The organism is Streptococcus sp. 27098_8_12, assembly GCF_041432115.1.
Lineage (GTDB): Bacteria > Bacillota > Bacilli > Lactobacillales > Streptococcaceae > Streptococcus > Streptococcus parasanguinis_V.
The window spans coordinates 1-57,671 of record NZ_JAPVZA010000004.1 but is presented as its reverse complement, the minus strand read 5'-3'; the positions used below and the strand labels follow the sequence as shown (position 1 = coordinate 57,671).

Sequence of the window (57,671 nt, the reverse complement as noted above, 5' to 3'; positions counted from 1 at the left end):
TTCTTGAGGGACCTTGGTGAGCAAGATATCCTCGTTGCAGCCATTTCTTCAGCGCCTCTTTTATTAGCGAAAGCAGGTCTGTTGAAGGACACGAAATATACAGGTGGAATTTGGCAAAACTTCTTTGACTATTTTGAGTTTCTTCCACGTGAAAATTTCCAACCCAAACTGGTTGTGCAAGATAAACAAATCATTACGGCTATCGGTTTTGCCCATCAAGAGTTTGCAAGAAAAGTGATTCTAAGTTTAGGCTTGGCAGAGAATACGGACAACTATTTTAAAGAACGAAACGACTACTCAGAAGAGGATTTGATATTTACTCTATCGGACCAAGACTTTGATCAAGTGAAGCGAAGTATAGAAAACAGCCTCTAAAGATTTACATGAAAATTATAGAAAGGAACAAAGAGCGTTCGGGGAATTGAACTCGAGCGGAAAGCTTGGAAATTAGATAAACCGCCTAAGAAATCAGGATTTCTTGTCGGTTTCCTAAATTTCAGTCGCTTTCTGTTCGCTCTTAGTATCTTGTATGAACAATACTGAATTTTATGACCGTTTGGGCGTTTCAAAGAATGCATCTCAAGATGAGATCAAGAAAGCCTATCGGAAATTATCTAAAAAATATCACCCAGATATCAACAAGGAGCCTGGTGCTGAGGAAAAGTACAAGGAAGTTCAAGAAGCTTATGAGACTTTGAGTGACGAGCAAAAACGGGCTGCTTATGACCAATATGGTGCTGCGGGTGCCAATGGTGGCTTCGGTGGCGGAGCAGGTGGTTTTGGTGGCTTTGATGGTGCTGGTTTTGGTGGCTTTGAAGACATCTTCTCTAGCTTCTTTGGTGGTGGTGCAAGCCGTAATCCGAATGCTCCTCGTCAAGGGGATGACCTCCAATACCGCGTCAATCTCAAGTTTGAAGAAGCGATTTTTGGTGCGGAAAAAGAAGTCAAGTACCATCGGGAAGCTAGCTGTCATACCTGTCATGGTTCTGGAGCTAAGCCAGGCACTAGTCCGGTGACCTGTGGACGCTGTCATGGTTCTGGAGTCATCAATGTGGATACGCAAACCCCTCTTGGGATGATGCGCCGTCAAGTGACCTGTGATGTCTGTCATGGTCGTGGTCAAGAAATCAAGGATCCATGTACGACTTGTCGTGGAACAGGTCATGAAAAACAAGCTCATAGCGTGAATGTCAAGATTCCTGCCGGAGTTGAAACGGGTCAACAAATCCGCTTAGCTGGTCAAGGAGAAGCTGGCTTTAACGGTGGACCATACGGGGACTTGTATGTTGTTGTCAATGTTGAGCCGAGCGATCGTTTCGAACGAGATGGCTCAACCATCTACTACAAGTTAGACTTGAACTTTGTTCAAGCAGCTCTTGGAGATACGGTCCATGTGCCAACTGTTCACGGAGATGTCGATTTGGTCATTCCTGAAGGAACCCAAACCGGTAAGAAATTCCGCCTCCGTGGAAAAGGTGCTCCAAGCTTGCGTGGTGGTGCTATGGGGGATCAATATGTATCTGTCAATGTCGTCACCCCAACTGGTTTAAATGACAAGCAAAAAGAAGCCCTTCAAGCCTTTGCGGAAGCAAGTGATTTGAAGGTCAACCCAAAGAAAAAAGGGTTCTTTGACAAGGTCAAAGATGCTTTAGATGATTTATAAGAATGAACGAGTTTCCTTTTGAGTAAGGAGCTCGTTTTATTTTGGATCGAATCCAAGAACTTCCTCTCCTAATTAAAGAATAATGAGAAGCCTCATTGAATTTATTAAGATATCGTGGTAAATTTAAGAAAACGATTACAATGACAATTTAGGAGGTCCTGATGAAATCAGATCAACCACGTTATGCGATTCGCAAGTATGCAGTAGGAGCTGCTTCGGTGCTCATAGGATTTTTTGCTGGCGCGAATGTTGTAGCAGCTGATACGCCAACGGCTACAGACAGCCCTTCAACGACAGTTCCAACTCAGCCAAACGAGGGTGAGTCGACGATTTCCCTTAATGAGGAAGCTTCTCAGCCAACAGTAGAAAAACCAACGGCTCCTGCCCCAATCGTCGATCAAAGTCAACCGACACTGCCTGATCGTGAATTGCGGGTATCAGATCTTGACCGTTTGATTCGCGAAGAAGCAAGTTCTGTCGCAGAGTCGGATGTGGCAGCTCAACCAGCGACGGAAACGCCTGCTAAAGATCCTGATCAGGAAGAAAAATTAGCCAAGAAAAAGATTGTTTCGATCGATGCCGGTCGCAAGTACTTCTCACCAGAGCAAATCAAGGAAATCATTGATGAAGCTAGTAAGACGGGCTATACAGACTTGCATCTTCTAGTTGGAAATGACGGCTTGCGCTTTGTGCTGGATGATATGTCTTTGAAAGTGGGAGATACTTCTTATTCTAGCCAAGCCGTGACAGATGCGGTTGAAAAAGGGACAAAAGCTTATTACGATGATCCGAACGGGACAGCCTTGACCCAGGCTCAAATGGATGATATTTTGGCCTACGCCAAATCGAAGAAAGTAGGTGTCATCCCAACCATTAATAGTCCAGGTCACATGGATGCGATTCTGACAGCCATGGAACAATTGGGGATCGAAAATCCTCACTTTAATTATTTTGGTACAAAGAAATCAGCTCGAACAGTTGATTTGGACAACCAAAAAGCCTTAGACTTTACCAAGGCTTTGGTAGACAAGTATGCGGCTTATTTCAGCGGCAAGGCAGACATTTTTAACATTGGTTTGGATGAATATGCCAACGATGCCACAGATGCCCATGGTTGGCAGGTTCTCCAAGCCAGCAAGCATTGGCCAGGTGAAGGCTATCCAGAAAAAGGCTATGAAAAATTCATCCAATATGCTAATGATCTAGCAGCTATTGTGAAAAAACACAAGATGAAACCAATGGCTTTCAATGATGGAATCTACTACAATGGCGATACTTCCTATGGTACTTTTGACAAGGATATCATTGTGTCCTACTGGACAGGTGGCTGGAATGGCTATGATGTCGCTTCTTCAAAACTCTTGTCTGAACTAGGTCATCAGATTCTTAATACCAATGATGCTTGGTATTATGTGCTTGGACGGGACAAGGCTGGATCTGGTTGGTACAATCTTGATCAAGGTCTCGAAGGAATTTCCAAGTCAGCGATTGATGTGGTTCAAAAAAATGATGGAGCTAAGGTACCTTTCGTCGGTGGCATGGTAGCTGCCTGGGCAGATACGCCATCTGCAACCTACAAAAAAGACCTTCTCTTTAAGCTCATGCATGCTTTCGCGGACAAGAACGCGGACTACTTTGTAGCAGATCCTGAAGTGGTCGAAAAAGCTCTTTCAGAAGCTCCAACTGATTTGGATCACTATACACCGGAATCTCTAGTAGCCTTTACGGCAGCTAAAAAAGCATTAGAAGGGGCAGGAGCAGACACGACTCGAGCAGAGGCCAAAACCTTGATCGACCATCTCAAAGTAGCTCAGGATGCTTTGGTGTATACAGAAAGCTACGCGAAAGAAGTTGCTGCAAAAGAAGCAGCGGAAAAACTTACCATGAAGAAGGTCATCTCGATCGATGCGGGCCGCAAATACTTCTCACTGGATCAGTTGAAACGGATCGTCGACAAGGCCAGTGAGCTGGGTTATTCTGACTTGCACCTCCTGGTCGGAAACGATGGTATGCGCTTCGTCCTCGATGATATGACGGTGGAAGCCAATGGAAAAACCTATGCTAGTGATGATGTGAAAAAGGCCATTTTAGAAGGCACCAAGGCCTATTACGATGATCCAAATGGTCAAGCATTGACCCAAGCGGAAATGGATGAACTCCACGCTTATGCGACTGCGAAAGGAATCGGCTTGATTGCGGCAGTCAATAGTCCTGGACACATGGATGCTTTGTTGGTGGCCATGGAAAAATTGGGCATTGAAAATCCACAAGCCAGCTTTGATACGGTTTCAAAAACAACCATGGATTTGACCAATGAAGCAGCAGTCAACTTTACTAAAGCCTTGATTGGCAAGTACATGGACTACTTCAAAGACAAGTCTAAGATCTTTAACTACGGAACAGATGAATATGCCAATGACGCTACCAGTGCGCAAGGTTGGTACTACCTCAAGTGGTATGATCTCTATGGTAAATTTGCGGAGTATTCCAATAGTCTTGCAGCTATGGCGCGTGAAAAAGGCTTGCAGCCAATGGCCTTTAACGATGGCTTCTATTATGGAGATGAAGATGATGTTGCCTTTGACAAGGACGTCTTGATTTCCTACTGGTCTAAAGGATGGTGGGGCTATAACCTCGCATCTCCACAGTATTTGGCAGATAAGGGGTATAAATTCCTCAATACCAACGGAGACTGGTACTATGTTTTGGGAAGAACACCTGAAACGGGTGGTGGTTATATTGAAAAAGCGATTGCCAATGCAGCTGCTACCCCATTTAGACAACTCCCAAGTACAACATATCCAGAAACATCTTTGCCGATGGTCGGTAGCATGGTAGCTGTTTGGTGTGATACCCCAAGTGAAGAATACATCGAAAAAAATGTCTTTGATCTCATGGAAGCTTTTGCCAACCACAACAAGGACTATTTCAAGGCAGACTTCACTGCTCTTAGAAAAGCAGTTGCTACGGTGCCAACAGATCTAGACATATACACACCAGAATCGCGCGCAGCACTTGCGAAAGTCTTAGATAACTTGAATTGGAATGTGAGCCGTGCTCATCAAGATCAGGTGGATCAAGAAGTGGCTGCTCTGACTCAAGCCCTTGCGGGGCTCAAGCCAATCACGCAAGTAGGTAGCTTGGCTGAAAATGACGTCAAAGCCCTAGTGGAAGACAAACCAAGTCTTGACATCGTGGAGAAAGAACCTGATTTTGACCTTGTGGAACGGACCAATCCAGATCTCGCTAAAGGAGAACGCAGAGTGATCCAGGCTGGGGTTAAAGGGCAAGGTCTTGAGTATGTAGAGGTTTCGGCACTTGATCAAAGTCGAAAAGTGATCGCTACAGAAGTTGCTAAAGAGCCAGTTGCAGAAATTGTTGAAGTCGGTACCAAAGAGGTTGTGACTCCAGCAAGCCCTTCAGTAGAAGCACCAGTGAAATCAGACGTGCTCGTAAACAAAGTGGTTCCAGATCCTTCAACACCTCAAGTGATCGCGAAGGATCAACCAGTAGCACCAGTAAATACCCCATCGCCAATTCCAGCAGCTGTGGAAAAAGAGGTTCGTTCAGAAGCAGTATCTTCTAACAAGCAACTCCCGGAAACAGGAGTGGAATCTGCTCTGGGACTCGCTTTACTAGGGGCGATCTTAGGAGCAGCAGGAATAGACTTGAAAAATAAAAAAAGAGACTGAGACCTAGTTGACTTGTAACAGGTCGAAGTTAGGAGAGTGGGACAGAAATCGGTCATTCGTTAGAATTCGATTTCGTCGTCCCACCTCCGCACAGTTGAGTAGGGCTGTAAAAGCTGATGAAATCAGCGTAGTAGAGCCCACTCAACCACTGCGTCTTGCTCGACAATCCAAAAATAATTGAGAGGCTAGGACTTTTGTCCCAGCCTCTTTTTGTGCTTGCAAAACTGTACCCGGACAGTTTGGTTTTTTCACTCTTGTAACCCCTTCTATATCTTGCTAAAATAGAACCATGACACGATACAAAGCAACCATTTCATATGATGGGACCTTGTTTGCAGGGTTTCAACGCCAACCGCATGCCCGTAGTGTGCAAGAGGAAATCGAGAAGACCTTGACGCGCCTCAATCAAGGAACCCCTGTTACCGTTCATGGAGCGGGGCGAACGGATTCCGGTGTCCATGCTCTTGGCCAGGTGATTCATTTTGATCTCCCCCAAGCGCGGGACGAGGAGAAGCTTCGCTTTGCCCTCGATACCCAAACCCCAGAGGATATTGATTTCGTCCGGGTGGAGCAAGTAGCAGATGACTTTCACTCACGCTATAAGAAGCACAGCAAGACCTATGAATTTATCGTGGATTATGGTCGTCCCAAGAACCCCATGATGCGCCACTATGCGACCCACTACCCTTATCCTTTGGATGTGGAAAAGATGCAAGCAGCCATCCAAAAGTTGGAGGGAACCCATGATTTTAGCGGTTTCACAGCTTCAGGAACCAGTGTGGAAGACAAGGTTCGTACGATTACAGAGGCTCGCTTGATCGAGGATGCAGAACATCATCGCCTTGTCTTTACCTTTTCGGGCAATGGTTTTCTCTACAAGCAAATCCGCAATATGGTGGGAACTTTGTTGAAGATCGGAAATGATCGGATGCCGATCGAGCAGATCGATCTAATTTTAGAAAAGAAGGACCGCAATCTAGCAGGTCCTACAGCAGCGCCAAATGGTTTATATTTAAAGGAGATCCGTTATGAGTAATGAATTGATTCTAGCTATTTCAGGAAATGATATTTTTAGTGGAGGAGGTCTTCACGCAGACCTTGCAACCTATACAACCAACAAACAGCATGGTTTTGTAGCGGTGACTTGTTTGACCGCTATGACGGAGCATGGTTTTGAAGTGATTCCAGTGGATTCAACGACCTTTGCTCAACAGCTCAACTCTCTCAAGGATGTTCCTTTCTCTGCTATTAAACTCGGCCTCTTGCCAAATGTTGAAGTGGCAGACCTAGCTTTGGACTATGTCAAAGCTCATGCAGATATCCCAGTAGTGCTCGATCCTGTCTTGGTCTGCAAGGAAAGCCATGATGTGGAAGTGTCAGCCCTTCGAGATGAATTGATCAAGTTCTTCCCTTATGTGACCATCATTACACCAAATTTACCAGAGGCTGAGATCTTGACCCAAAGCAAGATTCAATCGCTCGATGATATGAAGGAGGCTGCTCGTAAGCTCCATGAATTGGGAGCAGCGAATGTCGTGGTCAAAGGGGGCAATCGTCTCAATAAAGAAAAGGCCATCGATGTCTTTTATGACGGACAAGATTTTACAATCTTTGAAGAGCCAGTCCTAGAAAAGAACAATACAGGGGCTGGTTGTACCTTTGCGTCTAGCATTTCCAGCCAGTTGGTAAAAGGGAAATCACCGCTTGAAGCTGTTAAAGCCTCTAAAGACTTTGTCTTCCAAGCGATTCAACATTCAGACCAGTATGGAGTAGTACAATATGACATCTAATCGAACTCAACTCATTGCCCGCCTTTCCATTTTGACAGCCTTGACAGTTGTACTTGGCTACTATACCAAACTTCCAACTCCTACAGGGATCGTCACCCTGCTAGATCTTGGAGTGTATTTCACAGCCTTCTATTTTGGGCGCAAGGAAGGTGCTATTGTAGGTGGTGTCGGAGCCTTCCTACTTGACCTGATTTCAGGCTATCCTCAGTGGATGTTCTTTAGCCTCCTCTTTCACGGGGGACAAGGCTATTTCGCTGGCTTCAAGGGAAAAGCTCGTTACCTAGGCTTGCTCCTTGCGACAGTCGTCATGGTAGGTGGTTACGCACTAGCTTCTGCTCTCTTTTTAGGCAATGGCTGGGGTGCTGCTATCTCGGACATTCCGAATAACCTTGCTCAGAATTTTGTTGGGATGGCTTTAGGCTATGTGGTCTATTATGCATTTCAAAAGAAAGGAAGCTAATTCATGGATCTGGAGCAACTGAAGAAGGATACGAAAGAAATCCTGGTAGATGTCTTGGAAAAAAGCCGTCTCCGCCAAGGACAGATTCTAGTCCTCGGGATGTCTTCAAGTGAAGTTGCAGGAGGACAAATTGGAAAGGCCTCCAACATCGATATTGCTGAAGCTATTGTCCAGACCTTGCTAGATGAGTTGAATCCAAGAGGGATTTATCTGGCGGTACAAGGATGTGAGCATCTCAATCGCGCCTTGGTGGTTGAAAGAGAATTGGCGGACAAGAAGGAGTTAGAAATCGTCAATGTCCTTCCGAGTCTCCATGCAGGAGGTGCTGGACAACTCGCAGCTTTCAAGTATTTTAAGGATCCTGTTGAAGTAGAATTCATCACAGCTCAAGCGGGGTTAGACATCGGAGATACCTCAGTAGGGATGCATGTCAAACACGTGCAAGTTCCGATTCGCCCTATCATGCGTGAGCTAGGTGGAGCCCATGTCACAGCCCTTGCCAGTCGGCCAAAATTGATCGGCGGCGCCCGTGCTCTCTACCTCGATGATCCCATCCGAAAATCATAATCAGAACTAGCTTTTAAGGGCTAGTTTTTTTGGATGAAAAGAGAGGCGAAAATGTTTTAAAACTTGCAATTTCAAAGTTTTGTGGTAAAATTATAAGGAATGACTATATTATTTTAAGGAGAGACAGAATGTCTGTATCATTTGAAAACAAAGAAACTAACCACGGTGTATTGACTTTCACAATCAGCCAAGAGCAAATCAAACCTGCTTTGGACCGTGTGTTTGAGTCAGTTAAGAAAACTTTGAACGTACCTGGATTCCGTAAAGGTCATATTCCACGTCCAATCTTCAACCAACGTTTTGGTGAAGAAGCACTTTACCAAGATGCTTTGAACGATCTTCTTCCAGCAGCATATGAAGCAGCTGTTAAAGAAGCTGGAATCGAAGTTGTAGCACAACCAACTTTTGATGTTGTATCTATGGAAAAAGGTCAAGACTGGACATTGACAGCAGCTGTTGTAACAAAACCTGAAGTAAAATTGGGTGCTTACAAAGACCTTGAAGTATCAGTAGAAGTTTCTAAAGAAGTAACAGACGCTGATGTGGATGCTCGTATCGAACGCGAACGCAACAATTTGGCTGAATTGGTTGTTAAAGAAGGTGCTGCAGCAGAAGGCGACACAGTTGTGATCGACTTCGTAGGTTCTATCGATGGTGTTGAATTCGACGGTGGTAAAGGTGACAACTTCTCACTTGGACTTGGTTCAGGTCAATTCATCCCAGGTTTCGAAGACCAATTGGTTGGACACTCTGCTGGTGAAACAGTTGACGTCATCGTAACCTTCCCAGAAGACTACCAAGCAGCTGACCTTGCAGGTAAAGAAGCGAAATTCGTGACAACTATCCACGAAGTAAAAGCAAAAGAAGTACCAGCTCTTGACGATGAATTGGCAAAAGATATCGACGAAGAAGTTGAAACTCTTGCTGAATTGAAAGAAAAATACCGCAAAGAGTTGGCGGAAGCTAAAGAAGAAGCATACAACGATGCAGTAGAAGCAGCAGCGATCGATCTTGCAGTTGAAAATGCTGAAATCGTTGAACTTCCAGAAGAAATGATCCACGAAGAAGTACACCGTTCAATCAACGAATTCCTTGGAAATATGCAACGTCAAGGAATCTCACCTGAAATGTATTTCCAAATTACTGGAACAACTCAAGATGATCTTCACAAACAATATGAAGCAGAAGCTGAAAGCCGCACTAAGACAAACCTCGTGGTTGAAGCAGTAGCCAAAGCAGAAGGCTTCGAAGCAACTGAAGAAGAAATCAACGCTGAAATCGAACAATTGGCAGCAGATTACAACATGCCAGTTGAACAAGTTCGCAACCTTCTTTCACCAGAAATGTTGAAACATGACATCACAGTGAAGAAAGCAGTGAACGTAATCACAAGCACAGCAAAAGTAAAATAATTGAGATTAAAAAGAAGAGCCGTGAGGCTCTTCTTTTTTCTGATTTCGTGGAGAATCCTGGAATTTTCCTTTGACGAAAGGGGAAATTTATCGTACAATAGAGTGTAACGATAAAATGCGTGATAGATTTAGTGACGAGAAGTTTTCAATCTATCATTGAGGATAGGATGAGGTTGAAGACCGGATCCTTCTCCATTTAGGAAATGAAACATAAGGAGATTTACCCTTGGAATTAGAAGTATTTGCTGGACAAGAAAAAAGTGAACTTTCTATGATTGAAGTGGCGCGTGCGATTTTGGAATTACGCGGACGTGACCATGAAATGTACTTTAGCGATCTTGTAAATGAAATTCAAAATTACCTTGAAAAATCAAACAGCGAGATCCGTGAAGCCCTCCCATTGTTCTACACAGAATTGAATGTAGATGGAAGTTTTATCCCACTTGGAGATAACAAATGGGGTCTTCGTTCATGGTATGCCATCGATGAAGTTGACGAAGAAATCATCGCTCTTGAAGAAACAGACGAAGATGAAGCTCCTAAGAAACGGAAGAAAAAACGTGTCAATGCCTTCATGGATGGAGACGAAGATGCGATCGACTACAACGACGATGATCCAGAAGACGAAGAAGTTTACGAAGCAGATCCAGCTCTTTCATATGATGAAGAAAATCCAGATGATGAAAAGAGTGAAGTCGAAGCTTACGATGCTGAAATCAATGAAATCGTACCAGATGATTTGGGTGAGGAAGTTGAATTAAGCGAAGAAGACGACGAAGAAGAGGATTCTGAAGACGAGGAAGAAGAATAAATCATACGAAGAGGCTGGGACAAAAGTCCTAGCCTCTCAATTGTTTTTGGATTGTCGAGCAAGACGCAGTGGTTGAGTGGGCTCTACTACGCTGATTTCATCAGCTTTTACAGCCCTACTCAACTGTGCGGAGGTGGGACGACGAAATCGAATTCTAACGAATTACCGATTTCTGTCCCACTCTCTTTTTGTTTGCATTGAAAAAAGTGGCGAAATGGCATATAATAAACGTGTAAGGTTTCCCAATAGGAGGTGTTCCAGATGGACTTTCGTTTAGATCAAAGTTTAGTAGCTCTTGGTATTGATACGGTTGTGGTCGGAATTGCTAGAAATGTGGATCCTCAAGCAGTTTTGCCCCCTTCTTTTATTGAAAAGAAGAAAGCGCTTGAACAATGGGCGCTCCAGTGTCAGACAGAAGAAGTAGTGGCATCTCCTGTCATTAAAGGGTATACAGACCTCTTGCAAAAAGTAGGGCGTAGCATCAAGAAAAATCCCCCAACAGTCCTAGCTCTCATCCGAAACATCCAGCATCGAGGTGCTCTTCCTCAGATCAATAGCATCATCGATGTCTATAATGTCGAATCTCTGAAGTCTTTTCTCGCGATCGGAGGACATGACCTAGATAAGATTGAGGGACCGATTGAATTTACAGTGAGTCAAAGAGACGATCTCTTCCTCCCTATCCTTTCTAGTGAAAAACATGTCGCACCGACAGACCCTGTCTACCGGGATCAAAAAGGAGTTCTGGCTTGGTTGGATGTACGCGATAGTGACCATTACAAATTTGAGGAGACTACGCAAAACGCCCTCTTTGTCATCCAAGGAAATACCGAGACGTCAGTCGAGATGCGTTTAGAATCGCTAGAACGAATCCACAAGGACCTTGCTCTTTGCATGCCTCAGCTTCAATTTGAGAAATTTCTCGTCACACAAAATGGCGTGGAAAAGGTCGTGTAAACAGCGAAAATCATTTTCATGAAATTTTCAATTTGACAAAGTAGACCATTTGCGGTAAGATATTGTTCGGGCACCTCATTTTGAGGTCGGAGCTCCCTAAGGATTAGGGGGCTATTTTTGTTTTTTCTGCAAAGGGGAATGGCCTCTACAACATTAGAAGAAGAGGAAAGCACATGTCAACAAAATATATTTTTGTCACGGGTGGTGTCGTATCATCCATCGGAAAAGGGATTGTCGCAGCAAGTCTTGGTCGCTTGCTTAAAAATCGTGGATTGAAAGTGACGATCCAAAAATTTGACCCTTATATCAATATCGACCCAGGGACGATGAGTCCTTACCAACACGGGGAAGTATTTGTCACAGACGATGGTGCAGAGACAGACTTGGACCTTGGTCACTATGAACGCTTTATTGATATCAATCTGAATAAGTACTCAAATGTGACGACAGGGAAAATTTATAGTGAGGTCCTTCGTAAGGAACGCCATGGAGAATACTTGGGCGCGACGGTACAGGTCATTCCTCATATCACAGATGCCTTGAAAGAGAAGATCAAACGGGCAGCGACGACGACAGATTCAGATGTTATCATCACAGAAGTCGGAGGAACAGTTGGAGATATTGAGTCCCTTCCATTCCTTGAAGCTCTTCGTCAAATGAAGGCAGATGTTGGGGCTGAAAATGTTATGTACATCCACACCACCCTTCTTCCTTACTTGAAGGCTGCTGGTGAAATGAAAACCAAGCCGACCCAACACTCAGTGAAAGAATTGCGTGGTCTTGGGATTCAACCAAATATGTTGGTCATCCGTACAGAAAAACCAGTTGGTCAAGGAATTAAAAACAAGTTGGCTCAATTCTGTGATGTCGCACCAGAAGCTGTCATTGAGTCACTGGATGTGGAACATTTGTACCAAATCCCATTGAACTTGCAAGCACAAAATATGGACCAAATCGTTTGTGACCATTTGAAATTGAATGTTCCTACAGCAGATATGACAGAATGGTCTGCGATGGTCGATAAGGTCATGAGCCTCAAGAAACAGGTCAAGATTGCCTTGGTGGGCAAATACGTAGAATTGCAAGATGCCTACATCTCAGTTGTAGAGGCTTTGAAACACTCTGGATATGCCAATGATGCTGAAGTCAAGATTAATTGGGTCAATGCCAATGATGTGACAGCCGAAAATGTGGCAGAACTCCTTGGAGATGCTGATGGAATCATCGTCCCAGGTGGTTTTGGTCAACGGGGAACAGAAGGAAAAATTCAAGCCATCAAGTATGCGCGTGAACAGGACGTCCCAATGTTGGGTGTCTGCTTGGGTATGCAGTTAACCTGTATCGAATTTGCCCGTCACGTTTTAGGCTTGGAAGGGGCTAATTCATCCGAATTGGATCCAGAAACCAAGTATCCGATTATCGATATCATGCGAGACCAGATCGACGTGGAAGATATGGGAGGAACGCTCCGTCTCGGTCTTTACCCTTCTAAACTCAAACGAGGATCAAAAGCAGCTGCAGCCTATGACAATCAAGAAGTGGTACAACGTCGCCACCGTCACCGTTATGAGTTTAACAATGCTTTCCGTGAACAGTTCGAAGAAGCAGGATTTGTCTTCTCAGGCGTTTCACCAGACAACCGTTTGGTCGAAATCGTTGAAATCCCAGAAAACAAATTCTTTGTTGCTTGCCAATACCACCCAGAATTGTCAAGCCGTCCAAACCGCCCAGAAGGACTTTACACAGCCTTTATCACAGCGGCAGTTGAAAACCACGATAGCAAATAAAAATCAAGGGATCAGGTCGAGAAACCTGATCCCTTTTTGTGAAAAAATGACAAACCCTGAAAAAAGTTTGAAAAAAATCTTGACAAAAAAGTTGTTGATTGATATACTAGTAAAGTACTCAATCGCGGGGATGGCGGAATTGGCAGACGCGCAGGACTAAGGATCCTGTGACCGCTTTAGGTCGTGAGGGTTCAAGTCCCTCTCTCCGCATCGGATCAAGATAGCTTTGGCTATCTTTTTTTGTTTTCAAATTTCTTTGTGGTAGAATAGGTGTGAGATGAGGTGAGAAAATGAAGAAGAAGTATCTGGTTTTGGTCGATGGCCTCTTTGCACTATTGGGAAGTGCCATTAATTTTTTCGGTCCTATCATGATTTTAGCTATGGCGATAGGCGCATACAAGGATACTTTTAGATATTTTATCGCCTTAAACATATGGAATGTCCTCGTTTTTCTAGCAGCGATTGCTTCTAAGTGTTTGCTCAGAAAAGAGAAAAGGATTAAAAAGTGGATTCCCAATCTTTTCTTGATGGCAGGCTTTATTCTACTTGTTGCGATATTTCTTGCTGTACCTGACACCTTTCCTTTTCTTTTTAGATTGGTAAACGGGCTTCTTGGAAAAATGTTCACCGACAGTCAATTATTTGCTGCTTATTTCTATTCTCAATGGGTTGCAGCGGTATCCCTTGTGATTTGCGGGATCGCCTTTCTCCTTTCACTAAAAAATTTTAAAGAAGAGAATTGAGAGTGGGACAGAAATCGGTCATTCGTTAGAATTCGATTTCGTCGTCCCACCTCCGCACAGTTGAGTAGGGCTGTAAAAGCTGATGAAATCAGCGTAGTAGAGCCCACTCAACCACTGCGTCTTGCTAGAAAATCCAAAAATAATTAAGAGACTAGGACTTTTGTCCCAGCCTCTTTTCCTTATTTGCTAGGATGAAAGTCTTAGGAGTTAGGAGATTCCACCCTATTTATCGTAAGAAAGCGCTTAAAGACACAGGAAAAACTAGCAATTTCATCTAAAAAGTGATAAAATAAACAATGTAAGTGGGATTAACCCCATAAAAATTTATAGGAGGCCTATAACAAATGGCAATCGTTTCAGCAGAAAAATTTGTCCAAGCAGCTCGTGACAATGGTTATGCAGTTGGTGGATTTAACACAAACAACCTTGAGTGGACTCAAGCTATCTTGCGTGCAGCAGAAGCTAAGAAAGCTCCAGTACTTATCCAAACTTCTATGGGTGCTGCTAAATACATGGGTGGTTACAAAGTATGTAAAGCCCTTATTGAAAACCTTGTAGAATCAATGGGTATTACTGTACCAGTTGCTATTCACCTTGACCATGGTCACTACGACGATGCTCTTGAATGTATCGAAGCTGGTTACACTTCAATCATGTTTGACGGTTCACACCTTCCAGTTGAAGAAAACCTTAAATTGGCGAAAGATGTCGTTGAAAAAGCTCATGCTAAAGGTATCTCAGTAGAAGCTGAAGTTGGTACTATCGGTGGTGAAGAAGACGGTATCATCGGTGACGGTGAATTGGCACCAATCGAAGACGCTAAAGCAATGGTTGCTACAGGAATCGACTTCTTGGCGGCAGGTATCGGTAACATCCACGGTCCTTACCCAGCAAACTGGAAAGGTCTTCACCTTGACCACTTGCAAAAATTGACTGAAGCTGTTCCAGGATTCCCAATCGTATTGCACGGTGGATCAGGTATCCCTGATGATCAAATCCAAGCAGCTATCAAACTTGGTGTTGCAAAAGTTAACGTGAACACTGAATGCCAAATCGCATTTGCAAATGCTACTCGTCAATTCGTACGTGAATACGATGCAAACGAAGCAGAATACGACAAGAAGAAACTCTTCGACCCACGTAAATTCTTGAAACCAGGTTTCGAAGCAATTACTGCAGCTGTTGAAGAACGTATCGACGTATTCGGTTCAGAAGGCAAAGCTTAATTAAAAACAGGAAAGCAAGGTCCCATGTGGATCTTGTTTTTTTGTTTGGGAAAGGTTGCTTCCAGGGGTTAATTTTTGTACAATATGCCTATGAAAAAATTCAAACTGTGGAGCTGGATCGTTTGTGGCTTTCTCCTGCTCTTTTTAGGTGCTACATTTGTTTTTCATCAATTTAGTTTACGAAATGAAAGTAAGCTTCTCACACCCATTGGTAAACAAGTTACAGTCAATGGACATCGAATGAATGTCTCTGTTAAAGGAGAAGGACCTCAAACAATCGTTTTTCTTTCCGGTGCAGGTATCGCCTCTCCTATCCTAGACTTTAAGAATCTATCAGATCCCCTATCCAAAAAATACAAGGTTGTTGTCGTGGAGCGAGCAGGATATGGTTTTAGTGAAGATAGTGATCGTTCAAGAGATGTGATGGAGGTCCTTTCTGAGACCCGTCAAGCTTTGGCGCAAGCTCATGTTTCAGGTCCTTATGTGATTATTTCGCATTCTATGGCTAGTTTAGAGAGTCTTGCTTGGCAGGAGAAGTTTCCTGATGAAGTGAAAGCTTTGATTGGTTTAGATTGGGCATTGCCATCAAGTTATGAAGATTTAAAGGAGAATCAGACCTTGCTCACTGTGGCATATTGGAGCAGCAAGATTGGCTTATTACGCTACTTTCCTGAGTCCTTATATATAAAAAATCAAACTCTGATCGAAAGTGAACGAAAACAATATAAACTTCTAGCTTATAAGCAGTTGATGTCACAAGCTATGTTTCATGAATCGCGTTTGGCAAAGGAAAATGCCAAGAAAGTTCCATCTAGCATTAATCCGAAAATTCCAGCCTTACTCCTGGTTTCTAACGGTGAAGGCACGACCTTTAGCCAATCAGAGTGGCAACGTTATGCAGAGAGATTTGCAAGCGACCAGTCTAATGTTCAAGTCGACTATATGGATGCGCCTCACGACCTCTATCATTATCAAAGCGATGCTATTGTTTCTCGCATTAAAGAATTTTTAGAGAATAATTGAGGGCTTAAAAATCCATTGAGACTGATGATAATAATTGAAAGGTAATGACTTATGAATAATTCTTATATTTTACTTAGACATGCTCATTCAAGATTTTCAAGTGATGATTTTAATAGAACTTTGTCAGAAAAAGGATTTTCATCTCTTAATCAGTTAGATTTTTTGAATTCTTTTAATATTGATTATTATTTTTCTAGTCCTTATAAACGAGCATTTGAAACGATTAATAGCTCGCCAATTCAATTTGATAAAATAGTTCTTGATAATCGGTTACGAGAGCGAAAATTATCCTCAAGATTTATTGAAGATACTGAGTTTGAAAAAACAATTCAATATTTATGGCAAAATCCAGATAAATCTCTTATTGGAGGAGAGTCCAATCGAGAAGCATTAAATAGAATTTTAGATTTATTTGAGGACTTGGAAGAAAGGTACTCAGATAAAACCATTTTACTGAGTTCTCATGGAAATTTGCTAGGAATCTTAATCAATCATTTTGATTCAAGTTTTGATTATAAAAAATGGGGACAGATGACTTTTCCAGATTGCTTTCTAGTTGACAAAGATAAGAGTGTGAAAAGAATTATGAAAGTTACATCTAGGTAATCATTTAGTTCAATCTATGTGATTTTATTTTCTGTTATTACAAATAGAATTGAAGGAAAAATAGCCATGATATTCGATCAGTCCTTGCAAGCCTACCTACATGAAGTAGATGATGTTCTTGTAGCTTGGGAAGAAAAACCAAGTGGAAACTTTGAGATGGAAGCTCAGTTGCTTGCAGCCAATTACCATAAAAATCTTTACCGTATTCTTGCATTTATACTGCCTCATTTACAAGAATTTTATGGGTATTTCACAGATGAAGAAGCTACTGAAAAATTGGGTAAACCCATCATCGAGCCAGAAAGACAAACCGTTACTTTCTGCGATCAAACTTTTGATGATATTCATATCTTTTCTTTTGACTATCAGGGGCAGGCATTTGAGAGTCTGGAGAATTTTGCCATTGATGGTTAAGGTCTGTTTTCAGTTTTAAAAAGAAGGAGAGAGACTGATGAGTACTGCTGATTTTGTCTTTATTGAGAGTAAAGACCCCATATTCCTAGATTTACAAGCCTTTTGTACTGCTTTGAGAGAAAAATTTCCAGGTATTTTGATCAGAGAAAGGACGAATCCTGAAAAAGCTTACTCGCTTTCTTGGGATTATCAAAGTCCTCAGCTTACTTTGGAAAGTTCACTGAGTAGCAAGAAAAATGTTTTTGTGATTGATTACTTTGATTCAACGAACAGGTTACAAGATTATGCCTCCTATATCATCTGGCTTCGGAAATGGTTTCCACCTGAAGAGAAAGTTTCCTTTTGTGATGAAGGTTATGAGTATGTGTTTGAACTTCCTAGTGATTTATCCCAAAAGGAGTTGGAAAACTACTTACGAACAAGGTTTGATGAGTGAAGAAGAAGTTCAAAAACGAATAATGATATGGAAAAGTTGAAAAGGAGAATCAGATGCTTACTAAAGATGATATGTTAGTTGCTTTGCATGATGCAATTACTGAAGACCAAGAATTTGAGTTGGCAGACGAGATTGTAGATGCCATGGAGGCTTACCCTCAACCCTTTGATTTGGTTGACCCCGTCTTAGACTTTATTTCCAAGCATCCAGAAGTAGATTTTGGAGCTCCAGGTGAGTTGGTTCACTTTGTGGAGCGATTTTATCATCAAGGCTATGAGGAATTATTGATGGAGTCAGTTCTAAAAAGTCCAACTGTGCATAACATCTGGATGCTTCATCGATGCTATAATGACAATGATCCAAATCTAGTCCGGCAGATTCAGACTTTGGTTGGAGAACTGAAGAAGGATAAGACTCTTGATTCACAAGTAAGAAGCATGATTGAAGACTTAACTTGGTAGAGGGAGGTGATGCAGCATCACCTTTTTATCTTTTCTTAGGGATAAAAATTTTCGATATAAATTAACACTTGTTTTCCGTAGACATTTGCACTATAAAAGGGTGTTATTAGGGCTTTCTTTCCTTATGTTGAAAAAGAAGGCAGTTTTTTTGGTATTTTAAGGAAACGATGAAACCAGAATTTTTGCTTAAAAGTATTATTTTAAGAGAAAAATTTCTCATTTCATAATCAATAAGCAAACGCTTGCATTCTTTTTTTTATTGGATTATAATAGGTTGGTATAAAGCCTTCTGTAATAATATTTAGAAAGTGTAGAAAGTAAGGATTTAGAATATTTGTGGTCAAAAATACAATGTTGCTTCTTACGATAGGGAGATAGATATGGCAATGATAGAAGTGGAACATCTTCGGAAAAATTTTGTGAAGACAGTTAAGGAGCCGGGGTTAAAGGGAGCCTTGCGCTCCTTTATTCATCCTGAAAAGCAGACCTTTGAAGCGGTCAAGGATTTAACTTTTGAAGTTCCAAAAGGACAGATTTTAGGATTTATCGGGGCAAATGGTGCTGGGAAGTCAACCACCATCAAAATGCTGACAGGAATTTTGAAGCCCACATCTGGCTTTTGTCGGATTAACGGCAAGATTCCCCAGGATAATCGCCAAGATTATGTCAAGGATATTGGAGTCGTTTTCGGACAACGCACCCAGCTATGGTGGGATTTGGCTTTGCAAGAGACCTACACGGTTTTGAAAGAGATCTATGATGTACCGGACTCGCTTTTCCATAAGCGCATGGACTTTTTGAATGAAGTTTTGGATTTGAAGGAATTTATCAAGGATCCTGTGCGGACTCTTTCACTAGGTCAACGGATGCGGGCGGATATTGCGGCTTCCTTGCTTCACAATCCCAAAGTTCTCTTTTTAGATGAACCGACTATTGGTTTGGATGTGTCGGTCAAGGACAACATTCGTCGGGCCATTACCCAGATTAATCAGGAGGAAGAGACAACTATTCTCTTGACTACTCATGATTTGAGTGATATTGAGCAACTCTGTGATCGGATTTTTATGATTGATAAGGGGCAAGAGATTTTTGATGGAACGGTTAGCCAGCTCAAGGAGACCTTTGGCAAGATGAAGACTCTCTCCTTTGACCTGACGCCAGGTCAAAATCATCTAGTCTCTCATTATGAGGGCTTGCCTGATATGTCCATTGATAGACAAGGAAATACTCTCAATATTGAATTCGATAGTTCCCGCTACCAGTCGGCCGATATTATCAAGCAAACCTTATCTGATTTTGAGGTCCGTGATTTGAAGATGGTAGATACGGATATTGAAGATATTATCCGTCGCTTCTATCGAAAGGAGCTCTAAGATGGTCAAATTGTGGAGACGTTATAAACCCTTTATCAATGCAGGGATTCAGGAGTTGATTAGCTATCGAGTCAACTTTATTCTTTATCGGATTGGCGATGTCATGGGTGCTTTTGTGGCTTTTTATCTATGGAAGGCTGTCTTTGATTCCTCCCAGGAGCCTTTGATTCAGGGCTTCAGTATGGCGGATATCACCCTCTACATCATCATGAGTTTTGTGACTAATCTTCTGACTAGGTCGGATTCTTCCTTTATGATTGGTGATGAGGTCAAGGATGGTTCCATTATCATGCGCTTGTTGCGACCAGTGCATTTTGCGGCTTCTTACCTCTTTACGGAGCTTGGTTCCAAGTGGTTGATTTTTATCTCTGTTGGACTGCCATTTTTAAGTGTCATTGTTTTGATGAAAATCTTATCTGGGCAAGGGATTGTAGAAGTGCTGGGACTAACTACCCTTTATCTTTTTAGCTTAACGCTGGCCTATCTGATTAACTTTTTCTTTAATATCTGCTTTGGATTTTCAGCCTTTGTATTTAAAAATCTTTGGGGTTCCAACCTACTTAAGACTTCCATAGTGGCCTTTATGTCTGGGAGTTTGATCCCCTTGGCTTTCTTTCCAAAGGTCATTTCAGATATTCTGTCCTTCTTACCTTTCTCATCCTTAATTTACACTCCGGTCATGATTATTGTTGGAAAATACGATGCTAGTCAGATTCTTCAAGCACTTTTGCTTCAGCTTTTCTGGCTTATAGTGATGGTGGGCTTGTCTCAGTTGATTTGGAAACGAGTCCAGTCATTTATCACCATTCAGGGAGGTTAGTATGAAAAAATATCAACGCATGCATCTGATTTTTATCAGACAGTATATCAAGCAAATCATGGAATACAAGGTAGATTTTGTGGTTGGTGTGTTGGGAGTCTTTCTGACTCAAGGCCTGAACCTCTTGTTTCTCAATGTCATCTTTCAACACATTCCCTCCCTAGAAGGTTGGACTTTTCAAGAAATTGCCTTTATCTATGGATTTTCCTTAATTCCAAAGGGACTAGATCATCTCTTTTTTGACAATCTCTGGGCTTTAGGTCAACGACTAGTTCGAAAAGGGGAGTTTGACAAGTATCTGACTCGTCCTATCAATCCTCTCTTTCACATCCTGGTTGAGACCTTTCAGATTGATGCCTTGGGTGAACTTTTGGTCGGTGGGATTTTACTAGCGACAACGGCGACTAGCATTGCTTGGACTCTTCCAAAATTCCTGATTTTTCTAGTTTGTATTCCTTTTGCGACCTTGATTTATACTTCCTTGAAAATTGCTACAGCCAGCATCGCTTTTTGGACCAAGCAGTCAGGTGCTATGATTTACATTTTCTATATGTTTAATGATTTTGCCAAGTACCCGATTTCCATTTACAATTCGCTCCTTCGTTGGTTAATTAGCTTTATTGTACCTTTCGCCTTTACGGCCTACTATCCTGCCAGCTATTTCTTGCAGGACAAAGACGGGCTCTTCAACATTGGTGGTTTGATTCTAATTTCCCTTGTCTTCTTTGTTATTTCTTTGAAACTATGGGACAAGGGCTTAGATGCCTACGAAAGTGCGGGTTCGTAAGAGGAAGAATCTCAAAGCCTTGTCTCAGGAAAGGCTTTTTCTAATGGAGATGAAAATTTCTTGACATCTATTCTCAGAGTGCTATACTAAGAAGGTAATCGCCGATTTAGCTCAGTTGGTAGAGCAACGCACTCGTAACGCGTAGGTCACAGGTTCGATCCCTGCAATCGGCATAGAAAAAATCTGCTTTGAAGGAGCGAGACGATGAATAATGGTGATCACATATTCGTTCGGTCTCGCTCCTTCTTTTGACCGCATAGGCGCCATTTTTGACCACTTAGTCAAAAGTCCTTGTCTCCGTAGGAGCTCTCTGCTATCATAGAATTATCAAAGGAAGAAACACTTCCGAATATTGAAAACGAGGTATATGATGATGAAAAAATTACTTGGACTTGGATTGATTCTTGCTGCTCTTGCAGTTGTGGTAATGGGAATGGTTGGCTTTCCAAAGATCGATGTGAATATCTGGCCTTTGTTCCCTGTTCTCTTATTTGCTTTCTTTACACTTGAAAATCTCTTGAAAAAAGATTACAAGGCAAGTGTTATCTGCGCCTTGATCGCATTTATGATCGCAAATGCGATTTACGATGTCCTGCCGGTTTCAAATGGTCTGGTCATCACAGCAGGTGTGCTCGCTTGCCTGGGTCTTAGTTTTCTTTTACCGGACAAGGAAAGCAATAAATAAAGAAAGGAGGCTGGGATAAAAGTCCTAGCCTCTCAATTGTCTTTGGATTGTAGAGCAAGACGCAGTGGTTGAGTGGGCTCTACTACGCTGATTTCATCAGCTTTTACAGCCCTACTCAACTGTGCGGAGGTGGGACGACGAAATCGAATTCTAACGAATTACCGATTCCTGTCCCGCTCTCTTTTTTACTTCTCAAATACGACCTCTTGATGGGGAAAATGTGCCACTTACTGAAAAGCCCTTGTTTTGTTTTCAACAGCTGTTATAATGGTACTATCAAAACGTTGGGAAAGGAGTTTTATGAAAGTTAGAATCGAATTGGATCCATCAATGGATGAGCCTGAGATCTTGATTCGAGCTCCGCGCTTGACCCCGGAGTTGACCCAGCTGCAAGAGAGAATCTTAGAACAAAAGGTTGCTCCTTTAGCCTTCTACAAGGATCGAAGTGAGTATTTTCTAGATGTGGCATCGATCCTCTTTTTTGAGACGGACGGGGAGAAGATTTTTGGGCACACCAAGGACGAGGCCTATGAGGTCAAGCAGAAGCTCTATGAGTTGGAGGAGTTGCTTCCCATCGCCTTTTGTCGGATATCCAAATCCACCATTGTCAACGCCAAGCAGATCTACTCTCTGGAAAAGTCTTTTTCAGGAACCAGCACGGTCAATTTCTATCAGACCCATAAGCAGGTTCACGTATCCAGACGCTACTATCAACTCTTAAAAGAACGACTAAATGAAATGAGGTAATATCATGAGAAAAAAATTAATCGGAGTATTCTTAATCCTTTTAGCAGCCTTAATCCTTTTACAGGGCTATTTTGTAAAATGGGACATCAGCATCTGGACCTTAGCTTGGGTTACCTTGCTTGCCGTCCTGTCCCTCTCTAGTTTCTTAAAACGCCATTTTGGTTGGGGCTTCATCTATGGACTTTTAGCCCTCTTTTGTCTCAATGGGCAATACCATTTCCTCCCAATTTCAAATTCAGTTGTCATCCTTTCCTCAATTCTCGCTGTGATTGGGCTCAACATTTTGTTTAAACCCTCTAAGAAAACAAAAGCCCGCCTAGCTTCCTATTCTGCTGGGTCCATGAGTAAGTCGGATGGCAATGACATTGATGTCACTTTTTCAACAGTGACAAAATATCTCAATGACCAACACTTTACCCGCGGAAGTGCAGATGTGAGTATGGGCGAAGCATCGGTGTATTTTGACAATTGCCGCATCGAGGGTCCATCTGCTCAGTTTGTTGTCGATGTTTCCCTTGGAAGTTTGAGTCTCTATGTACCAAGTGATTGGCGTGTCCATGTAAATGTGGATAATTCCCTCTCAGCGATCCAACATCAGGAAAATCCAAGTGCTCTGACAAGCAAGGATTTCTACATTACGGGCGATGTTTCCTTAGGAAATCTGGAAATTATCTATGTCGGAGCGAATTCGTTTTCTTAAGTCGGAAATGAAAAACTTTGGCCAAAAGCTTGCCAAGAGAGATTTTTTTTGGTAATATAGTACGGTATGTGGTGCTAGCACATCCGTTATATTAGATCTAATAGGAGGAAACACAGAAATGGCTAAAGTATGTTATTTCACAGGTCGTAAGACTGTATCAGGTAACAACCGTTCACACGCTATGAACCAAACAAAACGTGCCGTAAAACCAAACCTTCAAAAAGTAACTGTCCTTATCGATGGTAAACCTAAAAAAGTTTGGGCTTCAGCTCGTGCATTGAAATCTGGTAAAGTAGAACGCGTTTAATAAAGAAAAAAGGCTGGACATAAAGTGTCCAGCCTTCGCTTTTTGATAGGAATAGTAGCATGACGCAGTGTTTGGTTGGAACTACTCATGTTTGAAACATTCGTACTTCCTAATCAACTGTGCGGGGGTGGGAAAATTGAAAAGGTTTGGGGAACCTTTTCAACTTTTTTTATTTTACGGAGTTCTTTCCCACTCCCTTTTCTTTTTCTCTAGAGACAGCTGTCACAGCGGGTGAAGAATAGTCCCTACCCTTTTACAGTTGACCTCTTTTATGGTAAAATAGAATATAAAATACTTTTGAGGTAGAAATTATGACAGTAAAAATCAATACAAAGGACGGTCAAATTGAATTGACTGATGAGGTTATCGCAACTGTTGTAGGCGGTGCCGCTACTGAGATCTTCGGTGTGGTTGGAATGGCTAGCAAAAATGCGATCAAAGATAATTTCCAAGCCCTCCTAGGGAAAGAAAACTTCTCTAAAGGTGTTGTTGTCAAAACAACGGAAGCAGGAACTATCGCAGTTGATGTTTACACTGTTTTGAGCTATGGAACAAAGATTAGCGAAGTCTCAAAAAATATTCAAGAACGTGTGAAATTTAGTTTGGAAAATCAACTTGGAATCACTACGGATACTGTGAATGTCTATATTCAAAATATCAAGATTGTGGGAGAATAATCGTGGCTAATATTACTACAAGTTTATTTCAAGAAATGGTTCAAGCGGGGGCTACGCGCTTAAATAAACAAGCGGAATATGTAAACTCTTTGAACGTTTTTCCTGTACCAGACGGGGACACAGGAACCAATATGGGAATGACCATCGAAAATGGGGCCAAAGAAGTATCTGACCGTTCTGCATCAACTGTTGGAGAAGCGGCAGGGATCTTCGCTAAAGGTCTCTTGATGGGTGCGCGTGGGAACTCAGGAGTCATCACTTCTCAATTGTTCCGCGGATTTTCTCAAAGTGTCAAAGACAAAGAAGAATTGGATGGAGCAGCACTTGCAGCAGCCTTCCAATCTGGGGTAGAAGTTGCTTATAAAGCTGTTATGAAGCCGGTTGAAGGAACCATTTTGACGGTTTCTCGTGGGGCAGCTATCGGGGCTAAGAAAAAAGCAGAATCTACCAACGATGCAGTGGAAGTGATGCGTGCCGCTCTTGAAGGAGCTAAAACTGCTCTTGCGAAGACTCCAGATATGTTGCCAGTCTTGAAAGAAGTTGGCGTGGTAGACTCTGGTGGTCAAGGGTTGGTCTTCATCTATGAAGGATTCTTGTCAGCCTTGACAGGTGAATTTATTGCTTCTGAAGAGTTCCAAGCAACACCTGCAACCATGTCAGAAATGATCAATGCAGAACACCACAAGTCAGTTGCTGGCCATGTGGCTACTGAAGACATCAAGTTTGGTTACTGTACAGAAATCATGGTCGCTTTGAAACAAGGTCCAACCTATGTCAAAGACTTCGATTACGATGAATTCCGTAACTATTTGAACAACCTTGGGGATTCCCTATTGGTGGTGAATGACGATGAGATTGTCAAAGTTCACGTCCATACAGAAGATCCAGGTCTTGTCATGCAAGAAGGTCTTAAGTACGGAAGCTTGGTCAAGGTGAAAGTCGACAACATGCGCAACCAACACGAAGCGCAAGTTGAAAAAGAAGAACGTCAAGCCAAACCAGTTGAAGAAAAAGAATATGCCATCATCGCAGTAGTTGCTGGTGACGGATTGGCTGATATCTTTAAAGCGCAAGGAGTTGATTACATCATCTCTGGTGGTCAAACCATGAACCCATCAACAGAAGACTTTGTCAAAGCGGTTGAAGAGTTGAATGCGCGCAACATCATTATCTTGCCAAACAACAAAAATATCTTGATGGCGGCTCAATCTGCAGCAGAAGTGATTGATCAACCTGCAGCAGTTGTTGAGACCAAGACTATCCCTCAAGGATTGACTAGTCTTCTTGCCTTTGATGAAAGCAAGTCGATCGAAGAAAACTACGAACGCATGAGCGCTTCATTGGGTGATGTTGCGTCTGGTAGTGTGACAACAGCGGTTCGCGATACCACTATTGATGGGCTTGAAATCCATGAAAATGATAATCTTGGAATGGTCGATGGCAAAATCGTTGTTTCAAATCCAGATATGATGGAAACCTTGGAAGAAACATTCGCTCATATGTTGGATGAAGACAGTGAAATTGTGACCATCTATGTCGGTGAAGACGGCAGTGAGGAGTTGGCAAATGAATTGGCCCAAGCCCTTGCTGAAAAATACGAAGATGTAGAAGTAGAAATCCACCAAGGTGGCCAACCTGTCTACCCATACTTGTTTAGTGTAGAATAATTGAACAGAAGGTTCCTTTCGGAACCTTTTTTGTATATAGAAAAACGAGGAGATTCCCTATGAAATCAGCGTGATTCAGAGGGATTGAGACTGAAGTGAACCCTCCACTGAGGCTTTATTCGTGAGAAAAAGGGGTTTTTGCAAAAAGTCTCACATTCATCAGTTTTTTATTCAAAATGAAGGGCTTGAAATGAGGGGGAAATGGTTTGAAAAGTGGAGTTTTTAGACAAGAAAGACGCGATATGTTATACTGATAACAGTATGTGAAAGGAGAGTTATAAAAATGAAGAAATTTTTTGTAACCCTTGGGCTAGCCATTTTGGTATTGACTGGTTGTTCGCAATCCCAAACAAAGAAAACAACACCCGCTAGCTCTTCTAGCAGTTCCTCTGTTAAAAAAGAAGTAAAAAATGAAGAAAAAACCACAACCTTAGTTGGAGATATCAAGGGAACAAAACACCGTGATATCATCAAATCTAAGGGAGATAAGGTTGAAAACCTTCGCATCGAAGTGACAGCTGATCTGCCCCAACAACTTGGGACCGTTGCAGCAGAGAAGTCACCTGAAGAACTCACAGCAGCTATTCAAGCTTTGTTGGAACAAAATGAAGACTACAAGAAGTTAAAAACCGTTCCCGGTTTTAGTTTGGAATACACAGTCACACCAGAGAAAAAATTGCTCTCAACCAGTGTGATTGACCTCAACCAAATTGACGCCAAGTCTCTTGAAGAAATTTCTTACTTCAAAGATGCTGGTCTCAATGATTTGAAAAACATGAAGGCAGATGCCTTGGTCAAGGCCTTGAAACTGCATGGCATGAAAGAAGAAGGTCAGTAAGAAGAATAGAAAAAGTCGAGTGAAGTCACTTGGCTTTTTTTAGTGACTTTTGTCATGTGAGCCAGTGACAAAATCATCTAGTGGCCTGTAATTCCTTTCGCTAGAATATAGTCAGAAAGTAAGAGGTAAGGAAAAATGAAACAATGGTTCTATAAAGTATTTACGTTAACAGTGGTGGGGATGGTCGTCTATTTAATCTTTTCAAAGGATGATAGTCTCTATTACCATTTCCCTTGGGAATTGTTTGCTGGGATTGGCATCATGAGCTGGGCGGTCCAAGAAGGTCTAAAAATGGTCAAGGCTGTTAAAAAGGAGATGGAGCAATGAAAAAGAAACTTGAAATTGGATTAGTAGCTGTTGTGTGTTTGCTCCTTTGGGTAACTGAGATGATGACAGGCTGGTTTTCTGCCCATTTTCCTAGCTGGTTTTTCCAAACAGTTTGGGGAGTGACCTTGGTCGTCTTTGTCATCATTCCAGCTGGTCAAATCTGGTTGAAAGGAGAGTCTCATGAGTGTCATTAGAGTAGAGAACTTGAACAAAAGTATCAAAGGAAAGGTGATCCTAGAAGATCTTTCTTTCACAGTGGAGAGAGGGGATTGCCTGGCCTTGATTGGGCCAAACGGGGCAGGGAAGACAACCTTGATGGATTGCCTCCTAGGAGATAGGAAGGCGACTTCTGGGATCATTGAAATAGAGGGGAAGGCTCCTGGTCATCCTCAGTTAAAGGCTAGTGTCTCTTATCTCCCTCAAGAGAATGCCATCGTGCAAAAGCTAACGGTGCAGGAACTGATCAACTTCTTTCGCTCCATTTATCCCAATCCCTTAACGGTCAATGACATCGATGATTTATTGCGTTTTAGTCTAGAACAAAAGAAGCAATTAGCCAGTAAGCTGTCTGGTGGGCAAAAACGTCTCCTATCCTTTGTTCTAACCTTGATTGGTCGTCCGAGTCTTTTGTTTTTGGATGAGCCAACGGCTGGAATGGATACGTCTACTCGCCAACGCTTTTGGGAGATTGTCGGGGATTTAAAGGAACAAGGCGTCACTATTGTCTATTCTTCCCATTACATTGAGGAAGTAGAGCATACAGCTGACCGGATCCTGGTCTTGCACCAGGGACGTTTGCTTCGAGATACGACTCCTCTCGCTATGAGAAGTGAAGAGGTAGAAAAACATTTTACCCTGCCTTTGCGATACCAAGCTCTAGTGGCAGGGATGGACGGAATTGGTCAAATGACTGTCAAACCTGATGCCCTTCAAGTTGTGACAGGCGATGCCAATCGTTTGTGGACTCGATTGCAAGAAGAAGGCTGTTCGATCCAAGAGATCGAAGTGACCAATCGAAGTTTATTGGATTCTATTTTTGAAAATACAAAGGAAGTAGGTAGAGAAGATGAAACGCATGAAAGCTCTTGGCGTGGTTGAGTGGCATTTGACCAGACGTCAAGCCATTTATTACTTGTTATCAATTGGGATGCCCACGGCTTTTTATCTCTTCTTTTCAGGGATGTACCAGGACACACCAGGGGCACCCGCTCACTTTATGAGGGATTATCTCCTCTCCATGACGGCTTTTTCCATGATGTCTACGGCTCTATTTTCTTTTCCAACAGTTCTTGAAACTGATCGACTCAATAATTGGCAAAAAGTCTTGCGCCATACTCCCGTATCTATGGTAGAATATTATCTAATAAAGGTTGTCGGTCTCTTTGTCGACTTTCTCCTATCCATTGTAGTTGTCTTCACCGTGGGTCATGTAGTGCGGCATGTGAATATGCCCTTGCAGGATTGGATCCTTGCAGCCTTCCTTCTCATCTTAGGAAGCCTGGCTTTTGTGGCTCTCGGTCTGGTCTTGACCCTGCTTCCTTCTAGTCAATTGATGTCTGTTGTAGGTAATCTCCTTTACATGGGACTGGCTGTCATGGGAGGGCTATGGATGCCGATTAGTCTCTTTCCAGAATGGATGCAAGCCATCGGCAAATGCTTACCAACCTATCAATTGATGGAACTGATTAAGACCTTTTTAAACAAGGGACAGGTTAATGTCTTTGCGAGTGTCTATTTAACCTTGTTTACCCTGGTCTTGTTTGCCCTTGTTATCATCTATCGTCGTCATTCTGAGGTTCGTTCATGATTGAAAAACTCAAACATATTCACCATATGTTTTACGTAGGCTTAATCTTTATGGCCTTTCCCTTTGCTTCTATTTTCTTAGGGCAGATTCCCTGGTGGCATTTCTTTTTAGCCATCTTCTTTATGATAAGCTATCTAGGAATCCTCATTACTGAAAATAAGAAACTGACCTGGCTTTTTTGGATTTATCTTCTACTTTATATTGCAGGAAATACCTTTTTTGTTGGAACTAGCTTTTGTTGGTTTTACTATTATCTGAGCAATATTTTGCTCTATCGTTTAGGGATTCGCGATTTTCGCTCGCCCTTTCTTTGGACGGCTGTTGGATCACTACTGATCCTTTTTGGAGCCCTGTTATTTAATAGGGAGATGAGAGAAAATGATTGGCTTTTTGTACTGATCATCTGCTTGTTCATCGCGATTATGACCTATAGTATGGCCCGGGCTGAGATGATGGAAGAGTTGAAAGCTGACCATGCCAAGCAAAATGCCCAGATCAATCTTTTGCTGGCAGAAAACGAGCGCCATCGGATTGGCCGTGATCTGCATGACAGTCTAGGACACACCTTTGCCATGCTGAGTGTCAAGGCGGACCTAGCTGATCAATTCTTGGCATTGGGCCAGGTTGAGAAGGCTAAGGAGCAGGTGCAAGAGATTCAAGCCATCAGTCAAGAGTCCATGCACCAAGTCCGAGAGATTGTCGAGAACTTGAAGCAGCGAACCCTGGCAAGAGAGCTAGAAACCGTCAAGCAAATGCTGGAAGTGGCGCAAGTAAAAGTGGAGATTCAAAATGAGCTTGATACAGCCAGCATCTCGCCGATTCTAGAATCTGCTCTGGCCATGGTATCTCTGGAATTAGCTACCAATATGATCAAACACGCCAAAGCGACGCAGGCTCTTCTCTCTTATCGCTCCACCGAGACAGGAGTGGAAATGGTCGCAGAAGACAATGGCATCGGCTTTGACAAAGTTTCCGACAAGGACCTGCACTCGATTCGCGAACGGATTGCCTTGTTGGGAGGAGAGCTGGAGATCAGTCATCAACACAAGCCGACCCGGATAGAAATACGGATCCCCTATCAAGAAAGGAAATAAGATGCGCTTATTAGTTGCTGAAGACCAAAGTATGTTGCGCGATGCTCTCTGTCAGCTCTTGCTCCTGCAAGAGGATGTGGAAGATGTCTTGCAGGCTGGCGATGGACAAGAAGCTATTCGCTTACTCGAAACCCATCCAGTTGATATTGCTATCCTAGATATTGAGATGCCCATCAAAACAGGGCTAGAAGTGTTGGAATGGGCCAAAAGCCAACAACCCCAGCTCAAGGTTGTCATCGTTACCACCTTTAAGCGGCCGGGCTATTTCGAGCGGGCCCTCAAGGCTGGAGTTGATGCCTATGTCTTGAAAGAACGTCGCATCACAGATTTAATGGCGACTCTTCATGCAGTATTAGCAGGGCAAAAAGAATATTCGCCTGAATTAATGGAAGGGATTTTGACCCATCCCAATCCTCTAAGCCCTCAAGAAAAGGCAGTTTTAAAAGAAGTCGCAAAAGGGGCTTCTAACCAAGAAATTGCTGATCGCTTATTCCTCTCAAACGGGACCATCCGCAATTATATGTCAACCATTCTGACCAAATTGGATGCGGAAAACCGGACTGAGGCAGCAAAAATTGCCCAAGAAAAGGGTTGGTTATAAGGAAGAAAAGAGAGTGGGACAGAAATCGGTAATTCGTTAGAATTCGATTTCGTCGTCCCACCTCCGCACAGTTGAGTAGGGCTGTAAAAGCTGATGAAATCAGCGTAGTAGAGCCCACTCAACCACTGCGTCTTGCTCGACAATCCAAAAACAATTGAGAGGCTAGGACTTTTGTCCCAGCCTCCTTTTTTTGTGATAGACTTAGCAATCCTGGAGAAACTCTCATTCTTCGGATTTGGATAGAAAATTCAGAAAATTTACTATTTTTCCTTGAAATATTTTCTAAAAATGGTATGATAGTAGCATGCTAATTTGATATACAAAGTACTGGAAAGGAGAGACATGGAGAAAATTACCTTAGAAACTGCAAAAACCGGTTCAGAGCTCGTTCTTGAAACCCTGCGTGATTTGGGCATTGACACGATTTTTGGTTATCCTGGTGGAGCGGTTTTGCCTTTATACGATGCCATCTATAGCTTTGAGGGTATCCAGCATATCTTGGGTCGTCATGAACAAGGATGCTTGCATGAGGCTGAAGGCTACGCTAAATCAACTGGAAAGCTGGGTGTCGCAGTCGTCACTAGTGGACCGGGGGCTACCAATGCCATTACAGGGATTGCAGATGCCATGAGCGATAGCGTTCCCCTATTAGTCTTCACTGGTCAAGTCAATCGTGCTGGGATCGGGAAAGACGCCTTTCAAGAAGCGGATATCGTGGGAATTACCATGCCCATTACCAAGTACAACTATCAAGTACGTGAGACGGCAGATATTCCGCGAATTATCACAGAAGCTGTCCATATTGCGACGACTGGACGCCCTGGTCCGGTGGTAATTGACCTTCCAAAGGATGTGTCTGCTTTAGAGACAGATTTTATCTATGAACCAAGTGTGAAGCTTCCAAGCTACCAGCCTACCATTGAACCCAATGAATTGCAGATCAAAAAGATTTTGAAGCAATTGAGTAAGGCTAAAAAACCAGTTCTTCTTGCTGGTGGTGGGGTGAGTTACGCTGGAGCTGCAAAAGAGTTGATTGCTCTAGCAGAGCGCTATCAGATTCCAGTAGTGACCAGTCTGTTAGGTCAAGGAACGATTGCGACCAGTCATCCTCTTTTCCTAGGGATGGGAGGAATGCACGGATCCTTCGCGGCCAATATCGCTATGACAGAGACAGATTTCATGATCAGTGTTGGTTGTCGATTTGATGACCGTTTGACAGGGAATCCAAAGACTTTCGCTAAAAATGCTAAGGTTGCCCATATTGACATTGATCCTGCAGAGATTGGGAAGATCATTGCTGTCGACATTCCTGTTGTTGGCGATGCAAAGAAAGCCTTGCAACAGTTGCTAGCAGAGCCAACGGTTCATAACAACACAGAAAAATGGATTGAAAAGGTGACCCAAGATAAGAACCGGGTTCGTTCATACGACAAGAAAGAACGGGTTGTGCAACCACAAGCTGTGATCGAACGCATCGGAGAGTTGACCAAGGGGGACGCTATTGTCGTCACAGACGTTGGACAACACCAAATGTGGGCAGCTCAATACTATCCTTACCAAAATGAGCGCCAATTGGTAACATCTGGTGGTCTAGGAACGATGGGATTCGGTGTTCCTGCAGCTATCGGAGCGAAAATTGCCAATCCAGATAAAGAAGTTGTTCTCTTTGTCGGAGATGGTGGTTTCCAAATGACCAACCAAGAATTGGCGATCTTAAATATTTATAAGGTTCCGATCAAGGTCGTTATGCTCAACAACCACTCGCTTGGGATGGTCCGTCAATGGCAAGAAGCCTTCTATGATGGTCGGACGTCAGAGTCAGTCTTTGATAGCCTTCCGGATTTCCAATTGATGGCGCAAGCTTACGGGATCAAGAATTATAAATTTGATAATCCTGAAACTCTTGAGAAGGATTTGGAAGTCATCACAGAAGATGTACCAATGTTCATCGAAGTAGACATTTCTCGGAAAGAGCATGTCTTGCCGATGGTACCAGCTGGTAAGAGTAATCATGAGATGTTGGGGGTGAAGTTTAATGCGTAGAATGTTAACAGCCAAACTTCAAAACCGCTCAGGTGTTCTGAACCGCTTTACTGGAGTCTTGTCGAGACGTCAAGTCAATATCGAAAGCATCTCTGTTGGCGCAACAGAAAACCCTAATGTATCGCGGATTACCATTATCATTGATGTTGCTTCGCATGATGAAGTAGAGCAAATCATCAAACAGCTCAACCGCCAAGTGGATGTGATCCGTGTCCGGGATATCACTGATAAACCACACTTGGAGCGCGAAGTGATCCTGGTGAAAGTTTCTGCACCTGCTGAGAAGCGAGCAGAAATCTTGGCCATTATTCAACCTTTCCGTGCGACCGTGGTCGATGTAGCCCCAAGCTCTATCACCGTTCAAATGACGGGAAATGCAGAAAAGAGCGAAGCCCTCATTCGTGTTATTCGACCGTATGGGATTAAAAACATCGCCCGCACCGGCGCAACCGGATTTACTCGAGATTAATTCTCACCTTAACATTGTTAACCCCGCCTTAAAAAGGCAAATAATATAATAGAAAAGAGATTTTACTTATGGCAGTTCAAATGGAATACGAAAAAGACGTTAAAGTACCAGCACTTGATGGTAAAAAAATCGCCGTTATCGGTTATGGTTCACAAGGTCATGCACACGCACAAAACTTGCGTGATTCAGGTCATGATGTCATCATCGGTGTGCGTCCTGGTAAATCATTCGATAAAGCAAAAGAAGATGGATTTGAAGCTTACCCAGTTGCAGAAGCAACTAAATTGGCTGATATCATCATGATCTTGGCACCAGACGAAATCCAAAAAGATATCTACAAAGATGAAATCGCTCCAAACTTGAGCGCTGGTAAAGCTCTTGGTTTTGCCCATGGTTTCAATATCCACTTTGGTTACATCAAAGCTCCTGAAGACGTAGATGTCTTCATGGTGGCACCAAAAGGACCAGGTCACTTGGTACGTCGTACTTACACTGAAGGATTTGGTGTACCAGCACTTTACGCTGTCTACCAAGATGCTACTGGTAACGCGAAAGACATCGCAATGGACTGGGCAAAAGGTGTTGGTTCAGCACGTGTTGGTCTTCTTTCAACAACCTTCAAAGAAGAAACAGAAGAAGATTTGTTTGGTGAACAAGCCGTTCTTATGGGTGGTTTGACAAGCTTGATCGAAGCTGGATTTGAAGTTTTGACAGAAGCTGGTTATGCACCTGAATTGGCTTACTTCGAAGTCCTTCACGAAATGAAATTGATCGTTGACTTGATCTACGAAGGTGGCTTCAAGAAAATGCGTCAATCATGTTCAAATACTGCAGAATTTGGTGATTTCGTGACTGGTCCACGTGTTATCGGTCCAGAAGTAAAAGAAAACATGAAAGCTGCCCTTGCTGATATCCAATCAGGTAAATTTGCACGTGAATTCGTTGAAGACCACGATGCTGGTTTCCCACGTTTGAAAGCTTTCCGCAAACAAGCTGAAGAACTTGAAATTGAAAAAGTTGGTGCTGAATTGCGTAAAGCAATGCCATTCGTTGGTCAAAACGACGATGACGCCTTCAAAATCTACAACTAATTGTCTGTAGAAGACTAAGCAAGTTGGGACACCCTAGCTTGCTTTTTTGATCAATACACAGCAACAGAGGTATGAAATGATAACAGCAAAAGATGTGGCCAAGGCCCATAAAATATTAAGTGGAGTCGTTGTCAATACGCCCCTTGAATACGACCACTATTTATCTGAAAAATATGGGGCAAAGATTTATTTGAAAAAAGAAAACGCCCAACGTGTTCGTTCTTTCAAGATTCGTGGAGCGTATTTTGCAATTTCTCAACTTTCAAAAGAAGAGCGTGAGCGTGGGGTAGTGTGTGCATCTGCGGGAAACCACGCGCAAGGAGTTGCTTATACTTGTAATGAAATGAAGATTCCAGCAACCATCTTCATGCCGATTACAACACCACAACAAAAGATCGGCCAAGTCCGATTCTTTGGTGGGGATTATGTAACAATCAAGTTGGTCGGGGATACCTTCGATGCATCAGCTAAGGCTGCCCAAGAATTTACTCTTGCAGAAAAACGGACCTTTATTGACCCGTTTGATGATCCACACGTACAGGCTGGCCAAGGAACAGTGGCATACGAAATCCTTGAGGAAGCTCGAAAAGAATCGATTTCTTTTGATGCTGTCCTTGTCCCTGTCGGTGGAGGAGGCCTCATTTCAGGTGTTTCTACCTATATCAAAGAAACGGATCCTCGGATTGAAGTCATTGGGGTAGAGGCCGAAGGAGCGCGCTCCATGAAGGCTGCTTTTGAAGCAGGTGGTCCCGTCAAATTGCCAGAAATCGATAAGTTTGCAGACGGGATTGCTGTGCAAAAGGTGGGACAATTGACTTATGAAGTGACCCGTCAACATGTGGAAACCCTGGTTGGGGTCGATGAAGGCTTGATTTCAGAGACTTTGATTGATCTTTATTCCAAACAAGGGATTGTAGCTGAACCAGCGGGAGCAGCTAGTGTAGCATCCCTTGAAATCTTGCGCGAATACATCAAGGGGAAAACCATTTGTTGTATTATCTCAGGTGGGAATAATGACATCAACCGTATGCCTGAGATGGAAGAACGTGCCTTGATCTACGATGGAGTAAAACACTACTTTATCGTCAACTTCCCACAACGTCCAGGTGCTCTTCGTGAATTTGTAAATGATATCCTAGGACCAAATGATGATATCACACGTTTTGAATACATCAAGCGTGCTAGTAAGGGAACAGGACCTGTCTTGATTGGGGTTACTTTGGCTAATAAACATGACTATGCAGGCTTGGTCAACCGTATCGAGCGTTTTGATCCGTCTTTCATTAACTTGAACGGCAATGAAACACTCTATAATATGCTGGTCTGAGTATCATACAGAAACAATCAACTATTTAAGCAATATATTTTTATGGAATATATTGCTTTTTTATGAAGACTTGTGATATGATATGCGTAAATTAAAAGGAGGAATTTTTTATGCCTGGATTTTTTATCTTTATTTTATTCTTGCTAATGGTTGCAGGATTCATTGTGATTAGCTCACTATATGTGGTCAAGCAACAATCTGTTGCCATCATCGAGCGTTTCGGACGTTATCAAAAAATTAGCGATAGTGGCATTCATATGCGAGCGCCTTTTGGCATCGATAAAATTGCCGCACGAGTTCAATTGCGCGTCTTGCAGAGTGAGATCGTGGTTGAAACAAAAACTCAGGATAACGTATTCGTTACCATGAATGTGGCGACGCAATACCGAGTGAACGAAAGCAACGTAAAGGATGCCTACTACAAACTCATGCGTCCAGAATCACAGATTAAATCATACATTGAAGATGCTTTGCGTTCTTCTGTGCCTAAGTTGACCTTGGATGAATTATTTGAGAAAAAAGATGAAATCGCTCTTGAAGTTCAAAAACAAGTGGCAGAAGAAATGTCAACTTATGGATATATTATTGTTAAAACCTTGATCACTAAAGTTGAGCCAGATGCCGAAGTGAAACAATCCATGAACGAGATCAATGCAGCGCAAAGAAAACGCGTGGCAGCTCAGGAGTTGGCAGAAGCAGATAAGATCAAGATCGTCACTGCTGCCGAAGCTGAGGCGGAAAAAGACCGTTTGCACGGGGTTGGTATTGCTGAGCAACGGAAGGCCATTGTCGATGGATTGGCAGACTCTATTAAAGAGTTAAAAGGTGCGAATGTAGACTTGACCGAAGAACAAATCATGTCTATTCTCTTAACCAACCAGTACTTGGATACCTTAAATAATTTTGCAGATAAAGAAGGGAATAATACGATTTTCCTACCAGCAAACCCAGATGGTGTCGAAAACATTCGTACACAAATATTATCCGCCTTGAAAGCAAAGTAAACTTTTTATCATTTTTTAAAAAAGGTTCGTATTTTCAGCGATTTTAGTTGACAAAATGTGCAAAAAAATTTATATTAGTATTGGAAATAATAATATAGGAGAAAGATAATGGCTAAATCGAACTTTGAAAAAGTAGAATCAGTTGTTGGATGGGTACGTGATAAGAAAATTACTGGGTATCGTATCAGTAAAGAAACAAATGCCCGTGAAATGTCTATCATTGCCTTGGCTCAAGGACGTGCAAAAGTAAAGAACATCTCGTTTGAAACTGCACTTGGATTGATTGATTTTTATGACAAAAATCATCAAAAATTCGAAAATTAATTTGTTGTTCCAATTGAAAACCAGAGAGTTTGCTCTCTGGTTTTTTTCTATGCCTCAAAAGCAGAAACGATACAAAAAAAACAGCTTGCTTCCATACTGGTAAGCAAACTGTTTCAAGAGATTAATGTAAGAAGCGTTGAAGGAATTCCTTGGTCCGTTCTTCTTTTGGATTGCTAAAGATTTCTTTTGGATCTCCTTGCTCAGCGATGACACCCTTGTCCATGAAGATGACCCGGCTAGAGACATCGCGGGCAAATTCCATTTCGTGGGTGACGACAATCATGGTGAGTCCTTCTTTTGCAAGGTCCTGCATGATTTTCAAGACTTCCCCAACCATTTCTGGGTCTAGGGCAGAAGTCGGTTCATCGAAGAGAATGGCATCAGGATCCATTGAGAGGGCCCGTGCGATGGCGACACGTTGCTTTTGACCACCTGAAAGTTGTTTCGGACGGGCAGCCCAATATTGAGATCCCATACCGACTTTTTCAAGGTTTTCTTTGGCAACTTTCTCTGCAGTTTCACGATCGCGCTTGAGGACGGTTGTTTGTGCAACGATGGTATTTTCTAAGACGTTTAAATTTTCGAAGAGATTAAAGCTTTGGAAAACCATCCCTAATTTCTCGCGGTAGTGGGTAAGATCATACTCAGGATCAAGAACATTTTGCCCACGATAGAGAATCTCTCCAGCTGTAGGAGTCTCTAGAAGATTGATGGAGCGAAGGAAGGTTGATTTTCCGCTACCAGAGCTCCCGATGATGGAGATCACCTCTCCTTTTTCAACCGTAAGGGAAATATCTTTCAAGACTTCATTTTGACCATAAGATTTTTTTAAATGTTGAATTTCAAGAATTTTTTCTGCCATTATTTCACCTCATTGACTTGCATTTGATTGGCACCTGTAGTATAAGTATCAGAATCTAAGCGACGTTCGATGTAGCGAAGAATTCGTGTGATGGTAAAGGTGAGAACGAAGTAAATCACAGCGATGATCGTAAAGGTTGGGAAGTATTGATAGTTTTGAGTTGCGATCGTATTTCCTGTAAAGTACAGTTCAACTACAGAGATAACATTCAAAACAGATGTATCCTTGATGTTAATAACAAATTCATTCCCTGTTGCTGGCAAGATATTGCGAACAACCTGTGGAAGGACGACCTTGCGCATGGTTTGTCCATGGGTCATTCCTAGAGCAGTCGCTGCTTCAAACTGACCTGGATCCACTGCTAAGATCCCACCACGAACAATCTCACTCATATAAGCTCCGGTATTGATTGATACGATAAAGATGGCGGCCCAGGTACGATCCAAGGAAATGTTGAAGGCTTGGGCGGAACCGTAGAAAATGACCATGGATTGAACGATCATCGGAGTTCCACGGAAGATTTCAATGTAGACATTGAGGAACCAACCAAAGGCAGTTTGGCATCCAGCAAGGACTTTATTTTTAGCCTTCGGAGCTGTCCGGAAGACACCGATTAACAAACCGATAATCAACCCAGCGATAGTTCCAGTCATAGAGATTAAGAGGGTCATTCCAGTTCCCCGTAAGAACTGTGGGCCATTATCCTTTAAAATCTTCGTCATTTGGCTAAAGAATGTCTGCTTATCATCACTAGCATCACTGGAAGCTGGTTGCTTCTTAATCATATCATCCATGAGTTTGACTTGGTCTTCAGACGAAATCTTAGCTAGTGCGGCATTGACTTGGTCAATTCTAGTGTCACCCTTCTTCATCCCGATAGCGATCGTCGCATCTTCTTCCCCAACTTCAAATCCTTTTTTGAATTGAATCATCTTAAATTTAGAATTAGCGGACTCGGCGGTTAAGGCTTCGGGACGTTCAGAAACATAGGCATCAATAACACCCGATTCTAAAGCTTGACGCATCTGGGCAAAATCACCCATTGCAGTTTCTTGTTTCACACCCTTGAGTTGGGAAATGAGAGAATAGAGGTAGACCCCTTGTTGGGAGGTGACCTTTGCATCCTTAAAGTCATCTAGACTAGTGGCGTTTGCATAGTTTCCATCTTTACGAACGAGCATGACCGGTTCACTGGTATAGTAGCTCTTGGAGAAGGCGACCTCTTTTTTACGTTCAGCGGTTGGACTCATCCCAGCGATAATCATATCGATTTTACCAGAAGTGAGGGCTGGAATTAAACCGTTCCAAGATGTTTTTACGATCAGAGGTTTTTTACCTAACTCCTCAGCAACTTTTTTGGCAATTTGGACATCGTACCCATTAGCATATTGATTGGTACCGTCAATTTTAACAGCTCCATTTGCATCATCTTCTTGGGTCCAGTTGAAAGGAGCGTAGGCCGCTTCCATTCCGATTCGTAAATAGTCATCTGCATGAGCAACCTGTGTGATCCCCAGGCAAATGAAAAGCCCCGTTAAGAGCGCGAATAATGTTTTTTTCATTTTTTCTCCTCTTCCTTATTTTAACTTCTCCTATTGTACAGTAAAATAGGCTGCATTTCAAACATGGTCCTCTTTTTATTTAAAAAATGCTATAATAATACAAAGGAGCGTGATCAAATGAAAAAGTATTTGTATGTTTTTTTCGCCTTTCTGGCCTGCCTTTTTGTCAGTCAGAATGTCCATGCATCTAGTCCATCTTATGATGTACTTTACTATGGTGGAACCTTGACCTTGGACACCTGGGACGATGCCACCTATGAGGAAGAACTGGTTTATTATTTCAAAGATTCTTATAGAGGGCAGTATGTCAGTCTAGGAACTGCGGGCAACATGCCACAAGGGTTTGCAATTGAGATACCGCCAAAGGTTGAGGTGGAAGGTCGTGATCTTCAAAGAGAACCCGAGATTACGAATCTAGGTGATGGCTACCGAGTGAAAATTTATAACAGTGGTGTAGCGACAGATACTGTCAAAATTAAAGTTACATGGAAATTAAAAAATCTCCTCTATTCACACAAGGATATCTTGGAGTTGAACTGGAAACCGATCACAGATGGCGATCAGAAGGTGGATGAAGTCCAATTTCGTGTTATTCCTAAGTTTGCACCAGCCAATGCCCAATCGGAACTGTATATCCATACAGCCTTTATGGGACCGGATGTGACTGTAAAAAAAGAAGATGGAATCTATTCTGCCACTTTCTATAACCTAGGCAAAGGAAAGGCTGTGGAGTTGTATGGTTACTGGTTGAAGTCAGACCTAACTACTTTGTATGATTCTGGTCGAAATACAGGATTAACCAAATTGGATGAATTTCACAAGAACCAAGCTAAAATTGAACAGGAAAAATACTGGACACGCATGTTTTGGAACTGGATCTTGCCAGCTTTAATTATTGCACTCTGGCTTCTTTCTCTCTTGGGTCGCAATCGGTTCAAAAAAATGATTTGGCCTGGTGTGACCTATCCGACTGATACTCGTCTTTACGAGATTCCACAGGATATTGCACCTCTTGTCATGAGCTCGGTTGTTTATTCAGCTGAATTAGACGAGGCCTCCCCGACCAATAAAGAGAAGGCGACTCCGCCGGTGTTTACATTTGAAAAAATGCTTCAAGCTACATTGCTGGATTTGATGGATCGTGGAGTGATTGTCTACGAGCAACAAGGAAATGAAGTCGTTTTGACCAGGAAGTCTCATGGACATGTGGATGATTTTGAACGCTCCTTTATGAATATGGCTTTTGGGGATCAAGTTTCCTGTCCTGTTAACCGTCTCTTTGAAAATTATAAATTTAGTGATGATATATACAAACATGCCAAAAAAGCAGATCAAGATGCTATTCGTTCGCTAGGAAGTAGGGCTCAGGCTCACTTTGATACGGCTGTCAACCAGGTAGCCAGAGATGTTCATCGCAAGGTGGAAGATCTCCATTTGCCAAGCTACTATCGCCCTTTAGAGGCAAATGAAGAAGCGCAAGCTAGACGAAGCCTCTTCTTTGGTTGGGCTGCTTGGTTTATCGCCCTTGGAGCAGAAATCTTTGCCATCTTTGGGATGGGTTGGTTCTCGGTTCCTTGTTTGATAGGGATCCTCATACTTTGGTTTATGCCAGTGCGCTTCAATGGTGTCTTTAAAGCATGCTTACGAGATGGGGTTGTCAATCTTGCGGGTGCTGAGCAACGCTATTACTGGGATAGTTTTGGTCGGATGTTAAAAGAGATTGCTCACCTCAACGATGCAGAGTTGCAGTCTCTTGTCCTATGGAACCGCTTATTGGTCTATGCGGCCTTGTATGGTGTAGCCGATCAGGTCACAAAGGTCATGAAACTTCGGAATATTCAGTTAGAAAATCAAGCCTTAAATGCTTTCGTTTACACCCCATTCTATCATGATGTGACCCACTCAAGTCATGCCATGTCTACTTATGGATCGACAGCATCGACAGCTAGTCATTTCACAGTTTCTTCTGGTAGTGGAGGAGGCTTCTCTGGCGGAGGAGGCGGAGGAGGCTTTGGTGCCTTCTAAGCAGCACTAAGAATGGTCTTAGTCTCTCTTACCCTTCTAGTTTGGAAGGCCTGGTCCGGTCCATAGATTTATGATATAATAGAGCAAATGTAAGTTTAGGAGAAAAAGATGTTTCTGATCGAATTAATCAAAGCGATCCTTTTTGGGATTGTCGAGGGGATTACAGAATGGCTACCGATCTCAAGTACAGGTCACTTGATTCTACTACAGGATTTTGTGCAGTTTAAAAACCAAGATCCAGCCTTTATGGAGATGTTCAATGTTGTGATCCAATTGGGTGCGATCCTAGCGGTTGTGGTAATTTATTTTGATAAATTATATCCGTTTAAACCAGGGAAATCAGCAGTAGAAGTGCGTCGGACCTGGCAGTTATGGGCAAAAGTTGCAGTTGCAACCCTCCCGCTTGTCTTTGTTTTTAAATTAGATGATTGGTTTGAGGCGCATTTCCACAATTCGATTTCCGTTGCAATTATGTTGATTACCTACGGGATTGCCTTTATCTATTTGGAAAGACGGGAACAGGTCGAACCTGCAGTGACAGAGTTGCATAAGTTACCTTATCGAACAGCTCTTTATATCGGACTTTTCCAAGTCTTATCGCTATTTCCAGGTACAAGCCGTTCAGGTGCTACGATTGTAGGGGGCTTGATCAATGGTGTTAGCCGTCCAGTGGTGACAGAGTTTACCTTTTATCTGGGTATCCCGGCTATGTTTGGGGCTAGTCTCTTAAAGGTTGGGAAATTCGCTCTTGGCGGGCATTCACTTGCACTAGGGCAACTTTTTATTCTACTGGTAGCGATGGGAGTGGCATTCGTAGTCAGCATGTACGCCATCCGCTTCTTGACAGATTATGTGAAAAATCATGATTTCACCGTCTTTGGGAAATACCGTATTGTTCTTGGTTCCATCTTGTTATTGTATGGCCTCTTCCGTGTTATTTTCTAAGAGAACGGTTGAACTCGATCAAATTGTTTATTGAGGTTGGAGACTTTTGTCCTGACCTCTTTTCTATGCATCCTTTTTTTGAATTCTATCCATTTTTTTAGTATAATAGTAAGACTAGAAGTATGAGGTTATGCTATGAAGATGAAGCAAATTAGTGATTCAACAATTAAGATCACGATCCAACTAGAAGACTTAGAAGAACGTGGGATGGAAATTGCTGATTTCCTTGTCCCACAAGAAAAAACAGAAGAATTTTTCTACGCTATTTTGGATGAGCTCGAAATGCCAGAAAGCTTCCTGGATAGCGGGATGCTTAGTTTTCGTGTGACACCAAAACCAGATAAACTGGATGTTTTTGTTACCAAATCAAAAATTGACCAACAATTGGATTTTGAGGATTTGTCAGATCTTCCTGATATGGAAGAGTTGTCACGCATGACGCCAGATGAATTTATCAAAACCTTGGAAAAAACAATCTCTGATAAGACAAAAGGGGATGCAGAAGCTATCCACCATTTGGAACAAGAAGAGTTGCGGGACAATCAAGAACAAGATCCTACATCTGAAGCACCAGTAAGTCAGTATATTTATTACATTTTGCGTTTTTCAAATATCCAGCAAGCAGTTGCCTTTTCAAAAACGGTCAGCTTTCCAGTGGATACCTCTGAATTATACAAAATGGGATCTGATTATTATTTAACTGTCTTGATCGATACAGAGGATCAACCAAATCAATATCCAACCTGGTTACTTGCTATCATTCGGGAGTATGCGGATGATTCAGAAGTGACACGGGCCGTTCTGCAGGAACATGGTCATTTATTAATGGTGTCTGGTGCGATTGAGAATTTGAAGAAAGTTGCTAGCTTATGATGTCCTTTTCCTTGCAATTTGTTCTGGTGCTGATTGGAACTTTTATGATTGCCTTGGTATTGACGCCCTTGGTTCGCCTATTCTCCTTTAAGATTGATGCCGTAGATTATCCGAATGCGCGTCGGATCAATACCAAGCCCATGCCAAGCGCGGGTGGACTGTCTATTGTGATTGCTTTTTCAATTGCGACTCTTGTGTTTATTCCTATGCTGACATCCACTACCGCACCAATCAAAAGTTACTTGTCCTATACCTTGCCGGTCGTAGGAGCGGGATGGATTATCGCTCTTACAGGCTTGATCGATGATGTAAAAGAGTTGTCAGCCAAGAAAAAGATGATCGGTATCCTGCTGGCAGCGAGTCTAGTCTGGTTTTTGACAGATTTTCGGCTGAATGATTTCAAGATTCCATTTGGTGGTCCCTTACTTCATTTTGAACCATGGCTATCGTACCTTTTGACAGTGATTTGGATTGTTGCCATTACCAATGCGGTCAATCTGATTGATGGATTAGATGGCTTGGTGAGTGGGGTCTCTATTATTTCCTTGGTGACAATGGGGATTGTGTCCTATTTCTTTCTTCCAGTACCCAATCTCTTTCTGACCATGACGATCTTTGTCTTGGTTGCGTCCATCGCTGGCTTCTTTCCCTTTAACTACCATCCAGCCATTCTCTATTTGGGAGACACCGGTGCCTTGTTTATCGGATTCATGATTTCTGTCTTGTCCTTGCAAGGTTTGAAAAATGCAACGGCAGTTGCGGTAGTCACGCCCATGATTATCCTCGGAGTACCGATTACAGATACCTTTTTAGCCATTATCCGTCGGACTCTTTCTGGTCAAAAATTTTATAAACCGGATCGCAATCACTTGCACCACCGACTTCTGTCTCTGGGCTTGACACATCGGGGAACTGTACTTGTGATCTATGGAATTTCGATGATTTTCTCCTTGATTTCTCTCTTGCTCAACATCTCGAGCCGCATTGGGGGTGTCCTACTTGTGATCGGGCTCTTATTTGGAGTAGAGTTGTTAGCGGAATTGATTGGGGTACTGGGGCCACATCATAGTCCTTTGTTAAATGTTCTGCGCTATATAGGGAATTCTTCCTATCGGGAGGAAGTTCGTCAAAAACGAAAAGAAAAAACTAAATAAGAATAGTTCTAATCAAAAGAAAAGCCATTTAGGCTTTTTTTTGATATACTTGAAAGGTAAAAAAAATACTTTGTGATGAAGGAATCTTTGCTTTGAGAAGCCTTCCAGACTTCAAAGTAAAAAGAAAGGGAATGCAATGTCGACATTAGAAATTAAAGACCTTCACGTTGAAATTGAAGGCAAAGAAATTTTAAAAGGTGTAAACCTGACCCTAAAAACTGGTGAGATCGCAGCCATCATGGGACCAAACGGAACAGGGAAATCTACTCTGTCAGCTGCCATTATGGGAAACCCAAATTATGAAGTAACCAAAGGGGAGATTCTGTTTGATGGTGTCAACATCTTAGAATTGGAAGTAGACGAACGTGCACGGATGGGCTTGTTCCTTGCCATGCAATACCCTTCAGAAATCCCAGGGATTACCAATGCAGAATTTTTACGTGCAGCCATGAATGCTGGTAAAGAAGAGGACGAGAAGATCTCTATTCGTGATTTCATCAAAAAATTGGATGAAAAGATGGAATTGCTCAACATGAAAGAAGAAATGGCAGAACGCTATTTGAACGAAGGGTTCTCAGGTGGTGAGAAAAAACGCAATGAAATCCTTCAATTATTGATGTTGGAACCAACATTTGCCCTTTTGGATGAAATTGACTCTGGTTTGGATATCGATGCTCTTAAGGTCGTATCTAAAGGGGTTAATGCAATGCGGGGTGAAGGTTTTGGAGCGATGATCATCACCCACTACCAACGTTTGTTGAACTATATTACTCCTGACGTCGTTCATGTGATGATGGAAGGTCGTGTTGTGCTTTCAGGTGGACCAGAATTGGCTGCACGCTTGGAACGTGAAGGCTATGCCCAACTCGCAGAAGAACTCGGTTACGACTATAAAGAAGAACTATAACCTGATGACAAGTGATCTAATGTTGTCATAAAATCAAACAGATAGTATCTTTATTAGGAGAAAAAAATGAGTATTGAAAATATTACCCTCTTTTCGGAACTGCATGCTGAGCCAAGCTGGCTGCAAGATTTACGAAAAAAAGCTTTTGACAAGATCGATCAGTTGGAATTGCCAGCCATTGAACGCGTCAAATTCCACCGCTGGAATCTTGGGGATGGGACGATCACAGAAAGTGAGGCTTCTGCCAATGTTCCCGATTTTACAGCCCTCGATTCAAACTTAAAATTGGTCCAAGTTGGAACTCAGACTGTTTTTGAACAGGTGCCACAAGCCTTGGCAGACCAAGGAGTCCTTTTTACAGATTTCCATTCTGCCCTAGAAGAAATTCCGCAGGTGGTAGAAGACTACTTTATGTCTTCGGTTAAATACGATGATGATAAACTAGCAGCATACCACACAGCTTATTTTAATAGTGGGGCTGTCCTCTATATTCCAGATAACGTCGAAATTTCAGAACCAATCGAAGGCATTTTCTACCAGGATAGCGACAGTGATGTACCTTTCAATAAACACATTTTGATTATTGCAGGCAAAAACAGCAAGTTCAGCTATTTGGAACGCCTAGAATCAAAAGGTGATGGCTCAGCAACAGCAACTGCTAATGTGACGGTTGAGGTGATTGCCCGCTCAGGTGCCCAAGTGAAATTTGCGGCGATTGACCGTCTGGGTGAAAATGTCACAGCCTACATCAGTCGACGTGGGAAACTAGGTCAGGATGCCAGCATTGATTGGGCTATCGGTGTTATGAACGAAGGTAACGTGGTTGCAGACTTTGACAGTGACTTGGTTGGAAACGGAAGTCATGCAGATTTGAAAGTCGTTGCTTTATCAAGCGGTCGTCAGGTTCAAGGAATTGACACCCGCGTGACCAACTTTGGTTGCAACTCGATCGGAAATATCTTGCAACACGGGGTTATTCTTGAAAAAGGAACCTTGACCTTCAACGGAATTGGTCATATTATCAAGGGGGCTAAAGGAGCAGATGCTCAGCAAGAAAGCCGTGTCTTGATGTTATCGGATCAAGCGCGTTCAGATGCCAATCCAATCCTTTTGATTGATGAAAATGATGTCACAGCAGGCCATGCTGCATCGATCGGTCAAGTGGACCCAGAAGACATGTATTACCTCATGAGTCGTGGTCTGGATCAACACACAGCGGAACGATTAGTGGTGCGTGGTTTCTTGGGATCTGTTATTGTTGAAATCCCAGTTAAAGAAGTACGTGATGAAATGATTGCCACCATTGAAGAAAAGTTATCTCAACGCTAAGGAGAAACAATGCTAGATAAAAATACGATTGCTCAAGATTTTCCCATTCTCGATCAACTAGTTCACGATGAGCCTTTGGTTTATCTAGATAATGCAGCGACGACGCAAAAACCTAAACGTGTTCTTGAAGCAGTTAATCACTATTATTTGCAAGATAACGCCAATGTTCATCGTGGAGTCCATACTTTGGCTGAACGAGCGACAGCAGCCTATGAGGCAGCGCGTGAGAAAGTCAGAAAATTTATCAATGCTTCATCAACCAAGGAAGTGCTCTTTACAAGAGGGACAACGACTGGACTCAACTGGGTAGCCCGCTATGCAGAAGAAGTCCTAAAGGAAGGGGATGAAGTCCTAATTTCCATCATGGAACATCACTCCAACATCATTCCTTGGCAGCAAGCCTGCAAGAAGACGGGAGCGAAACTGGTCTATGTCTATCTAAAAGATGGCTTACTGGATATGCAGGACTTAAAGAGCAAGCTTAGTGAGAAGACAAAATTTGTCTCCATCACCCATGCTTCGAATGTCTTAGGGGTGGTCAATCCGATCAAGGAAATTGCTCGATTAGCTCATGAAGTTGGAGCGATCATGGTTGTAGACGGGGCTCAATCAACCCCTCATATGGCCATTGATGTACAAGACTTAGATGCGGATTTCTTTGCTTTTTCTGGCCACAAGATGGCTGCACCAACAGGGATTGGTGTCCTCTATGGGAAAGAAGAAATCTTAGAGCAAATGTCTCCGATCGAGTTTGGGGGCGAGATGATTGACTTTGTTTACGAGCAATCTGCCTCTTGGAAGGAATTGCCTTGGAAATTTGAAGCTGGAACACCTAATATGGCGGGCGCAATTGGTCTTGGTGCAGCGATCGATTACTTAGAAGAGCTGGGGATGGACCAGGTAGAAGCGCATGAGCAAGAATTGATTGCCTATGTGTTTCCAAAATTACAGGCTATCGAAGGCTTGACCATCTATGGTTCCCAAGACTTAGCCCAACGTTCTGGCGTCATTTCCTTCAATCTAGGAGATCTCCATCCGCATGACTTAGCAACAGCATTAGATTATGAAGGGATTGCTGTTCGTGCAGGTCACCACTGTGCACAACCGCTCCTTCAATACCTACAAGTCCCAGCGACAACGAGAGCAAGTTTTTATCTCTACAACACCAAAGCGGACTGTGATAAATTAATTGAGGCATTGATCAAAGCAAAGGAGTTTTTCAATGGCACTTTCTAAATTAGATTCGCTGTACATGGCGGTCGTAGCTGACCATTCAAAACACCCCCACCACCAAGGACAGATTGAAGATGTTGATCAGATCCAACTCAACAATCCAACTTGTGGAGATGTGATCCAGTTAAGTGTGAAATTTGATGAGAATGACAGGGTGGAAGATATTTCCTTTGTGAATTCAGGCTGTACGATCTCAACCGCTTCAGCTAGTATGATGACGGATGCTGTAATGGGAAAAACAAAAGAGGAAGTTGAAGAATTGGCACAGGTCTTTTCAGAAATGGTCCAAGGCCAATCAGATCCTCGGCAAGAGGAGTTGGGAGATGCAGCCTTCTTATCTGGAGTCTCAAAATTCCCACAGCGGATTAAATGTGCGACCCTCTCCTGGAATGCTCTCAAAAAAGCGATCGAACGTAGCAAATAATTAAAAGAAGAAACAGAGAAAGAAAGGAAATTATGGCTGAAGAAAGAGTCGAACCGAAACCAATTGATCTCGGTGAATATAAATTTGGATTTCACGATGACGTTCAACCCATTCTCTCTACCGGGAAGGGATTGAATGAAGCGGTTATTCGTGAATTGTCTGCAGCAAAAAATGAACCAGAATGGATGCTCGAATTCCGTTTGAAATCTTTTGAAACCTTCAAAAAGATGCCCATGCAAACCTGGGGAGCCGATCTATCAGAAATTGACTTTGATGATTTGATCTATTATCAAAAACCTTCGGATAAACCTGCCCGTTCATGGGACGAAGTTCCAGAGAAAATCAAGGAAACCTTTGAGCGTATCGGGATTCCTGAAGCGGAACGTGCTTACTTAGCGGGGGCTTCTGCTCAGTATGAATCAGAAGTGGTTTACCACAATATGAAAGAAGAGTTTGAAAAGTTGGGGATTATCTTTACCGATACGGATTCTGCCCTAAAAGAATACCCAGACCTTTTCAAACAGTATTTTGCGAAGTTAGTACCACCAACGGATAACAAATTGGCTGCCCTCAACTCAGCAGTCTGGTCTGGTGGAACCTTCATTTATGTACCAAAAGGCGTAAAAGTAGATGTTCCCCTTCAAACTTACTTCCGTATCAACAATGAAAATACAGGTCAGTTTGAGCGTACCTTGATTATCGTGGATGAGGGAGCAAGCGTTCACTACGTAGAAGGCTGTACAGCACCGACCTATTCAAGCAATAGCTTGCATGCTGCAATTGTTGAGATCTTTGCCTTGGATGGAGCTTATATGCGTTACACGACCATCCAAAACTGGTCTGACAATGTCTACAACTTGGTCACCAAGCGGGCCAAAGCTCAAAAAGATGCCACAGTTGAGTGGATCGACGGGAACTTAGGAGCCAAGACAACCATGAAGTACCCATCTGTTTATCTGGATGGAGAAGGAGCGCGTGGGACCATGTTGTCCATTGCCTTTGCGAATGCAGGTCAACACCAAGATACAGGTGCCAAGATGATCCACAATGCCCCTCACACTAGCTCGTCTATCGTATCCAAATCCATCGCGAAGGGTGGCGGAAAGGTAGACTACCGTGGACAAGTGACTTTCAACAAGAACTCTAAGAAATCAGTTTCTCACATTGAGTGTGACACTATTATCATGGATGATTTATCTGCATCAGACACGATTCCATTTAATGAAATCCACAACTCACAAGTTGCTTTGGAGCACGAGGCCAAGGTTTCAAAAATTTCAGAAGAACAACTTTATTATTTGATGAGTCGTGGTTTGTCTGAATCAGAAGCGACAGAAATGATTGTCATGGGATTTGTAGAGCCCTTTACAAAAGAACTTCCAATGGAATACGCCGTTGAGTTAAACCGACTCATTAGCTACGAAATGGAAGGATCTGTAGGATAATTCATTTTCATCAATCAAAAATCACAATGGATTTGACTCCATTGTGATTTTTTTACTTATAATTTTTCGTTGACATAACGAACAAATTCATTCCACCAAACCTTTAAGAAAAAGCTTTTCTCAATGGTTCTTCCTGCTACCATATCGACTGTTGGTTCTTGATCTTCTAAGTAGCCACGTCCGATTTTATCTGGATCAGTGTAGTGTAATTTTCCAAGATTTGTGCCTGATTTGACAGGTGCTCGGAATGATTCTTGGTCACTCTTGAATTGAATTTTTGGTTCTGCTTGACTGCCTTGCTTTTCAACGATATAGAAGTCTTTTTTTGCAACAGCTAAAACAGTCTCTGACTTCCCATCCATGATAGTTGCCTTACTTTTTCCGTAGGGATCTCCTTCTTTGACGACAATGGAAGAAACAAAGGTCCGTACCACGTAGTTCATCAGAGAAGAAGTAGCCACAAAGCGTGCATATGGATCACCGTCAACTGCCTCCACTCCTAGGACAACTGTGATCATATGGATGCCATTTTGCGTCGTCGATGCAGCAAAGGTGATGCCACCTTTGGTAGAGTTGCTGACCCGAAGTCCGTCGACTCCCGAACGGTAATTCGGCATGCCTTCTAGCATCAGATTGGGGTTTTCAATCTGCGTGTTTGAAAAAAGAGCAGTGGGCTTTGAAGTATATTTGGTCACTTCAGGAAAATCCTGGAGTAAGTGCTTGGCAATAACAGCAATATCATAAGCACTCAATTGATTTTCGTCTTCTTTCCCGTCAGGATCTCCGCTGATGGTTTGAGTATTTAATCCGGTAGCATTGATTAAATGAGGAGATTGAATGCCCCATTCAGCAAGTTTTTTCTTCATTTTTTCAACGAAGCTTTTCTCAGAGCCCCCCACTTTCTCAGCTAAGGCCAAGGCAGCAGTGCTAGAATTTCCAACTAAAAGAGCAGTCAATAACTGTTCAACCGTATATTGGTTCGCTTCCATAGGAAGAGTACCAGCACCTTCGATATCATTTAAGGCCAGAGCTTTCTCAGACAATTTAATAGGATCTTTCAGAGAAAGTTTTTTTTCATGAATGGCTTCGAAAATCAGATAAGTGGTCAAGAGTGTAGATAGTCCCCCCACATCTCGCTTTTTCTCTGAATCCTTTTCATATAAGATTTTACCTGAATCAGCTTCAACAGCAATAGCACTTTGAGCAGGAAGTTCTAGCTCGTCTGCTAGAACGACTTGATAAGGTAAACTGCATAACAGCAGGATGAAGGTTAAAAAAGAAAGAAAGAATTTTTTCACAGTTGTTTCCTCGTTGCTTAGTCCTCTCTATTGTATCATACAAATGATTAATGGAAAATCGTAAAATCATCAATTAGGCTAAAAAGTCAATCATAGCAAGGTTTTTGGCTGGTGTTGAAGCAAATATTCAGAAAATTTAGTTTACTTTTTTTTCTACTTGTGATATAATCTTAAACAAATCTAAAAAAACTATTGGAGAATTCCTATGAAAAAAGGTAAAGTATTCGCAGTTGCCGGAGTAACACTCCTTGCAGCTGGATTGTTAGCTGCATGTTCTGGTTCTAATACTAGTAAAGCAAGCTCAGGCGAAGACAAAAACTATGGTTATGTCTACACTTCAGATCCAACAACTTTGGACTATACAATTTCTTCTAAAGCTGCTACCCATGACATCACTACAAATGTGGTAGACGGTTTGTTAGAAAATGATAAATACGGTAACCTTGTACCTTCACTTGCGGAAGACTGGTCTGTTTCTAAAGACGGTTTGACTTATACCTACAAGATTCGTAAAGGTGTCAAATGGTATGATGCGGATGGTGAAGAACACGGCGAAGTGACTGCCAAAGACTTCGTGACTGGTTTGAAACACGCTGCTGATAAAAAATCAGAAGAACTTCCACTAGTTCAAGGCTCAATCAAAGGCTTGGATGATTATGTGCAAGGAAAAACTACAGACTTCAGCCAAGTTGGTGTCAAAGCGGTTGATGATTACACACTTCAATACACATTGAACAAACCTGAAACTTTCTGGAACTCTAAAACGACTAACGGAATTTTGTTCCCAATAAGCACAGAGTTCTTGAAGAGTAAGGGAGATGATTTTGGTCAACCAAACGATGTGAAGTCAATCCTTGCAAACGGACCTTTCCTTCTTAAATCAATCACTTCAAAATCATCTGTTGTATTTGAAAAGAATGACAACTACTGGGATAAGAAAAACGTTCACCTGAAAGAAGTAAAATATACTTATTACGATGGATCAGACCAAGATTCATTGGCACGTGGATTCTCTGATGGTGCTTATACAAAAGCTCGCCTTTTCCCTGCAAGTTCAAACTTTGCAACTGTAGAGAAAAAATATAAAGACGATATCTTTACTACACCAGCAGGATCAGGTGTAGCAGTTCTTGGCTTTAACCTTGATCGTCAATCTTACAAACACACTGCAAAGAAATCCGATGCTGAAAAATCTTCTACTAAGAAAGCAATTTTGAACAAAGATTTCCGTCAGGCCGTCACTTTTGCCTTGAACCGTGAAAGCTACTCAGCACAAGTCAATGGTAAAGAATTTGCTAAACCAGCTATCCGTAATACATATGTTGCACCTGCGTTCGTACAAGTAGATGGAAAAGACTTCGGAAATGTAGTTGCAGATAAGTTGACTACTTATGGAGACCAATGGAAGGGTATCAACCTTGCAGATGGTCAAGATGGTCTTTACAACAAAGATAAAGCGAAAGCACAACTTGAAAAAGCCAAAGCTGAACTTCAAAAAGATGGTGTTCAATTCCCAATTCATATTGATGTACCGGTAGCACAAAATTCTACAAACTTTGTTTCACGGATGCAATCTCTGAAACAAACTGTGGAAGATACTCTTGGTAAAGACAATGTCGTTCTTGATCTTCAAATGATGGACTCAGACGAAGTGTTGAATATTACTTTGAATGTGCCATCAGCTGCAGACGCAGACTGGGATCTTCAAGGAATGGTAGGATGGAACCCAGACTATGATGATCCATCAACTTACCTTGATACTCTTCAACCAGCTTCTGAGGACCAAACAAAAGTTTACCTTGGTTTTGCAGGTGGTGTAGATAACCCATCAGCAAAAGCTGTAGGTTTGGATGAGTTTGCAAAACTTCTTGACGATGCAAACAACGAAACACAAGATGTTGTGAAACGTTATGAAAAATACGCAGCAGCTCAAGCTTGGTTGACAGATAGTGCGATTGTTATTCCAACGATGTCAAGTACAGGTGCTGCAACAGTTGTTTCTAAGGTAGTTCCATTCTCTGAACCATCATCACAAACAGGTAACAAAGGTTCAACATACTTGAAATACGTTGAAGTTCAAGATGAGCCGGTTACTAAGAAACAATACGATGAAGCCCTTAAGAAATGGCAAAAAGAAAAAGCTGAGTCAAACAAAAAAGCTCAACAAGATCTTGAAAAACACGTTAAATAATTAAATTATTGATTTTCATTAGAACTTTCTCTTCTAGGGGAGAAAGTTCTTTTGGACATTAAAGGAATGAAATATGAAAAAATATGTTTTTATGCGTATTTTGCGTTCGTTAGTGTCGATCTTTCTCGTCACGACATTAACCTACATGATTATCTATACGCTAACACCGAGAAATCTCATCTTTAAAAATGACCCCAACTACAATAAAGTAGCGAAGACAAAAGATTCGAAGATCAACTACGAAAATACAGTCTATGATCGCATGGGTTATTTGGAATACATGGATTCAAAGAGCTTGCAACAAAAAGCAAGTAAAGAAGATTCTTCTGTAACAGTTGATGCGACTACTGCTAATGAAAAGATCTATAAAGAATACATTAACAAATTAGGTCATGGTTGGCAGTTGAAACGTTTCCCAGAAAGTAAGTCTTTTTATGCGGTGCGTGAAATTCCGGTTTTTGAACGTGTCATCAGCTTCTATGCAAATTTGATTCAGTTTGATCATCCAGGTTGGGTGAAAGATGCCTCAAATCCAAACCTCAAACGCTATATCCGTATTGAAAATGATCCATCTATTGGTTGGTCAGTTGTAGGTTCTGGTACGAAACACAAATACCTCTTGTACTTTAATGGTCAATTCCCATATGTACACCAAAACTTTGTGACCTTAAACCTTGGAAATTCATATCCAACTTATTCTAATACCCCAGTTCTTCAAGTTATTACACAAGGACAAGGAACGACTAAGAAGAGTGAAGTGAACTTCCCGACAGGTAAAAAGACATCTTCAATTGATATCTACTCACGTACCTACAAATCACCAAGTAAGGCAGACTCACAAGACATCAGTCGATTTGGTAAAGGGGACGCTTATACAGCAACGTTGAGCAACTATGAGAATCCATCCATGATTGCATCTTCTTCAATCATTGGTTTGATTGGTATTGCGATTGCTTACTTGATTGCGATCCCATTAGGGTCTTACATGGCTCTGTTCAAGAACTCATGGTTTGATAGCATCTCAACAGCAACCTTGACATTTATGATGTCTCTTCCAACTATTGCCCTTGTTTACATTGTGCGTCTAGCAGGTTCATTTGTTGGACTTCCAGACTCATTCCCAGTACTTGGAGCACAGGACTGGCGTTCATATGTATTGCCGTCTCTGATTCTTGGTTTGTTGAGTGCGCCATTTATCGCAGTTTGGATTCGTCGTTACATGATCGATATCCATTCGCAAGATTTCGTCCGTTTTGCTCGTTCAAAAGGATTGTCAGAACGTGAGATCTCGAGAAAACACATCTTCAAAAATGCGATGGTTCCATTGGTATCTGGTATTCCAGGTTCTATCATTGGAGTTATCTCAGGTGCGACACTTACTGAAACAGTCTTCGCTTTCCCAGGTATGGGTAAAATGTTGATTGACTCTATTAAAGCATCAAACAACACCATGGTCATCGGACTTGTCTTCATCTTCACATCACTTGGTATCTTTGCTGCCATGTTAGGTGATATCTTGATGACAGTGCTTGATCCACGAATTAAATTAACGAATACGAAAGGAGGCAAATAATGGCTACAATCGATAAAAATAAATTTCAGTTTGTAAAACGCGATGACTTTGCCTCTGAAGTAATCGATGCTCCAGCGTATTCATACTGGAAATCTGTATTCAGACAATTCTTGAAAAAAAGAACCACGATCATTATGCTTGCTATTTTGATTGGGATTCTCTTGATGAGTTTTGTCTACCCGATGTTTTCAAATTTTGATTACAACGACGTAAGTAAGGTAAATGACTTTTCAGCACGTTTGAATCCACCAAGTGCCAAAGCTTTCTTTGGTACAGATAATAACGGTAAATCCCTCTTTGATGGAGTTTGGTTTGGTGCTCGGAATTCAATTATCATTTCCTTCATCGCCACTGTTATTAACGTGGTAGTCGGAGTTATCGTTGGTGGAATTTGGGGGATCTCAAAATCTATCGACCGTATCATGATGGAAGTTTATAACGTTATTTCAAACATTCCATTTATGTTGATCGTTATCGTCTTGACTTACTCAATGGGATCTGGTTTCTGGAACTTGATTCTTGCCATGTCCTTAACAGGATGGATCGGAATTGCTTATACCATTCGTGTCCAAATCATGCGTTACCGTGATTTGGAGTACAACCTTGCCAGCCGAACATTAGGAACACCAACAATGAAAATTGTTACGAAAAATATTTTACCTCAATTGGTATCTGTTATCGTGACACAAACATCACAGTTGCTTCCAAGCTTTATTTCTTACGAAGCCTTCCTTTCCTTCTTCGGACTGGGTCTTCCAATTACAGTTCCAAGTTTGGGACGGTTGATTTCTGACTATTCTCAAAACGTAACTACAAATGCCTACCTATTCTGGATTCCGCTTACTGTTTTGATTTTAGTATCCTTGTCATTCTTTATCGTCGGACAAAACTTGGCCGATGCCAGCGACCCACGTACACATAGATAGGAGGAGTAGATATGACATCAAATAACAATATTATTTTATCTGCTCAAGATATCGTAGTGGAATTTGACGTGCGCGATCGCGTACTGACAGCTATTCGTGGCGTATCGCTTGAGCTAGTAGAAGGTGAAGTGCTTGCCTTGGTTGGTGAGTCAGGTTCAGGGAAATCAGTTTTGACAAAGACGTTCACCGGAATGTTAGAAGATAATGGCCGTATTGCCCAAGGTTCGATTAAATACCGTGGTCAAGAATTGACAGATTTGAAATCGAATAAAGATTGGGAAAATATTCGTGGATCTAAGATCGCTACAATTTTCCAAGACCCAATGACAAGTTTGGACCCAATCAACACAATTGGTTCACAAATTACAGAAGTCATTATCAAACACCAAGGGAAAACAGCTAAAGAAGCCAAAGAAATGGCTTTGGACTATATGGAGAAAGTTGGAATTCCAGATGCTGAACGTCGTTTTGATGAGTATCCATTCCAATATTCAGGTGGGATGCGTCAACGGATCGTTATTGCCATCGCCTTGGCCTGCCGTCCAGATATCTTAATCTGTGACGAACCAACAACAGCCCTTGACGTAACCATTCAAGCGCAAATCATTGATTTGTTGAAATCCCTTCAAAAAGAATACCAATTTACAGTTATCTTTATCACCCACGACTTAGGTGTGGTTGCAAGTATTGCAGATAAAGTAGCCGTTATGTATGCTGGAGAAATTGTTGAGTTTGGTAAAGTAGAAGAAATTTTCTACGATCCAAAACATCCATACACATGGAGCTTGCTTTCAAGCTTGCCTCAATTGTCAACCTCAGATGGTGATCTTTACTCTATTCCAGGGACTCCACCATCATTGTATGCTCCAATTAAAGGAGATGCCTTCGCACTTCGTTCAGACTATGCGATGCAAATTGATTTTGAAGAAGAGGCACCTGCTTTCAAAGTAACCGATACTCACTGGGCTAAGACATGGTTGCTCCATCCAGATGCACCAACAGTTCATAAACCAGAAGTAATCGAAAACCTTCACGAAAAGATTGGCTCAAAAATGGGCTTCACTCAAATTACAGAATAGGAGGAAGGAAATGACTGAAAAATTAGTTGAAATTAAAGATTTAGAAATTTCCTTCGGTGAAGGAAGTAAAAAATTCGTTGCTGTAAAGAACGCCAACTTTTTCATTAATAAGGGAGAAACTTTCTCTCTTGTTGGTGAATCAGGAAGTGGTAAGACAACAATTGGGCGTGCGATCATCGGTTTGAATGATACAAGTGCTGGAGAAATTATTTATGACGGTCGCAAGATCAACGGAAAAAACTCTCATAGTGAAAAATCAGAGTTGATCCGTAAAATTCAAATGATCTTCCAAGACCCAGCAGCAAGTTTGAATGAACGTGCAACAGTTGATTATATTATCTCTGAAGGTTTGATCAACCACCATTTGTTTAACAGCGAAGAAGAACGTCAGGAAAAAGTAAAAAATATTATGCATGAAGTTGGGCTTCTAGCAGAACATTTGACACGTTATCCTCACGAATTCTCAGGTGGTCAACGTCAACGGATCGGTATTGCCCGTGCACTTGTCATGGAACCAGAATTTGTCATTGCAGATGAACCAATCTCAGCCCTTGACGTTTCAGTACGTGCGCAGGTCTTGAACCTTTTGAAAAAATTCCAAAGAGAATTAGGCTTGACCTACCTCTTTATCGCCCATGACTTGTCAGTTGTGCGCTTTATTTCTGACCGTATTGCAGTTATCTATAAAGGGGTTATTGTAGAAGTAGCAGAAACTGAAGAGCTATTTAACCACCCAATCCATCCGTACACGCAATCGCTTCTTTCAGCGGTCCCAATTCCAGATCCAATTCTAGAACGTAAAAAAGTTCTAAAAATCTACGATCCAGAACAACATGATTACTCGGAAGATAAACCACAAATGGTTGAAATTAAACCAGGTCATTATGTATGGGCTAACAAAGCTGAAGAAAACAAATACAGACAAGAATATAAATAGAGAGGATTCCCTCTCTATTTTCTTTATTACTTTCAAAAAAACATTCAAAAAAATAAAAAATTTTTTAAAAAAGTGTTGACAGTAAGGAGAGGTCATGATATACTAATATAGTTGTCGCGCGAGAGCGACAAAGACCTTTGAAAACTGAACAAGACGAACCAATGTGCAGGGC

The 57,671-nt window shown here is 42.1% G+C and carries 57 protein-coding genes and 2 tRNA genes (1 of these 59 running past the window's edge); 56 read left to right on the top strand and 3 right to left on the bottom strand.

The features are described from left to right. The 42 genes from O3629_RS02475 to O3629_RS02270 form a co-directional block, all read left to right on the top strand. Nucleotides 1–375 carry the 3' portion of a DJ-1/PfpI family protein gene (locus tag O3629_RS02475; protein ID WP_155125224.1) on the top strand. Its footprint begins 258 nt before the window's first position, so 375 of the gene's 633 nt are visible here — the last part of the coding sequence; its start codon lies beyond the left edge, outside the window; it ends in the stop codon at nucleotides 373–375. A 154-nt stretch (nucleotides 376–529) separates the two neighbouring features. Further along, entirely contained in the window at nucleotides 530–1,663 is a 1,134-nt protein-coding gene (dnaJ, locus tag O3629_RS02470) for a molecular chaperone DnaJ (RefSeq protein ID WP_003004734.1), read from the top strand. Nucleotides 1,664–1,824: 161 nt separating this feature from the next. Then, nucleotides 1,825–5,355 (top strand): family 20 glycosylhydrolase, encoded by a 3,531-nt coding sequence (locus tag O3629_RS02465; RefSeq protein ID WP_371608662.1) that lies wholly within the window; start codon nucleotides 1,825–1,827, stop codon nucleotides 5,353–5,355. A gap of 289 nt (nucleotides 5,356–5,644) precedes the next feature. Then, nucleotides 5,645–6,391, top strand: coding sequence for a tRNA pseudouridine(38-40) synthase TruA (truA, locus tag O3629_RS02460; protein WP_195487434.1), 747 nt, complete (start codon nucleotides 5,645–5,647; stop codon nucleotides 6,389–6,391). Then, nucleotides 6,384–7,145 (top strand): bifunctional hydroxymethylpyrimidine kinase/phosphomethylpyrimidine kinase, encoded by a 762-nt coding sequence (locus O3629_RS02455; RefSeq protein WP_195487435.1) that lies wholly within the window; start codon nucleotides 6,384–6,386, stop codon nucleotides 7,143–7,145. The genes truA and O3629_RS02455 overlap by 8 nt, the downstream gene beginning before the upstream one ends. Continuing rightward, nucleotides 7,135–7,605, top strand: coding sequence for an ECF transporter S component (locus tag O3629_RS02450; RefSeq protein ID WP_003010175.1), 471 nt, complete (start codon nucleotides 7,135–7,137; stop codon nucleotides 7,603–7,605). Before O3629_RS02455 ends, O3629_RS02450 begins: the two co-directional genes overlap by 11 nt. A 3-nt stretch (nucleotides 7,606–7,608) precedes the next feature. Next, on the top strand, nucleotides 7,609–8,172 hold the full coding sequence (locus O3629_RS02445; protein WP_195487436.1) for a TIGR01440 family protein: 564 nt from the start codon (nucleotides 7,609–7,611) through the stop codon (nucleotides 8,170–8,172). 128 nt (nucleotides 8,173–8,300) lie between these two features. Beyond that, nucleotides 8,301–9,584: a trigger factor gene (tig, locus tag O3629_RS02440; RefSeq protein ID WP_021154454.1), complete on the top strand. Its 1,284-nt coding sequence runs from the start codon at nucleotides 8,301–8,303 to the stop codon at nucleotides 9,582–9,584. A gap of 226 nt (nucleotides 9,585–9,810) precedes the next feature. Next, entirely contained in the window at nucleotides 9,811–10,395 is a 585-nt protein-coding gene (rpoE, locus tag O3629_RS02435; protein ID WP_021154455.1) for a DNA-directed RNA polymerase subunit delta, read from the top strand. Between the two features lie 261 nt (nucleotides 10,396–10,656). Beyond that, nucleotides 10,657–11,352, top strand: coding sequence for a B3/4 domain-containing protein (locus O3629_RS02430; RefSeq protein WP_155168135.1), 696 nt, complete (start codon nucleotides 10,657–10,659; stop codon nucleotides 11,350–11,352). A 173-nt stretch (nucleotides 11,353–11,525) separates the two neighbouring features. Next, on the top strand, nucleotides 11,526–13,139 hold the full coding sequence (locus O3629_RS02425; protein WP_155168137.1) for a CTP synthase: 1,614 nt from the start codon (nucleotides 11,526–11,528) through the stop codon (nucleotides 13,137–13,139). Between the two features lie 124 nt (nucleotides 13,140–13,263). Further along, nucleotides 13,264–13,349 (top strand) — tRNA-Leu (locus tag O3629_RS02420). 80 nt (nucleotides 13,350–13,429) lie between these two features. Further along, nucleotides 13,430–13,882 carry a hypothetical protein gene (locus tag O3629_RS02415; protein ID WP_049482645.1) on the top strand — a complete coding sequence of 151 codons (453 nt, stop codon included), beginning with the start codon at nucleotides 13,430–13,432 and terminating at the stop codon, nucleotides 13,880–13,882. 344 nt (nucleotides 13,883–14,226) lie between these two features. Continuing rightward, nucleotides 14,227–15,108: a class II fructose-bisphosphate aldolase gene (locus tag O3629_RS02410; RefSeq protein WP_003004573.1), complete on the top strand. Its 882-nt coding sequence runs from the start codon at nucleotides 14,227–14,229 to the stop codon at nucleotides 15,106–15,108. Nucleotides 15,109–15,192: 84 nt separating this feature from the next. Next, entirely contained in the window at nucleotides 15,193–16,131 is a 939-nt protein-coding gene (locus O3629_RS02405) for an alpha/beta fold hydrolase (protein WP_049486083.1), read from the top strand. 51 nt (nucleotides 16,132–16,182) lie between these two features. Further along, nucleotides 16,183–16,737, top strand: a complete 555-nt coding sequence (locus tag O3629_RS02400) for a histidine phosphatase family protein (protein WP_024055415.1) — start codon at nucleotides 16,183–16,185, stop codon at nucleotides 16,735–16,737. Between the two features lie 66 nt (nucleotides 16,738–16,803). Then, the gene (locus tag O3629_RS02395) at nucleotides 16,804–17,151 is read left to right on the top strand and encodes a hypothetical protein (protein ID WP_024055414.1); all 348 of its coding nucleotides are present in this window, start codon (nucleotides 16,804–16,806) and stop codon (nucleotides 17,149–17,151) included. A gap of 37 nt (nucleotides 17,152–17,188) precedes the next feature. Beyond that, nucleotides 17,189–17,587: a hypothetical protein gene (locus O3629_RS02390; protein ID WP_021154464.1), complete on the top strand. Its 399-nt coding sequence runs from the start codon at nucleotides 17,189–17,191 to the stop codon at nucleotides 17,585–17,587. 53 nt (nucleotides 17,588–17,640) lie between these two features. Further along, nucleotides 17,641–18,048, top strand: coding sequence for a hypothetical protein (locus O3629_RS02385; protein WP_014712923.1), 408 nt, complete (start codon nucleotides 17,641–17,643; stop codon nucleotides 18,046–18,048). 380 nt (nucleotides 18,049–18,428) lie between these two features. Further along, nucleotides 18,429–19,421, top strand: coding sequence for an ATP-binding cassette domain-containing protein (locus O3629_RS02380; RefSeq protein WP_021154465.1), 993 nt, complete (start codon nucleotides 18,429–18,431; stop codon nucleotides 19,419–19,421). 1 nt (nucleotide 19,422) lies between these two features. Beyond that, nucleotides 19,423–20,241, top strand: coding sequence for an ABC-2 family transporter protein (locus O3629_RS02375; RefSeq protein ID WP_003017344.1), 819 nt, complete (start codon nucleotides 19,423–19,425; stop codon nucleotides 20,239–20,241). Nucleotide 20,242: 1 nt separating this feature from the next. After that, a complete protein-coding gene (locus O3629_RS02370; RefSeq protein WP_155168139.1) occupies nucleotides 20,243–21,028 on the top strand; it encodes an ABC transporter permease in 786 nt (261 codons plus the stop codon). Between the two features lie 100 nt (nucleotides 21,029–21,128). After that, a tRNA-Thr gene (locus O3629_RS02365) sits at nucleotides 21,129–21,201 on the top strand. A 200-nt stretch (nucleotides 21,202–21,401) separates the two neighbouring features. Beyond that, the gene (locus O3629_RS02360; RefSeq protein WP_049475132.1) at nucleotides 21,402–21,713 is read left to right on the top strand and encodes a hypothetical protein; all 312 of its coding nucleotides are present in this window, start codon (nucleotides 21,402–21,404) and stop codon (nucleotides 21,711–21,713) included. A gap of 300 nt (nucleotides 21,714–22,013) precedes the next feature. Further along, a complete protein-coding gene (locus tag O3629_RS02355) occupies nucleotides 22,014–22,460 on the top strand; it encodes a LytTR family DNA-binding domain-containing protein (protein WP_003004160.1) in 447 nt (148 codons plus the stop codon). 4 nt (nucleotides 22,461–22,464) lie between these two features. After that, complete coding sequence (locus O3629_RS02350) at nucleotides 22,465–23,160, top strand: hypothetical protein (RefSeq protein WP_070595583.1); 696 nt, start codon at nucleotides 22,465–22,467, stop codon at nucleotides 23,158–23,160. Nucleotides 23,161–23,278: 118 nt separating this feature from the next. Continuing rightward, nucleotides 23,279–23,467, top strand: coding sequence for a 50S ribosomal protein L28 (rpmB, locus tag O3629_RS02345; RefSeq protein WP_001140948.1), 189 nt, complete (start codon nucleotides 23,279–23,281; stop codon nucleotides 23,465–23,467). A 311-nt stretch (nucleotides 23,468–23,778) separates the two neighbouring features. Then, on the top strand, nucleotides 23,779–24,144 hold the full coding sequence (locus O3629_RS02340) for an Asp23/Gls24 family envelope stress response protein (protein WP_003004393.1): 366 nt from the start codon (nucleotides 23,779–23,781) through the stop codon (nucleotides 24,142–24,144). A 2-nt stretch (nucleotides 24,145–24,146) separates the two neighbouring features. After that, nucleotides 24,147–25,811: a DAK2 domain-containing protein gene (locus tag O3629_RS02335; RefSeq protein ID WP_014712937.1), complete on the top strand. Its 1,665-nt coding sequence runs from the start codon at nucleotides 24,147–24,149 to the stop codon at nucleotides 25,809–25,811. A gap of 283 nt (nucleotides 25,812–26,094) precedes the next feature. After that, on the top strand, nucleotides 26,095–26,649 hold the full coding sequence (locus tag O3629_RS02330) for an SP0191 family lipoprotein (RefSeq protein ID WP_155168141.1): 555 nt from the start codon (nucleotides 26,095–26,097) through the stop codon (nucleotides 26,647–26,649). A 135-nt stretch (nucleotides 26,650–26,784) separates the two neighbouring features. Next, the gene (locus tag O3629_RS02325; protein ID WP_023027681.1) at nucleotides 26,785–26,976 is read left to right on the top strand and encodes a hypothetical protein; all 192 of its coding nucleotides are present in this window, start codon (nucleotides 26,785–26,787) and stop codon (nucleotides 26,974–26,976) included. Then, nucleotides 26,973–27,170, top strand: coding sequence for a hypothetical protein (locus O3629_RS02320; RefSeq protein WP_049505906.1), 198 nt, complete (start codon nucleotides 26,973–26,975; stop codon nucleotides 27,168–27,170). The genes O3629_RS02325 and O3629_RS02320 overlap by 4 nt, the downstream gene beginning before the upstream one ends. Continuing rightward, nucleotides 27,157–28,074: an ABC transporter ATP-binding protein gene (locus O3629_RS02315; protein WP_371608661.1), complete on the top strand. Its 918-nt coding sequence runs from the start codon at nucleotides 27,157–27,159 to the stop codon at nucleotides 28,072–28,074. Before O3629_RS02320 ends, O3629_RS02315 begins: the two co-directional genes overlap by 14 nt. Next, nucleotides 28,043–28,783, top strand: a complete 741-nt coding sequence (locus O3629_RS02310) for an ABC transporter permease (protein ID WP_371608660.1) — start codon at nucleotides 28,043–28,045, stop codon at nucleotides 28,781–28,783. Before O3629_RS02315 ends, O3629_RS02310 begins: the two co-directional genes overlap by 32 nt. Further along, on the top strand, nucleotides 28,780–29,877 hold the full coding sequence (locus O3629_RS02305) for a sensor histidine kinase (protein WP_070660832.1): 1,098 nt from the start codon (nucleotides 28,780–28,782) through the stop codon (nucleotides 29,875–29,877). Before O3629_RS02310 ends, O3629_RS02305 begins: the two co-directional genes overlap by 4 nt. Before the next feature lies 1 nt (nucleotide 29,878). Then, the gene (locus tag O3629_RS02300) at nucleotides 29,879–30,478 is read left to right on the top strand and encodes a response regulator transcription factor (RefSeq protein ID WP_049485788.1); all 600 of its coding nucleotides are present in this window, start codon (nucleotides 29,879–29,881) and stop codon (nucleotides 30,476–30,478) included. A gap of 342 nt (nucleotides 30,479–30,820) precedes the next feature. Beyond that, entirely contained in the window at nucleotides 30,821–32,521 is a 1,701-nt protein-coding gene (locus O3629_RS02295; protein ID WP_003004603.1) for an acetolactate synthase large subunit, read from the top strand. Then, a complete protein-coding gene (gene ilvN, locus O3629_RS02290) occupies nucleotides 32,514–32,990 on the top strand; it encodes an acetolactate synthase small subunit (RefSeq protein WP_003010242.1) in 477 nt (158 codons plus the stop codon). Before O3629_RS02295 ends, ilvN begins: the two co-directional genes overlap by 8 nt. A 68-nt stretch (nucleotides 32,991–33,058) precedes the next feature. Further along, nucleotides 33,059–34,081, top strand: coding sequence for a ketol-acid reductoisomerase (gene ilvC, locus O3629_RS02285; protein WP_003004157.1), 1,023 nt, complete (start codon nucleotides 33,059–33,061; stop codon nucleotides 34,079–34,081). Between the two features lie 76 nt (nucleotides 34,082–34,157). Beyond that, on the top strand, nucleotides 34,158–35,408 hold the full coding sequence (gene ilvA, locus O3629_RS02280; RefSeq protein WP_125826528.1) for a threonine ammonia-lyase IlvA: 1,251 nt from the start codon (nucleotides 34,158–34,160) through the stop codon (nucleotides 35,406–35,408). Nucleotides 35,409–35,518: 110 nt separating this feature from the next. After that, nucleotides 35,519–36,412, top strand: coding sequence for an SPFH domain-containing protein (locus O3629_RS02275; RefSeq protein ID WP_003010253.1), 894 nt, complete (start codon nucleotides 35,519–35,521; stop codon nucleotides 36,410–36,412). A 108-nt stretch (nucleotides 36,413–36,520) separates the two neighbouring features. Continuing rightward, nucleotides 36,521–36,736: a hypothetical protein gene (locus tag O3629_RS02270; protein ID WP_006594972.1), complete on the top strand. Its 216-nt coding sequence runs from the start codon at nucleotides 36,521–36,523 to the stop codon at nucleotides 36,734–36,736. Nucleotides 36,737–36,857: 121 nt separating this feature from the next. Here O3629_RS02270 and O3629_RS02265 read toward each other — a convergent pair whose 3' ends face one another. Beyond that, nucleotides 36,858–37,598 carry an amino acid ABC transporter ATP-binding protein gene (locus O3629_RS02265; RefSeq protein WP_003010256.1) on the bottom strand — a complete coding sequence of 247 codons (741 nt, stop codon included), beginning with the start codon at nucleotides 37,596–37,598 and terminating at the stop codon, nucleotides 36,858–36,860. Next, nucleotides 37,598–39,160 carry an ABC transporter substrate-binding protein/permease gene (locus O3629_RS02260; protein ID WP_371608659.1) on the bottom strand — a complete coding sequence of 521 codons (1,563 nt, stop codon included), beginning with the start codon at nucleotides 39,158–39,160 and terminating at the stop codon, nucleotides 37,598–37,600. The genes O3629_RS02265 and O3629_RS02260 overlap by 1 nt, the downstream gene beginning before the upstream one ends. Before the next feature lie 117 nt (nucleotides 39,161–39,277). Between O3629_RS02260 and O3629_RS02255 the strand changes: the two genes are divergently transcribed. The 9 genes from O3629_RS02255 to sufB all read left to right on the top strand — a co-directional run bounded on the left by O3629_RS02255 (nucleotide 39,278) and on the right by sufB (nucleotide 49,495). Next, nucleotides 39,278–41,185 carry a DUF2207 domain-containing protein gene (locus tag O3629_RS02255; RefSeq protein ID WP_371608658.1) on the top strand — a complete coding sequence of 636 codons (1,908 nt, stop codon included), beginning with the start codon at nucleotides 39,278–39,280 and terminating at the stop codon, nucleotides 41,183–41,185. A gap of 108 nt (nucleotides 41,186–41,293) precedes the next feature. After that, nucleotides 41,294–42,130 carry an undecaprenyl-diphosphate phosphatase gene (locus O3629_RS02250; RefSeq protein ID WP_254733163.1) on the top strand — a complete coding sequence of 279 codons (837 nt, stop codon included), beginning with the start codon at nucleotides 41,294–41,296 and terminating at the stop codon, nucleotides 42,128–42,130. Nucleotides 42,131–42,265: 135 nt separating this feature from the next. Then, nucleotides 42,266–43,003 (top strand): adaptor protein MecA, encoded by a 738-nt coding sequence (gene mecA / locus O3629_RS02245; protein ID WP_003004768.1) that lies wholly within the window; start codon nucleotides 42,266–42,268, stop codon nucleotides 43,001–43,003. Continuing rightward, nucleotides 43,000–44,157 carry a glycosyltransferase family 4 protein gene (locus O3629_RS02240; RefSeq protein WP_023919310.1) on the top strand — a complete coding sequence of 386 codons (1,158 nt, stop codon included), beginning with the start codon at nucleotides 43,000–43,002 and terminating at the stop codon, nucleotides 44,155–44,157. Before mecA ends, O3629_RS02240 begins: the two co-directional genes overlap by 4 nt. A gap of 136 nt (nucleotides 44,158–44,293) precedes the next feature. Further along, nucleotides 44,294–45,064 (top strand): Fe-S cluster assembly ATPase SufC, encoded by a 771-nt coding sequence (gene sufC / locus O3629_RS02235; RefSeq protein ID WP_003004238.1) that lies wholly within the window; start codon nucleotides 44,294–44,296, stop codon nucleotides 45,062–45,064. 66 nt (nucleotides 45,065–45,130) lie between these two features. Further along, on the top strand, nucleotides 45,131–46,393 hold the full coding sequence (gene sufD / locus O3629_RS02230; RefSeq protein ID WP_049485794.1) for a Fe-S cluster assembly protein SufD: 1,263 nt from the start codon (nucleotides 45,131–45,133) through the stop codon (nucleotides 46,391–46,393). A gap of 9 nt (nucleotides 46,394–46,402) precedes the next feature. Beyond that, complete coding sequence (locus O3629_RS02225; protein WP_371496471.1) at nucleotides 46,403–47,629, top strand: cysteine desulfurase; 1,227 nt, start codon at nucleotides 46,403–46,405, stop codon at nucleotides 47,627–47,629. Further along, a complete protein-coding gene (gene sufU, locus O3629_RS02220) occupies nucleotides 47,616–48,050 on the top strand; it encodes a Fe-S cluster assembly sulfur transfer protein SufU (protein WP_371496469.1) in 435 nt (144 codons plus the stop codon). Before O3629_RS02225 ends, sufU begins: the two co-directional genes overlap by 14 nt. 32 nt (nucleotides 48,051–48,082) lie before the next feature. Continuing rightward, the gene (sufB, locus tag O3629_RS02215) at nucleotides 48,083–49,495 is read left to right on the top strand and encodes a Fe-S cluster assembly protein SufB (protein WP_003010279.1); all 1,413 of its coding nucleotides are present in this window, start codon (nucleotides 48,083–48,085) and stop codon (nucleotides 49,493–49,495) included. A 56-nt stretch (nucleotides 49,496–49,551) separates the two neighbouring features. Here the strand turns inward: sufB and O3629_RS02210 are convergent, their stop codons facing one another. Next, nucleotides 49,552–50,793 (bottom strand): serine hydrolase, encoded by a 1,242-nt coding sequence (locus O3629_RS02210; protein WP_371608657.1) that lies wholly within the window; start codon nucleotides 50,791–50,793, stop codon nucleotides 49,552–49,554. A 205-nt stretch (nucleotides 50,794–50,998) separates the two neighbouring features. On the opposite strand from O3629_RS02210, the gene O3629_RS02205 reads away from it, so the two are divergent. From O3629_RS02205 to O3629_RS02185, 5 genes are all read left to right on the top strand, one after another. Next, nucleotides 50,999–52,984, top strand: coding sequence for a peptide ABC transporter substrate-binding protein (locus O3629_RS02205; protein WP_061590699.1), 1,986 nt, complete (start codon nucleotides 50,999–51,001; stop codon nucleotides 52,982–52,984). 73 nt (nucleotides 52,985–53,057) lie between these two features. After that, nucleotides 53,058–54,557: an ABC transporter permease gene (locus O3629_RS02200; RefSeq protein WP_021154493.1), complete on the top strand. Its 1,500-nt coding sequence runs from the start codon at nucleotides 53,058–53,060 to the stop codon at nucleotides 54,555–54,557. Continuing rightward, complete coding sequence (oppC, locus tag O3629_RS02195) at nucleotides 54,557–55,483, top strand: oligopeptide ABC transporter permease OppC (RefSeq protein WP_049488657.1); 927 nt, start codon at nucleotides 54,557–54,559, stop codon at nucleotides 55,481–55,483. The genes O3629_RS02200 and oppC overlap by 1 nt, the downstream gene beginning before the upstream one ends. 11 nt (nucleotides 55,484–55,494) lie before the next feature. Beyond that, nucleotides 55,495–56,562, top strand: coding sequence for an ABC transporter ATP-binding protein (locus O3629_RS02190; protein WP_070665174.1), 1,068 nt, complete (start codon nucleotides 55,495–55,497; stop codon nucleotides 56,560–56,562). A 10-nt stretch (nucleotides 56,563–56,572) separates the two neighbouring features. Continuing rightward, nucleotides 56,573–57,499 carry an ATP-binding cassette domain-containing protein gene (locus tag O3629_RS02185; RefSeq protein ID WP_003010296.1) on the top strand — a complete coding sequence of 309 codons (927 nt, stop codon included), beginning with the start codon at nucleotides 56,573–56,575 and terminating at the stop codon, nucleotides 57,497–57,499. Nucleotides 57,500–57,671 lie beyond the last annotated feature (172 nt).

Bases quoted from the DNA above. Each gene is read 5' to 3' on its own strand.
- O3629_RS02375 (WP_003017344.1), top strand. From the start codon at position 19,423: ATGGTCAAATTGTGGAGACGTTATAAACCCTTTATCAATGCAGGGATT.
- O3629_RS02275 (WP_003010253.1), top strand. From the start codon at position 35,519: ATGCCTGGATTTTTTATCTTTATTTTATTCTTGCTAATGGTTGCAGGA.
- O3629_RS02410 (WP_003004573.1), top strand. From the start codon at position 14,227: ATGGCAATCGTTTCAGCAGAAAAATTTGTCCAAGCAGCTCGTGACAAT.
- O3629_RS02415 (WP_049482645.1), top strand. From the start codon at position 13,430: ATGAAGAAGAAGTATCTGGTTTTGGTCGATGGCCTCTTTGCACTATTG.
- mecA (WP_003004768.1), top strand. From the start codon at position 42,266: ATGAAGATGAAGCAAATTAGTGATTCAACAATTAAGATCACGATCCAA.
- O3629_RS02305 (WP_070660832.1), top strand. From the start codon at position 28,780: ATGATTGAAAAACTCAAACATATTCACCATATGTTTTACGTAGGCTTA.
- O3629_RS02310 (WP_371608660.1), top strand. From the start codon at position 28,043: ATGAAACGCATGAAAGCTCTTGGCGTGGTTGAGTGGCATTTGACCAGA.
- O3629_RS02240 (WP_023919310.1), top strand. From the start codon at position 43,000: ATGATGTCCTTTTCCTTGCAATTTGTTCTGGTGCTGATTGGAACTTTT.
- O3629_RS02190 (WP_070665174.1), top strand. From the start codon at position 55,495: ATGACATCAAATAACAATATTATTTTATCTGCTCAAGATATCGTAGTG.
- rpmB (WP_001140948.1), top strand. From the start codon at position 23,279: ATGGCTAAAGTATGTTATTTCACAGGTCGTAAGACTGTATCAGGTAAC.
- sufB (WP_003010279.1), top strand. From the start codon at position 48,083: ATGGCTGAAGAAAGAGTCGAACCGAAACCAATTGATCTCGGTGAATAT.
- sufU (WP_371496469.1), top strand. From the start codon at position 47,616: ATGGCACTTTCTAAATTAGATTCGCTGTACATGGCGGTCGTAGCTGAC.
- truA (WP_195487434.1), top strand. From the start codon at position 5,645: ATGACACGATACAAAGCAACCATTTCATATGATGGGACCTTGTTTGCA.
- oppC (WP_049488657.1), top strand. From the start codon at position 54,557: ATGGCTACAATCGATAAAAATAAATTTCAGTTTGTAAAACGCGATGAC.
- O3629_RS02295 (WP_003004603.1), top strand. From the start codon at position 30,821: ATGGAGAAAATTACCTTAGAAACTGCAAAAACCGGTTCAGAGCTCGTT.
- O3629_RS02205 (WP_061590699.1), top strand. From the start codon at position 50,999: ATGAAAAAAGGTAAAGTATTCGCAGTTGCCGGAGTAACACTCCTTGCA.
- sufC (WP_003004238.1), top strand. From the start codon at position 44,294: ATGTCGACATTAGAAATTAAAGACCTTCACGTTGAAATTGAAGGCAAA.
- O3629_RS02430 (WP_155168135.1), top strand. From the start codon at position 10,657: ATGGACTTTCGTTTAGATCAAAGTTTAGTAGCTCTTGGTATTGATACG.
- O3629_RS02405 (WP_049486083.1), top strand. From the start codon at position 15,193: ATGCCTATGAAAAAATTCAAACTGTGGAGCTGGATCGTTTGTGGCTTT.
- O3629_RS02445 (WP_195487436.1), top strand. From the start codon at position 7,609: ATGGATCTGGAGCAACTGAAGAAGGATACGAAAGAAATCCTGGTAGAT.
- O3629_RS02315 (WP_371608661.1), top strand. From the start codon at position 27,157: ATGAGTGTCATTAGAGTAGAGAACTTGAACAAAAGTATCAAAGGAAAG.
- O3629_RS02250 (WP_254733163.1), top strand. From the start codon at position 41,294: ATGTTTCTGATCGAATTAATCAAAGCGATCCTTTTTGGGATTGTCGAG.
- O3629_RS02320 (WP_049505906.1), top strand. From the start codon at position 26,973: ATGAAAAAGAAACTTGAAATTGGATTAGTAGCTGTTGTGTGTTTGCTC.
- ilvN (WP_003010242.1), top strand. From the start codon at position 32,514: ATGCGTAGAATGTTAACAGCCAAACTTCAAAACCGCTCAGGTGTTCTG.
- sufD (WP_049485794.1), top strand. From the start codon at position 45,131: ATGAGTATTGAAAATATTACCCTCTTTTCGGAACTGCATGCTGAGCCA.
- O3629_RS02455 (WP_195487435.1), top strand. From the start codon at position 6,384: ATGAGTAATGAATTGATTCTAGCTATTTCAGGAAATGATATTTTTAGT.
- ilvA (WP_125826528.1), top strand. From the start codon at position 34,158: ATGATAACAGCAAAAGATGTGGCCAAGGCCCATAAAATATTAAGTGGA.
- O3629_RS02325 (WP_023027681.1), top strand. From the start codon at position 26,785: ATGAAACAATGGTTCTATAAAGTATTTACGTTAACAGTGGTGGGGATG.
- tig (WP_021154454.1), top strand. From the start codon at position 8,301: ATGTCTGTATCATTTGAAAACAAAGAAACTAACCACGGTGTATTGACT.
- O3629_RS02465 (WP_371608662.1), top strand. From the start codon at position 1,825: ATGAAATCAGATCAACCACGTTATGCGATTCGCAAGTATGCAGTAGGA.
- O3629_RS02260 (WP_371608659.1), bottom strand. From the start codon at position 39,160: ATGAAAAAAACATTATTCGCGCTCTTAACGGGGCTTTTCATTTGCCTG.
- O3629_RS02200 (WP_021154493.1), top strand. From the start codon at position 53,058: ATGAAAAAATATGTTTTTATGCGTATTTTGCGTTCGTTAGTGTCGATC.
- O3629_RS02255 (WP_371608658.1), top strand. From the start codon at position 39,278: ATGAAAAAGTATTTGTATGTTTTTTTCGCCTTTCTGGCCTGCCTTTTT.
- O3629_RS02395 (WP_024055414.1), top strand. From the start codon at position 16,804: ATGATATTCGATCAGTCCTTGCAAGCCTACCTACATGAAGTAGATGAT.
- O3629_RS02270 (WP_006594972.1), top strand. From the start codon at position 36,521: ATGGCTAAATCGAACTTTGAAAAAGTAGAATCAGTTGTTGGATGGGTA.
- O3629_RS02390 (WP_021154464.1), top strand. From the start codon at position 17,189: ATGAGTACTGCTGATTTTGTCTTTATTGAGAGTAAAGACCCCATATTC.
- ilvC (WP_003004157.1), top strand. From the start codon at position 33,059: ATGGCAGTTCAAATGGAATACGAAAAAGACGTTAAAGTACCAGCACTT.
- O3629_RS02360 (WP_049475132.1), top strand. From the start codon at position 21,402: ATGAAAAAATTACTTGGACTTGGATTGATTCTTGCTGCTCTTGCAGTT.
- O3629_RS02225 (WP_371496471.1), top strand. From the start codon at position 46,403: ATGCTAGATAAAAATACGATTGCTCAAGATTTTCCCATTCTCGATCAA.
- O3629_RS02300 (WP_049485788.1), top strand. From the start codon at position 29,879: ATGCGCTTATTAGTTGCTGAAGACCAAAGTATGTTGCGCGATGCTCTC.
- O3629_RS02265 (WP_003010256.1), bottom strand. From the start codon at position 37,598: ATGGCAGAAAAAATTCTTGAAATTCAACATTTAAAAAAATCTTATGGT.
- O3629_RS02450 (WP_003010175.1), top strand. From the start codon at position 7,135: ATGACATCTAATCGAACTCAACTCATTGCCCGCCTTTCCATTTTGACA.
- O3629_RS02340 (WP_003004393.1), top strand. From the start codon at position 23,779: ATGACAGTAAAAATCAATACAAAGGACGGTCAAATTGAATTGACTGAT.
- dnaJ (WP_003004734.1), top strand. From the start codon at position 530: ATGAACAATACTGAATTTTATGACCGTTTGGGCGTTTCAAAGAATGCA.
- O3629_RS02380 (WP_021154465.1), top strand. From the start codon at position 18,429: ATGGCAATGATAGAAGTGGAACATCTTCGGAAAAATTTTGTGAAGACA.
- O3629_RS02355 (WP_003004160.1), top strand. From the start codon at position 22,014: ATGAAAGTTAGAATCGAATTGGATCCATCAATGGATGAGCCTGAGATC.
- O3629_RS02350 (WP_070595583.1), top strand. From the start codon at position 22,465: ATGAGAAAAAAATTAATCGGAGTATTCTTAATCCTTTTAGCAGCCTTA.
- O3629_RS02185 (WP_003010296.1), top strand. From the start codon at position 56,573: ATGACTGAAAAATTAGTTGAAATTAAAGATTTAGAAATTTCCTTCGGT.
- O3629_RS02400 (WP_024055415.1), top strand. From the start codon at position 16,183: ATGAATAATTCTTATATTTTACTTAGACATGCTCATTCAAGATTTTCA.
- O3629_RS02370 (WP_155168139.1), top strand. From the start codon at position 20,243: ATGAAAAAATATCAACGCATGCATCTGATTTTTATCAGACAGTATATC.
- O3629_RS02425 (WP_155168137.1), top strand. From the start codon at position 11,526: ATGTCAACAAAATATATTTTTGTCACGGGTGGTGTCGTATCATCCATC.
- O3629_RS02330 (WP_155168141.1), top strand. From the start codon at position 26,095: ATGAAGAAATTTTTTGTAACCCTTGGGCTAGCCATTTTGGTATTGACT.
- O3629_RS02385 (WP_014712923.1), top strand. From the start codon at position 17,641: ATGCTTACTAAAGATGATATGTTAGTTGCTTTGCATGATGCAATTACT.